At 65.3% G+C, this 57,671-nt stretch carries 42 protein-coding genes (2 of these 42 cut by a window edge); 16 read left to right on the plus strand and 26 right to left on the minus strand.

Features of this window, described 5'->3' with window-relative positions:
* From mdoH to HCZ97_RS03155, 5 genes are all read right to left on the minus strand, one after another.
* On the minus strand, window positions 1-383 hold the 5' end (the start) of the coding sequence (mdoH, locus tag HCZ97_RS03135; protein ID WP_167687219.1) for a glucans biosynthesis glucosyltransferase MdoH. The gene continues 1,402 nt to the left of window position 1, outside the view; 383 of the gene's 1,785 nt are visible here — the first part of the coding sequence; its start codon is at window positions 381-383; the stop codon falls past the left edge of the window.
* A 40-nt stretch (window positions 384-423) separates the two neighbouring features.
* Entirely contained in the window at window positions 424-582 is a 159-nt protein-coding gene (locus tag HCZ97_RS03140) for a hypothetical protein (RefSeq protein WP_167687220.1), read from the minus strand.
* Between the two features lie 8 nt (window positions 583-590).
* Complete coding sequence (locus HCZ97_RS03145) at window positions 591-2,162, minus strand: glucan biosynthesis protein (RefSeq protein WP_368484312.1); 1,572 nt, start codon at window positions 2,160-2,162, stop codon at window positions 591-593.
* 560 nt (window positions 2,163-2,722) lie between these two features.
* Complete coding sequence (locus HCZ97_RS03150; RefSeq protein WP_167687222.1) at window positions 2,723-4,102, minus strand: aspartate aminotransferase family protein; 1,380 nt, start codon at window positions 4,100-4,102, stop codon at window positions 2,723-2,725.
* A gap of 188 nt (window positions 4,103-4,290) precedes the next feature.
* Window positions 4,291-4,773, minus strand: a complete 483-nt coding sequence (locus HCZ97_RS03155; protein WP_167687373.1) for a nucleoside deaminase — start codon at window positions 4,771-4,773, stop codon at window positions 4,291-4,293.
* A gap of 456 nt (window positions 4,774-5,229) precedes the next feature.
* Here HCZ97_RS03155 and HCZ97_RS03160 point away from each other — a divergent pair, with 456 nt between their 5' ends.
* The 6 genes from HCZ97_RS03160 to HCZ97_RS03185 all read left to right on the plus strand — a co-directional run bounded on the left by HCZ97_RS03160 (window position 5,230) and on the right by HCZ97_RS03185 (window position 11,408).
* Window positions 5,230-6,222, plus strand: a complete 993-nt coding sequence (locus HCZ97_RS03160) for an ABC transporter substrate-binding protein (RefSeq protein ID WP_167687223.1) — start codon at window positions 5,230-5,232, stop codon at window positions 6,220-6,222.
* Window positions 6,223-6,308: 86 nt separating this feature from the next.
* Entirely contained in the window at window positions 6,309-7,088 is a 780-nt protein-coding gene (locus HCZ97_RS03165; RefSeq protein ID WP_167687224.1) for an ABC transporter ATP-binding protein, read from the plus strand.
* Window position 7,089: 1 nt separating this feature from the next.
* Window positions 7,090-7,935 (plus strand): ABC transporter permease, encoded by an 846-nt coding sequence (locus HCZ97_RS03170; protein WP_167687225.1) that lies wholly within the window; start codon window positions 7,090-7,092, stop codon window positions 7,933-7,935.
* Window positions 7,935-9,314 (plus strand): amidohydrolase family protein, encoded by a 1,380-nt coding sequence (locus HCZ97_RS03175; RefSeq protein WP_167687226.1) that lies wholly within the window; start codon window positions 7,935-7,937, stop codon window positions 9,312-9,314. The genes HCZ97_RS03170 and HCZ97_RS03175 overlap by 1 nt, the downstream gene beginning before the upstream one ends.
* Before the next feature lie 76 nt (window positions 9,315-9,390).
* Window positions 9,391-10,386, plus strand: a complete 996-nt coding sequence (locus HCZ97_RS03180) for an isopenicillin N synthase family oxygenase (RefSeq protein WP_167687227.1) — start codon at window positions 9,391-9,393, stop codon at window positions 10,384-10,386.
* A gap of 59 nt (window positions 10,387-10,445) precedes the next feature.
* A complete protein-coding gene (locus HCZ97_RS03185) occupies window positions 10,446-11,408 on the plus strand; it encodes an isopenicillin N synthase family oxygenase (RefSeq protein WP_167687228.1) in 963 nt (320 codons plus the stop codon).
* 16 nt (window positions 11,409-11,424) lie between these two features.
* On the opposite strand, the gene HCZ97_RS03190 is transcribed toward HCZ97_RS03185, so the two are convergent.
* The 3 genes from HCZ97_RS03190 to HCZ97_RS03200 form a co-directional block, all read right to left on the minus strand.
* Complete coding sequence (locus tag HCZ97_RS03190; RefSeq protein WP_167687229.1) at window positions 11,425-12,318, minus strand: transglutaminase family protein; 894 nt, start codon at window positions 12,316-12,318, stop codon at window positions 11,425-11,427.
* 3 nt (window positions 12,319-12,321) lie between these two features.
* Complete coding sequence (locus tag HCZ97_RS03195; RefSeq protein ID WP_167687230.1) at window positions 12,322-14,829, minus strand: circularly permuted type 2 ATP-grasp protein; 2,508 nt, start codon at window positions 14,827-14,829, stop codon at window positions 12,322-12,324.
* A 152-nt stretch (window positions 14,830-14,981) separates the two neighbouring features.
* A complete protein-coding gene (locus tag HCZ97_RS03200) occupies window positions 14,982-18,356 on the minus strand; it encodes a DUF2126 domain-containing protein (RefSeq protein ID WP_167687231.1) in 3,375 nt (1,124 codons plus the stop codon).
* A 217-nt stretch (window positions 18,357-18,573) separates the two neighbouring features.
* Between HCZ97_RS03200 and HCZ97_RS03205 the strand changes: the two genes are divergently transcribed.
* On the plus strand, window positions 18,574-20,937 hold the full coding sequence (locus tag HCZ97_RS03205) for a Tex family protein (protein ID WP_167687232.1): 2,364 nt from the start codon (window positions 18,574-18,576) through the stop codon (window positions 20,935-20,937).
* On the opposite strand, the gene HCZ97_RS03210 is transcribed toward HCZ97_RS03205, so the two are convergent.
* The 9 genes from HCZ97_RS03210 to HCZ97_RS03250 all read right to left on the minus strand — a co-directional run bounded on the left by HCZ97_RS03210 (window position 20,938) and on the right by HCZ97_RS03250 (window position 33,984).
* Window positions 20,938-22,164 carry a TetR/AcrR family transcriptional regulator gene (locus HCZ97_RS03210; RefSeq protein ID WP_167687233.1) on the minus strand — a complete coding sequence of 409 codons (1,227 nt, stop codon included), beginning with the start codon at window positions 22,162-22,164 and terminating at the stop codon, window positions 20,938-20,940.
* A 120-nt stretch (window positions 22,165-22,284) separates the two neighbouring features.
* Window positions 22,285-22,605 carry a hypothetical protein gene (locus HCZ97_RS03215; RefSeq protein WP_167687234.1) on the minus strand — a complete coding sequence of 107 codons (321 nt, stop codon included), beginning with the start codon at window positions 22,603-22,605 and terminating at the stop codon, window positions 22,285-22,287.
* Window positions 22,606-22,797: 192 nt separating this feature from the next.
* A complete protein-coding gene (locus HCZ97_RS03220) occupies window positions 22,798-25,896 on the minus strand; it encodes an efflux RND transporter permease subunit (protein ID WP_167687235.1) in 3,099 nt (1,032 codons plus the stop codon).
* A 4-nt stretch (window positions 25,897-25,900) separates the two neighbouring features.
* Window positions 25,901-27,121, minus strand: coding sequence for an efflux RND transporter periplasmic adaptor subunit (locus tag HCZ97_RS03225; RefSeq protein ID WP_167687236.1), 1,221 nt, complete (start codon window positions 27,119-27,121; stop codon window positions 25,901-25,903).
* 24 nt (window positions 27,122-27,145) lie between these two features.
* Complete coding sequence (locus HCZ97_RS03230; RefSeq protein ID WP_175581629.1) at window positions 27,146-27,652, minus strand: GbsR/MarR family transcriptional regulator; 507 nt, start codon at window positions 27,650-27,652, stop codon at window positions 27,146-27,148.
* 235 nt (window positions 27,653-27,887) lie between these two features.
* Complete coding sequence (locus tag HCZ97_RS03235; protein WP_167687237.1) at window positions 27,888-28,892, minus strand: glycosyltransferase family 2 protein; 1,005 nt, start codon at window positions 28,890-28,892, stop codon at window positions 27,888-27,890.
* 68 nt (window positions 28,893-28,960) lie between these two features.
* Window positions 28,961-29,893 carry a glycosyltransferase family A protein gene (locus HCZ97_RS03240; protein ID WP_167687238.1) on the minus strand — a complete coding sequence of 311 codons (933 nt, stop codon included), beginning with the start codon at window positions 29,891-29,893 and terminating at the stop codon, window positions 28,961-28,963.
* 1 nt (window position 29,894) lies between these two features.
* A complete protein-coding gene (locus HCZ97_RS03245; protein ID WP_167687239.1) occupies window positions 29,895-31,109 on the minus strand; it encodes a hypothetical protein in 1,215 nt (404 codons plus the stop codon).
* A gap of 250 nt (window positions 31,110-31,359) precedes the next feature.
* Window positions 31,360-33,984: an ATP-binding protein gene (locus HCZ97_RS03250; protein ID WP_167687240.1), complete on the minus strand. Its 2,625-nt coding sequence runs from the start codon at window positions 33,982-33,984 to the stop codon at window positions 31,360-31,362.
* A gap of 436 nt (window positions 33,985-34,420) precedes the next feature.
* Between HCZ97_RS03250 and HCZ97_RS03255 the strand changes: the two genes are divergently transcribed.
* A complete protein-coding gene (locus HCZ97_RS03255) occupies window positions 34,421-35,035 on the plus strand; it encodes a response regulator transcription factor (protein ID WP_167687241.1) in 615 nt (204 codons plus the stop codon).
* Window positions 35,036-35,039: 4 nt separating this feature from the next.
* Here the strand turns inward: HCZ97_RS03255 and HCZ97_RS03260 are convergent, their stop codons facing one another.
* Genes HCZ97_RS03260 through HCZ97_RS03275 form a run of 4 tightly spaced genes read right to left on the minus strand, consistent with a single transcriptional unit; the run spans window position 35,040 to window position 41,012 of the window.
* The gene (locus HCZ97_RS03260; protein ID WP_167687242.1) at window positions 35,040-35,744 is read right to left on the minus strand and encodes a TetR/AcrR family transcriptional regulator; all 705 of its coding nucleotides are present in this window, start codon (window positions 35,742-35,744) and stop codon (window positions 35,040-35,042) included.
* Complete coding sequence (locus HCZ97_RS03265) at window positions 35,741-38,803, minus strand: efflux RND transporter permease subunit (protein WP_167687243.1); 3,063 nt, start codon at window positions 38,801-38,803, stop codon at window positions 35,741-35,743. The genes HCZ97_RS03260 and HCZ97_RS03265 overlap by 4 nt, the downstream gene beginning before the upstream one ends.
* Window positions 38,800-39,921: an efflux RND transporter periplasmic adaptor subunit gene (locus tag HCZ97_RS03270; RefSeq protein ID WP_167687244.1), complete on the minus strand. Its 1,122-nt coding sequence runs from the start codon at window positions 39,919-39,921 to the stop codon at window positions 38,800-38,802. The genes HCZ97_RS03265 and HCZ97_RS03270 overlap by 4 nt, the downstream gene beginning before the upstream one ends.
* Complete coding sequence (locus HCZ97_RS03275; RefSeq protein ID WP_217701715.1) at window positions 39,921-41,012, minus strand: efflux RND transporter periplasmic adaptor subunit; 1,092 nt, start codon at window positions 41,010-41,012, stop codon at window positions 39,921-39,923. The genes HCZ97_RS03270 and HCZ97_RS03275 overlap by 1 nt, the downstream gene beginning before the upstream one ends.
* A 292-nt stretch (window positions 41,013-41,304) precedes the next feature.
* Between HCZ97_RS03275 and HCZ97_RS03280 the strand changes: the two genes are divergently transcribed.
* From HCZ97_RS03280 to HCZ97_RS03295, 4 genes are all read left to right on the plus strand, one after another.
* The gene (locus tag HCZ97_RS03280) at window positions 41,305-42,831 is read left to right on the plus strand and encodes an efflux RND transporter periplasmic adaptor subunit (RefSeq protein WP_167687246.1); all 1,527 of its coding nucleotides are present in this window, start codon (window positions 41,305-41,307) and stop codon (window positions 42,829-42,831) included.
* A 2-nt stretch (window positions 42,832-42,833) separates the two neighbouring features.
* Window positions 42,834-45,965, plus strand: a complete 3,132-nt coding sequence (locus HCZ97_RS03285) for an efflux RND transporter permease subunit (protein ID WP_167687247.1) — start codon at window positions 42,834-42,836, stop codon at window positions 45,963-45,965.
* Between the two features lie 114 nt (window positions 45,966-46,079).
* Entirely contained in the window at window positions 46,080-47,216 is a 1,137-nt protein-coding gene (locus tag HCZ97_RS03290) for an FAD-dependent monooxygenase (RefSeq protein WP_167687248.1), read from the plus strand.
* Between the two features lie 168 nt (window positions 47,217-47,384).
* Complete coding sequence (locus HCZ97_RS03295; protein WP_167687249.1) at window positions 47,385-48,218, plus strand: IclR family transcriptional regulator; 834 nt, start codon at window positions 47,385-47,387, stop codon at window positions 48,216-48,218.
* Here HCZ97_RS03295 and HCZ97_RS03300 read toward each other — a convergent pair.
* The gene (locus HCZ97_RS03300; protein ID WP_167687250.1) at window positions 48,188-49,057 is read right to left on the minus strand and encodes an IclR family transcriptional regulator; all 870 of its coding nucleotides are present in this window, start codon (window positions 49,055-49,057) and stop codon (window positions 48,188-48,190) included. The two genes, HCZ97_RS03295 and HCZ97_RS03300, sit on opposite strands and share 31 nt — an antisense overlap.
* A gap of 119 nt (window positions 49,058-49,176) precedes the next feature.
* Between HCZ97_RS03300 and HCZ97_RS03305 the strand changes: the two genes are divergently transcribed.
* Entirely contained in the window at window positions 49,177-50,124 is a 948-nt protein-coding gene (locus tag HCZ97_RS03305; RefSeq protein WP_167687251.1) for a cupin domain-containing protein, read from the plus strand.
* Between the two features lie 590 nt (window positions 50,125-50,714).
* Window positions 50,715-52,703 (plus strand): response regulator, encoded by a 1,989-nt coding sequence (locus HCZ97_RS03310; RefSeq protein ID WP_167687252.1) that lies wholly within the window; start codon window positions 50,715-50,717, stop codon window positions 52,701-52,703.
* 54 nt (window positions 52,704-52,757) lie between these two features.
* Here the strand turns inward: HCZ97_RS03310 and HCZ97_RS03315 are convergent, their stop codons facing one another.
* The 3 genes from HCZ97_RS03315 to rocF form a co-directional block, all read right to left on the minus strand.
* The gene (locus HCZ97_RS03315) at window positions 52,758-53,183 is read right to left on the minus strand and encodes a response regulator (protein WP_167687253.1); all 426 of its coding nucleotides are present in this window, start codon (window positions 53,181-53,183) and stop codon (window positions 52,758-52,760) included.
* A 96-nt stretch (window positions 53,184-53,279) separates the two neighbouring features.
* A complete protein-coding gene (locus tag HCZ97_RS03320; RefSeq protein ID WP_167687374.1) occupies window positions 53,280-54,332 on the minus strand; it encodes an ornithine cyclodeaminase in 1,053 nt (350 codons plus the stop codon).
* Between the two features lie 59 nt (window positions 54,333-54,391).
* Window positions 54,392-55,315 (minus strand): arginase, encoded by a 924-nt coding sequence (gene rocF, locus HCZ97_RS03325; RefSeq protein ID WP_167687254.1) that lies wholly within the window; start codon window positions 55,313-55,315, stop codon window positions 54,392-54,394.
* 159 nt (window positions 55,316-55,474) lie between these two features.
* On the opposite strand from rocF, the gene HCZ97_RS03330 reads away from it, so the two are divergent.
* Window positions 55,475-55,906, plus strand: coding sequence for an Lrp/AsnC family transcriptional regulator (locus HCZ97_RS03330; protein ID WP_175581630.1), 432 nt, complete (start codon window positions 55,475-55,477; stop codon window positions 55,904-55,906).
* 220 nt (window positions 55,907-56,126) lie between these two features.
* A complete protein-coding gene (locus HCZ97_RS03335; protein ID WP_167687255.1) occupies window positions 56,127-56,903 on the plus strand; it encodes a transglutaminase family protein in 777 nt (258 codons plus the stop codon).
* A 43-nt stretch (window positions 56,904-56,946) separates the two neighbouring features.
* Here the strand turns inward: HCZ97_RS03335 and HCZ97_RS03340 are convergent, their stop codons facing one another.
* Window positions 56,947-57,671, minus strand: partial view of an aldehyde dehydrogenase family protein gene (locus HCZ97_RS03340; protein ID WP_167687256.1) — the 3' portion only. It continues 721 nt past the right edge of the window; the window shows 725 of its 1,446 coding nt (coding positions 722-1,446); the start codon falls outside the window, past its right edge — the gene reads right to left on this strand; its stop codon occupies window positions 56,947-56,949.

The raw sequence follows: 57,671 nt of genomic DNA on the forward strand, positions 1-57,671 counted from the left end.
GTGTCAGACAGCACGGCGATATCCGCGGCCACGCCCGCCGCCTGGATGGAATGATCCATGGCGGCGATACGGGCGAAGGTGGCAACCGGGTCTTCATTGCAGATGGGCACAAGCACGATGCAGCGCGGCTGCGGCATCATCATGGCCGGTTCCGCGCGGCGGCGGCGCGGCATCAGGCCGACAAGCGAAAGGGAGGCCCCCCAGGCAAGCCAAGCCGTGGTCAGGAAGATCAGCACAGAGCGAGCGATGTCCCAGACGTCTGTCCCGTCTTCCAGCGCGGCGTCGGTCAGCATGATGGTCGCGATTGTGGCGGCCAGCAGGGCAAAGCCGATCGCCAAGCCCCGGTACAGCCGCGTCACGGCCATCTTTGCGTCATCGCCCATGATTGTCCCCTGTGTTGTCCCCTGTCGGCGCGGCTGCTGCTCAGGCGTGGCGCCATGCACCGAAGAGACGCGTGAACAGCCCGGTCACCTCACGGTCGCTCTCCAGCTGCTGGCGCGGCATGTCCAGAGGCGCCATCGGGGGTTCCCAATGGACGGCCTCAACGGCGGTGGCGTTTTCGGCGGCAGCGTGCAAATTCATATCGGCTTTCATTCGATCACCCATTGATAAAGCCAGGTCTCCGAGAGCGTGCGCCCGTAGCCCGACAGGTTGGCTTTAATTTCCACCAGCTCGGCATCCTTTGCGGCGATCTCCACCACCAGACGCCAAATCCCGGTTCCTTCGACCCGCGACAAAATCGTCTCGACGATCTCGCCATCAGTGGCCGTGACTGAAGGAGTAACCTCTGTCTCTCCAGTTAGTTCCGTGAGAAGTCCGCCGGTGAAGTCGATCACGAATTTCCGGCGGCCTTTCGCCGGTTCAGTTCCGGCAACGCCGCCTTGGCCGGCGCGGCTGCGCAGGATCTTGGCCAGTTCCTGCTGCCCGTAGCCGGCTTCCATGCCCCACCGCATCCGGTAGGACAGCTCATAGGAAGACCCCTTGGCGAAGGTCGTTTCGGGCACCCAGAAGGCCACGATATTGTCGTTGACCTCCAGGTCCGAGGGGATCTCCACCAGTCGGACAGAGCCTTCGCCCCAATCCCCGAGCGGTTCGATCATGAGCGAGGGGCGCAGATCGTAGCGGGCCTGGGCATCGAGGTATTCGTCGAAGTTCCGGTTGCGCTGAACCAGCCCGAAGCCCTTGGGGTTATAGGCCCAGAGGTAGGAGCTGGAGAGGCGCTCAGGGTTCTTCAGCGGGCGGTAGAAGGTGTCTTCCCCGGTCACCAGCACAAGCGCCTCGCTGTCATGGACCGCGGGGCGGAAATCATCGAACTCACCGGCATCCACACCCCCGAAGAGGAACATGGAGGTCAAGGGCGCGATGCCAAGCTGCTGCACGTCCTCGCGCAGAAAGAGCCGCGCGGTGACATCCATGATCGTTTCTTCCCCGGGCTGGACCACAAAGCGATAGGCCCCGGTGACGGAGGTGCTTTCAAGCGTGGCGTAGATCACCGTCTTGGTTTCTCCCGCCGCCGGTTTCTCCAGATAGAACGAAGTGAAGCGCGGGAATTCCTCGCCCGGGGCCAGCGCCGTGTTCACGGCCAGCCCGCGTGCGGAAAGCCCGTAGCGGTTGCCGCGGCCCAGGGCCCGGAAATAGGACGCCCCCAGGAAGGCGACGACCTCATCAAAGACATCGGCGCGGTTGAGCGGCGCATTGAGGCGGATGCCGGCGACGCCGGGCAGCGCCAGGTCCTGGGGCACCTTCTGATCCACGGGGGCGTGGAAAATAAAGTCGTCCATGGAAAAGCCCACCGGGGTGGCATTGCCATCGGCCACTTCGTATACCGCGACAGGATCCTTGAACAGCCAGCCGGGCGCAAAGGCGTTGAGCCGGAAGAAGCTTTTGGGATCGGACCAGCGCGCCCTGTCAGGGTTGAACTGGATGTGCTGGTAATCGTCGTAGCCAAGGGCTGCGAGCGGGCCATCCATTTCCGACGGCTCCTGCGGCGCTTCGGAGGCGCGTTGGCGCATCTTCTCGGTCAGCGCATCGAAGCTGAAGGGCATGGACTGGGGCGCATCCTGAGGGGCCTCCTGACCAAGGGCGGGTCCGGAAGCGGTCAGGGCAAAAGGCAGGACCGCCGCAGACCCGGCCATGCGGGTCAGCAGTTGGCGGCGCGACAAGGGGGCGGTTCTTTCCCCTTGGCGCCGGGCGATCCCGGCCGGACGGCGATCTTGGGCACGCGGGCAGCAGTCACGTGGCAGCATGTAAATTCCTCGAACAGAACAACTTTCCCCGGAAAGGGGCACGGCTTTATCTTTCGCTCCGGACGAATAGTTGCAATCCGAGGCGCACAGGGGTGGCGACCTTTTGCCAAGGCCGCCCATGCCGCAACGCGGAAAGCGGGTAGTTTGTTCAATGTGGGTGGGCAGAAAAATGCAGCGATGGTTTCCGAGCGGTAGAAACCCTAGTGATTCCGGTAAGTTGTCGGCAGGCAAATTACTGCCAATTGGCAGCGCTGCGCTAGAGGGATTCTGCGGGAGATTGCCGAATATCTTGGGGAAACGTGCCTAGGGGATCCGGCCACCGTGCAAGCGCAGCACGATGGGCGATTTTTGGCCAGCGTGACGCAGGGAAAGTGGCCAAACCCGGCCCATCCCAAGCCACCACTCCGCTGAAAACGTGAAAAACGCGCCCCTTTTGGGGCGCGCCTGTAATATCTCGTGAGCCTAAGGAAGGGAGGTCAGATTATGCCTTCGCTCTTGGCCCAGTCGGTCAGCCGGTCCAGGGCCCGTCCGAGGCGCGTCATGATCTCTGCGATATCCTCTTCGGTTACGATCAGCGGCGGGCAGAGCGCGAGGGTTTCGTAGACGTTGCGCGCGATCAGCCCCTCTTCGGTACACAGCGCCGCGGCCTTGGCTGCGACGGAGCCCGCCGGAGCGTAATTGGCCTTGGTCGCCTTGTCCGCGAACTCGATCCCCGCAATCAGGCCGACGCCGCGGATTTCACCGATCAGCGGGTGATCGGCGAAGGCGCGCAGGCCGTCCTGGAAAGGCGCTTCCATGCGGGCGGCGTTGCCCATCAGGTCGTCCTCTTCGATGATCTTGAGGTTCTCAAGACCCACCGCGCAGGCCACCGGGTGACCCGAGCCCGTGAAGCCGTGGCCAAAGGTGCCCAGCTTGGCCGTGTTGTCCGCGATGGCGTCGTAGACGGCATCGGTGACCATGATCGCGGCCAGCGGCATGTAGGAAGACGAGATCTGCTTGGACAGCGTCATGATGTCCGGCTGGATGTCGTAGCGTTCGCTGCCGAAGGGCGTGCCAAGACGGCCGAAGCCGTTGATGACCTCATCCGCGACCAGCAGGATATCGTACTTGCGGCAGATCGCCTGCACGCCGGGCCAGTACCCTTCCGGCGGAACGAAGACGCCACCGGCGCCGATCACCGGCTCACCGATGAAGGCCGCGATGGTTTCAGGGCCTTCCGCGATGATCGTGTCCTCGATCTCTTTCAGGAGGCGCGCGGTGAAGTCCGCTTCGCTTTCGCCGTCCGCCCCTTCGCGCCAGTAGTGCGGCGTGGTGAGGTGGGTGACCGGGATCGCCGGCAGGTCGAAATCACGGTGGTTGCCACCCAGCCCGGTCAGGGAACCGGAGGCGATGGTGATCCCGTGATAGCCTTTGTGGCGCGCGATGAACTTCTTCTTCTCAGGCCGGCCAAGCGCGTTGTTCAGGAACCAGACCATCTTGACGATGGTATCGTTCGCCTCTGAACCGGAGTTGGTGAAAAAGCACTTGGTCAGGTGATCGGGCGTCATCTCTGCCAGCTTCTCGGCCAGGCGGATGGACGGCTCATGCGACTTGTGGGCGAAGGTATGGTAATAAGGCAGCTGCAGCATCTGGTCGTAGGCCGCCTTGGCAAGCCGCTCTTCGGAGAAGCCGACAGCGACGGACCACAGGCCTGCCATGCCTTCGATGTAATCCTTGCCGGTATTGTCATAGACGCGGATGCCGTCACCCTTAGTGATGATCATCGGCCCCTTTTCCTCATGCGCGCGGGCATTGGTATAGGGGTGGATCTGGTGGGCGATATCGGCCGCCGCGAGGGAGTTGGACAATTCGTTCATGGGACCTCCAAGACATCATCCGCCGGGCAAGACCCGGACACGTGGATGGTATTTCATATGGCGGGAGCCTAGCGGCCCCGCAGCAGAGTTAGAAGGGCCGGTCCCCCCTTTATTTCAATGCAAACGCAACTTCTTCAGCCAGAGCGGCGGAAGGCAGCCGGGTTTGCCGGGTCCGGCCCGCTTGAGTATCAGAGACCTTCCCAGAAGCCTTCGTGCACCGTCGCGCTTTCTTCGGACAGCAGCGGGCCGACGACCTCTACCTTGCGCTGCCCCGCCCCGAAGATGGTCGTGCAGGGCAGGTCCATGGTCAGGTTTTCCGGGTCAGGGCCGATCAGGTCCTTCAGGTCCTTCTCGCTCATGCCGTGCACCACGCGGCCGACGCCCGTCCAGTAGACGGAGCCCGCACACATCGCGCAGGGCTCGGCCGAGGTATACATCGTGCAGCCGCGCAGGAACTCGACGTCGTACTTGAGAGAGGCCGCCGTCATCAGGTTGCGCTCTGCATGACCGGTGCGGTCGCCCTTCGTCCCGCAGGTGTTCATCTCTTCCAGCAGGATTTCCCCGTCGGGACCGGCCAGAAGCGCGCCGAAAGGATGGTCGCCACGGGCACGGCTTTCATTTGCCAGCTCAATCGAGCGGCGAAGGAGGGCGAGATCCTGTTCCTGTGTCATGGGCTGCGTCATGGGCATGGTTTTCCTCTTTCCTGTTGGCAGTTTTATCGGCGGCCTAGCCCCGCCCCCGGCCCCACGCCAGTCGTCACGCAGCCGAAACGGGGCGAATTGCCCGTTATTCCGGCAGGAACCGCCCAATCTGCCGCCAAGACCAGCCGGATCTGCACAGTTTTTGGACAAACTCAGAGATAGCCAAACGTCACCCATATCGAAATCGTTCCTGAATCGCCCTCGCAGAGCTAGCAAGGATTGCGAGTAGAAGCGGTAGTGCCCCCGCCGGATGGCGGAAAAGGGAGCTGACATTGCTCATCGAAACCAGAGCTTGGGTTGAGGTGACCAAATGAAATCGCACTGCTTGATCCTGACGATCTGCCAAGACCTGTTCCCGGAAGGGAACAATGCCGCTTGCGTGGATCCGGGCAATACAAATCACGACAACATGACAGGGAACCCACAATGACTCGACTTCGCGCCACCGCTCTTGCGGCCACGCTTGCAAGCACCGCCTTCGCCATGCCGGCCTCTGCGCTGGAAGAGATCACCTTCCAGCTTGATTGGCTGCCGGGCGGTGACAAGGCCCCGATCTACGTCTGCATCTCGCAGGGTTTCTGCGAGGAAGCCGGCTTTGACGTCACCATCTCCCCCGGACGTGGCTCTTCCGAGGCGATCACCAAGGTTGCCACCGGCGTGGCAGAGTTCGGTTCTGCCGGCATGGGGGCCGTGATGGCGGCCAAGGCCACGGAGAACGTGCCGGTCACCGCGGTTATGTCGATCTTCAACACCGGCCCGCATGCCTTCTATACCACAAAGGACAAGGGCATCGCCTCTATCGCGGACGTGAAAGGCAAGAAGATCGCCACCTCTCCCTTCACCTCTTCCAACGTCTTCCTGCCGCTGGTGCTGGGCGACAACGGGATGAGCGAAGCGGATATCGAGCTGACGAAGGCGGATCCCGGTGCCCTTGGCCCGCTGCTAGTGACCGGCCAGGCCGATGCCATCATCGCCTGGCTCACCGATGTGACGCGCTACACCAACCAAGCGACGGAAGCGGGCAAGGAAATCGTCTACCTGCCCTGGGCCGACGCCGGCCTGGAACTGTACTCCGCCTCGCTGGTCGGCAATGACGCCTACATGGCCGAGAACCCCGAGCTCACGAAAGCCTTTGTCGGTGCCTTCAAGAAGTCGCTCGAGTTCGCCTATGAGAACCCCGACCTGGCCGCCGATGCCGTGGCCGCCAACGTGCCCGAACTGACCGCGGAAGACGTGAAGGGCTCTTGGCTGGATGCCTCCAAGCTGGCCTTCAACGAGGTGACAGAGGCCAACGGGCTGGGCGCCTTTGAAGCCGGCCGCGTCGCCGCGACCTGGGAGCGCGTCGCCGCAAGCCAGGGCCTGGACGTCGAAAGCCTTGACCCTGAAACCGCCGTCTCTCGCGATTACCTGACCGAGTAAGCGGCGAAAGCCAACGGGGCGGCGGTGCGCCGCCGCCCATAGCCGAGCCCGCGGCCACGACGGCCCCGGACACTGGGGGAAGAACCTTGAGCACTGAAACCGATGCCATCAGCTTTGCCGATGTCGGCCAGACCTTCCTGACCGACAATGGACCGCTGACCGCCCTGTCGGGTGTGAATGTGAACCTGCGCCGGCACGAGTTCGTCGCCGTCCTTGGCCCCTCGGGCTGCGGCAAATCCACCTTGCTGCGCCTGACCGCCGGCCTGATCAAGCCGACCGAGGGCACCGTTTCCGTCTTCGGGCATCCGGTCAGCCAGCCGCGCGACGATATCGGCATCGTCTTCCAGCAGGCGACCCTGCTGCCCTGGGCCACGGTCGAGGACAACGTGGTCTTTCCCGCCAAGCACAAGCGGGGCCGCGTCAGTGCCAAGGACCGCGCGCATGCCAGGGAGATCATCGCGACCTGTGGCCTGGCCGGCTTCGAAGAACGGCTGCCCGGAGAGCTCTCCGGCGGCATGCAGCAGCGCGTAGGCATTGCCCGAGCCCTGTTCCTGAACCCCGATATCCTGCTCATGGATGAGCCTTTCAGCGCGCTGGACGCCCTAACCCGCGATGCCATGGGCTTCGAGTTGCTGCGCCTTTGGCAGGCCAGCCCCAAGACAGTTCTTTTCATCACCCATTCCATCCCCGAGGCGGTCATCCTGGCGGATCGCGTGGTGGTCATGTCCGAACGTCCCGGACGCGTGATCGAGGACCTGAAAGTGCCACTTGGACGGCCCCGCGACGAAAGCTCGCTGCGCTCTGTCGAGATGCAGGATTTCCTGGCCCATCTGCGCGGCCTTCTGATCAAGGACAAGGTGGCCTGACATGACAGCCCAAGCCGATATCCCCGCGGAAAAAGCGCCACCGGCGAAACCAGCCCCTACAGAACGGCTGCCACTGGCAGAGCGGCTGATCCGCACGCCCGTCCTGCTTCCCGCGCTGACGTTCATCCTGATCCTGCTGCTGTGGGAATTCGGAACCCGCCTTTTCAACGTGCCCAGCTACGTCCTGCCCGCGCCGTCCCGCATCGTGGAAGGCTTCGGTGTCGTGAGCTTCGGGCGCTGGATGGAACATGTCTGGTCCACCCTGCGCGTGGCGCTACTGGGCTACCTGGTCTCCATCGCCGTGTCGCTGCCGATCGCCGTGGGCCTGTCCAAGTCCCGCTTCCTGTCCCGGTCGCTCTACCCGCTGCTGGTGGTGATCCAATCCGTGCCGGTCGTTGCCGTGGCCCCGATCATCATCGTGGTCCTGGGCACCGATGATGCGCCGCGCATCGTGATCACCTTCATGATCTCCTTCTTCCCGCTCGTGGTCTCCATGACCACCGGCCTGATGGCGACCCCGCCGGAGCTGATCGAACTGTCCCGCTCCCTGCGCGCGCCTGTGCGTCGCGAGATCACCCAGATCCGCCTGCCCTACGCCACGCCTTACATCTTCTCGGGGCTCAAGATCTCCATCACGCTCAGCGTCATCGGCGCCGTTGTGGCAGAGTTCGTCGCGGCCGAAGTGGGCATCGGTTACTTCATCCAGTTCTCCACCTCCATGTTCCGCCTGCCGCAGGCCTGGGCCGGGCTGGCCGTGCTGCTGGTGATGAGCCTGGCGCTATTCCAGGCCGTCAACCTGACCCAGAAGTACTTCTTCCCATGGTCGCTTCCGAAGGACGGCCGCTGATGCTTATCACGAATATCTCTGACTGCCTGACCGGCACGCTTGGCGAAGGGGAGCGCTTCCAAGGGGCGATCCGGATCGAAGGCCAGCGCATCGCGGAGATGGGTGCGCTGACACCCCGCCCAGGTGAAGACGTGCTGGACGCAAGGGGCTGCGCGGTCATCCCGGGGCTGGTGAACACGCACCACCACCTGAACCAGTCGCTGCTAAAGGCGGTCCCCAAGGGCATGAACCTGCCGCTCGATCCCTGGCTGATGCATGTGCCCTACACCTGGTGGCCCCATTTCGACGAGGCCACCTATCGCACCGCCGTGCGCGTCGGGCTGGCAGAGCTTGTCCTGACCGGGGCCACCACCGTGGCAGAGCACCATTATGTTTTCGCCGAAAGCTACGACTACAATCCGTCCGACGTCTTCTTCGAAGAGGCCGGCAAGCTTGGAATCCGTGCGGTCATGGCACGTGGCGGGATGACCCGGGGCCGCGCCTTCGACGATCCGGCCATCCCCCCCGCCCCCTGCGAAACGCTGGAGACCTTCCTTTCCGAAGCCGAAAAGACGGCCCTCAAATGGGCCGACACCGGTGAGCTGGCGATGCGCAAGGTAGCCCTTGCCCCCACCACGCCTACCTTCAACGTGACCCCGGAAGAGCTGCGCGAGATCGCCCGCTTCGGCCGCGAAAAAGGCCTGATGCTGCACGCCCACCTCAGCGAGAACGAGAACTACGCCCGCTTCACGCTGGAGAAATACGGCAAGCGCCCGGTCGAATGGCTGGCGACGCAGGACTGGCTGGGCAGGGACGTCTGGTTCGCCCATCTGGTGGACCTGGAACCCTTCGAGGTCGACCTGCTGGCCCAGACCGGCACGGGCATGGCGCATTGCCCCAACGCCAACGCCCGGCTCGGTTCCGGCGTGGCACCGGCGGATGCCCTGCACGCCAAGGGTGGGAAGGTGTCGCTGGGGGTCGATGGCGCTGCGGCGAACGAGGCCGCGGACATGGGTGCCCTGCTCTTCTCTGCCTTCACGCTGCACCGTGCCACTAAGGGCGTCGGGTCCGTTAGGGCAGAGCAGGTGCTGCATTGGGCCAGCGCGGGCGGTGCCAAGGTGCTGGACATGCCCGGTATCGGCACGCTCGCCCCCGGCATGGCCGCCGACCTGGCCATCCTGGACCTGTCCGCCCCCCGCAACCTCGGCCTGCATGACCGCGCCCTGGCCCCCGTGATCACCGGCGGTCTGGCCGTGCGCGATCTCTTCGTGGGCGGCAAACGTATCCTGGCCGACGGCAAGCTGCCCGGCCTCGACCTGGCGGAGCTTGCCGATGAGGCAATGGAAGCCACCGAAACCCTCAAGAGCCGCCAGCACAACACCGTGCTGGAGGCCGTCTGATTACCACCCGGAGTATAAGCTGGCAGCATCCGCCCGGATGCAGGTCATTGCTCCCCAAACTCAAGGAGAGTGTCTCATGACTGACAATGCTTATGACCTGAAGGAACTGAATGACGAGACCCGCTTCGGCGGCGAGGGAGAGCTTGTCGAACGGGATATCCCGCAAATCGACATGTCCGACTTCTTCAACAGGAAGGAAGAGATCACCGAAGCGCTCTGGAAGGCCGCGACGGAAATCGGCTTCTTCCAGCTCTACAACCACGGCATCCCGCAGGAGATCATCGACGAGGCCTTCTGGCTGTCGGGCGAGTTCTTTGGCCAGCCGACCGAGGTGAAAGAGCAATACCCCCTGAAGCCCGGGACCAACGCGGGCTGGGAATACAAGGCCCAGGTGCGCCCCTCGACCGGGACAGCGGACCAGAAGGAAAGCTACCAGATCACCCTGCCCCGCATGTCCGGCCTGTGGCCGACGGGCCGCGAGGTGCCGCATTTCAAGGAGGTCATGATGGCCTTCGAACGGCACAACTGGGCGCTGGCCATGAAGGTGCTGTCCTGCTTTGCGGACCGGCTGGGCTTTGAACCGGGCTTCTTCACGGAAGGGCACGATCCTGAGACCAAGGAATACCAGTCGACTCTGCGGCTTATCCATTATCTTGGCATGGAAGACGCCAAGCCGGAGGACTTCAAGTTCTGGCGCGCCGGGGCACATACCGACTTTGATTGCCTGACCCTGCTGCACCAGAAACCCGGCCAGGGCGGTCTGCAACTTTGCCCCGGCAAGGACGCCAAGGGCCGCGCCATCGCCTGGACCGACGTGCCGCCACTGGCCGGCGTGGTCACCTGCAACATCGGCGACATGCTGATGCGCTGGTCCGATGACAAGCTGCAGTCCACGCTTCACCGGGTCCGGATGCCCAAACCCGAGGAATACTTGGGCCCGCGTTACTCCATGGCTTACTTCGCACAGGCCAACATGGACACGCTGCTGGAGGGCCCTGAGGGCAAGTACGAGCCGATGACCGGCCATGACTACATCCAGATGCGTCTTGGCGCGAACTTCGCAAAGTCCTGACCCAACCACCGGGCGGCGCACCTTTGCGCCGCCCCTTTCCGACAGCGAGCTCTTGTCCCATGTCCAAGTCCCTTCCGATCATCGACGTCTCCGGCCTGGCCTCTTCCGATCCGGTCGCCCGCACGGAGGTGGGGTCGAAGATCCGAAGTGCCTGCCTTGCCCATGGGTTCTTCTACGTGACCGGCCACGGCATTCCCGACGGGTTGATCCAGGCGGTCATGACCGAGACCCGGAACCTTTTCGACCTGCCCGAGGAGGCCAAGGATGCGCTGGACAAGTCCCTGTCCCCCTGCAACCGGGGCTATGAGCAGCTGGGCGGGCAAACCCTGCAGCCGGGCGCCCTGCCCGACCGCAAGGAAGGCTATTACATCGGCGAAGAGCTGACGCCGCGCGATCCACGGGTTACTGCGGGCAAGTTCAATCAGGGGCCAAACCAATGGCCGCAGGACCTGCCCGGCTTCCGACCGACGATGATGGCTTACTTCTCTGCGCTGAGCACCCTGGGGGAAACGCTCATGCGGGGCATGGCGCTGTCGCTAGACCTTGAGGAGGGCTACTTTTCAGGGTTCTGCGAACAGCCGCTGGCGACCCTGCGCCTGCTGCACTACCCCCCTGCCCAACCCGATGTGCCCGAGGAAATGGGCGCCGGTGCCCATACCGATTTCGGCGGGCTGACCATGCTGTTTCAGGACAGTGTCGGTGGCCTGCAGGTCATGGACGAGGATGGTAGCTGGATCGATGCGCCGCCGATCCCCGGGGCCTTCGTGGTCAACCTGGGCGACATGATCTCTCGCTGGACCAACGATCACTATCGTTCCACCCTGCACCGGGTCATAAACCGCTCGGGGCGCGAGCGGTATTCGGTGCCGTTCTTCTATTCCGGTTTTCCCGGGCACGAGGTGGCCTGTATCCCGACCTGCCTTGCCGGCGATGAGACCCCGAAGTATCCGCCCATCACGGTCGAAGAGCACCTTCGCGCGATGTATGAGCGCACCTACGTGAACGACAAAAAATCCGGGTGATCGCCCTCTGCCCTCCTCAGGCCCAGCTGGGATCCTCGATGCTGATCATGTCGACGGCCTGACGGGTGCTTTGCCCGCCGGCGATGCGCAACGCGCCCTTCACCGGGGCCACGTCGAAGTAATCGCGCCCGTGGGCGATGACAACGTGGTCATCCCCGGCAAGGACTGCGTTCGTTGGGTCGAATTCCACCCAGCCCATGTCCTTTCCGCACCAGGCCCGCACCCAGGCATGCATGGCATCCGCACCTTCCAGGCGGGCCTGCCCCTCTGGCGGAAGCGTACGCAGGAAGCCCGACACGTAGCCCGCCGGAATTCCCAGGGACCGCAGCGCGCAGATGGCGATATGGGTGAAATCCTGGCAAACGCCCCGGCGCAGGGCAAAGGCCTCGGCCACCGGGGTGTCCACCAGCGTGGCAGTGGGATCGAAGGTCATGTCCCGATGCAGCGCCCTGCAGATCGCATCCACCGTGGCAAAGGCGGTATCGGCGCCATCGGCAACATCGGCCGCCCAGCGGGCAATGCCGTCGTGATCGGGCACCCGAGGCGATGCCGGAAGGAAATGGTAGGGCGACAAGGGGCCAAGCGCCATCTGGCTGGAGAGCTCTGCCCGAAAGCCCGGACGGCGGGAGGAGACGTCGAAAATGCCTTCGGGCTGGTGGCGCCTGACCTGCGCCCGCATGGTGAACTCCGTACGCTCCTGATTTTCGCGGTAGGAAATCTCCGTACAGGTATTGCCGAAGAAATCCCTGCGCGTGCAGGTCTCTGACGGCTGCGGATCGCAGGTTAGCTCAGCGGACAGGACGTTCTGCTGGCCCGGAATTTCCAGCGGCAGAACGCGCAGCACATGGCGACCGACCTCCGCCGGGCTGTCATACTTGTAGCTTATGCGCAGGGTGATCGAGTAAAGCATGCATCACCTCAGATAGGCATCGGCCAGCAGATCCGAGAACTCCGCCGTGGCGGTGGCGATCTCTGACAGCCTGTCGAATGGAATGGCGTCCGCCTCGGCGACGGAGAGCTCCACCTGAAGCTTCATGACCTCGCGGCGGATCCCGGTCACATGGGGCCTTCCCGAGGTGGAAGGCAATGTTTCCAGCCGTGTCAGATGGCTCAGGATCTCATTCAGCTGGCTGAGGATGGAGCGCGGATTGGCATCATCCAGCAGCAGCATGTCCAGGACACTGTCGCGCGTGATCCGGGAAAAGCGGTGACGATGGGTCATGACCGCATCCCCCACCTCGATCGCGGCTTCATAGGCCCCTTCCGGCGCCCAGGGCGCGGTAAAGATCTGGAGCATCCCGGAGGTGGCCCAGGACCGTTCAATCGCGCGCCCCAATGCAAGGAACTGCCAGCCCGTGCCATGGTACATGTTCTCATGCACCAGCCCGGTGAAGCCTGAAATCTTGCGCAGCAGCACGCTCATCGCGCGGGCAACGTCATCGCCGGGCAACAGCAATGGACCGACCTGTTCCGCCGTGCGCGTCAGATCCGTCAGTGCGTTCCAGCCATCCGAGGAGAAGCGATCCCTGACACGCCCCGCGCTCGCCATGGCCGATTGCATGTCCAGCTTGAGGCCCGATGGCATCGGCTCTGCAACGTCCACCCCCATGAACTTGAGGTTCTCTGCCAGGTAATCGGTCAGCGGCAGGCCCGCCTGTCCGTTCTCTGCCAGGCGCAGGTGATAGGCCCTCAAGAGCCGGATCTTGTGTTCCACCCGCTCAGTGTAGCGGCCCAGCCAGAACATGTTCTCGGCCGTCCGCACCGGCAGAGCCGCGTGGCGGGTCAGCCTGTCGCGGCCGTCAGAGGCCGCAAGAAGCGTGTCATCCTGGGGCATTTCCGGCGCGACCACCCAGACGTCGCTGACCGAGCCGCCGCGCTGAACGGAGATATCGGCGGATTCGGCGGAATGGCCGATCCTGGCGAAGCCCCCCGGCATGACCTGCCAGCCCTCTTTCGTGCGCGCCAGGATCACCCGCAGGGACATCGGGCGCGCCGTCAGCTTGTCGCCATCCAGCGCCGGTGCGGTCGAGAGAGAGATGATCTCTTGCGCGGCAAGGGCCCCGCCCTGCCGTTCGATCCACTCCGGGTCGATCGCTGAGCCATCGGCCCGCTTGCCGCCGATGATAACATCCGGCCCGTGATCGAAAGGAAGGCTGGTGGACAGCGCCGTGTCGATTGTCATGCGCGCGGCATTGGCCTTGACGTATTCGCGCGCGTTCTTCTGGCCGCACCACCAGGTCGCGATGTTCGGGATTGCCAGGTCACGCCCCAGCCAGGTGCGGGCAATCCGCGGGATGAAGGCCATGAGCGCGCGCGTCTCAAGCACACCAGAGCCGGGCGCGTTGATCATCGTCAGCCGCCCCGAGCGCAGGGCGCCCAGGATACCCGGCGTGCCGATCTGGCTGTCCTCCCGCAGTTCAAGCGGATCCAGCCAGGCGCTGTCCAGCCGCCGCCAAAGCACGGAAACAGGTTGCAGCCCGCCCACGGTGTGGACCATCAGCTGGCCGTCCCGGATCACCAGGTCTTCGCCCTGCACCAGCAGAAACCCTAGGTAACGCGCGATATAGGCATGTTCGAAATAGGTGTCGTTCAGCGGTCCAGGCGTCAGGATGGACACCCGGCTGTCCGGCTCAGCCCGCAGCCCCAGCAGCGCATCCCGGAACGACCGGAAGAACCCGGCCAGCCGCATCACATGGGTGCGGGACATGATATCCGCGAAGCTGCGCGCCGTGGCCATGCGTGTCTCAAGCGCGAAACCGGCGCCTGAGGGCGCCTGGGCGCGATCCCCCAGCACCCACCACTTGCCATTGGGGCCGCGACCGATGTCAAAGGCCAGCATGTGCAGGTAGTGACCGGAGGCAGGCCGGACCCCGACAAGAGGGCGCAGCCATTCGGGGTTGTCGGCGACCACTTCCGGCGGGATGATCCCCTGCGCGGCAAGGCTGTTGTCCCCGTAGAAATCCGCCATGACGCGCTCAAGAAGATCGGCGCGCTCCACGAGGCCAGAGGCGATCCGCGACCAGTCCTCGCTGTCGATCAGAAGGGGCAAGTGGGCCAGGGGCCATTCGCGCTCTTCCTGGCTGTCAGGGCCATAATGGCGGAAGAAGACACCGGCATCGCTCAGGTACTGGCTGCCCCGCGCGGTACTGCGCGACAGGTCCTCGGGTGAGAGACGGGAGAGTTCCTCGAGAAACGGTTTCCAGACCGGGCGGATATTGCCGGCGGCATCCATCAGCTCATCCGCCACCCCTTTCAGCGGGCGGTAATCCCGCAGCAGCGCGGCGCGGCGTTCCTGTGGGCTTTCGCCAGCGGCTTCCGCCGGGCGGCCGGAGCGGGCCTGCGATTGGGTTTGGGTTTGCGATTGGGATTCCGACTGGCCGTCGGACCCGCCGCCCGCATCCTGCAGGGTGTCGCGCGTCATCGCCGCCCTGCCCGGAGCACCGCTTGCGGCACCGTCGCTCCACCTGTCGGAGGCATAAGCCTCTCTCCCACGCCCAAGGGCGGCCCCGAAGAGCCGCCGCATTCCATCGCTGGTCTCAAGGGTCCGCGCGATGCGGACCCGCCAGAGGGTATTTAGACGCCGGGAGCGCGCCGAAGGTCAAGGGTCATGGGGAATTCGCCCCCGATGATTTCCTGCGGCGGCAGGTAGAGACCCGGCGTATGGCCACGATCCTCGAACCGGGCAAGGCGGCGCGCTTCGGCTTCGTTGGCGTTGACCGGGAAGGTTTCGTAGTTCCGCCCGCCGGGATGGGCCACGTGGTAGGTGCAGCCCCCGATCGCCCGCTTGGACCAGGTGTCAAAGATGTCGATGGTCAGGGGCGTGTGGACCGGAATGACGGGATGCATGGCCTCTGGCGGTTGCCATGCCTTGTAACGGATACCGCCGACCGAAACGCCGGAAGTATCTGTCCGCGCCATGGGCACACGCCGACCATTGCAGGTGACCACGTAGCGGGAGGGATCGGTGGTGGAAAGCTTGACCTGCAGCCGTTCGGTGGAACTGTCGGTGAAGCGCACCGTGCCGCCGATGGCCCCGGTTTCCCCCATGACGTGCCAGGGTTCCAGCGCCTGACGCAGTTCCAGGTGGACGCCCTCGTGCTCGATCTCACCGCAGAAGGGGAAGCGGAACTCGGCTTGGGCTTCGAACCACTCGGGGCGGAAATCGAAGCCATGGCGGCGCAGGTCCCCGAGCACATCCAGGAAGTCGGTCCACAGGAAATGCGGCAGCATGAAGCGGTCATGCAGCGTGGTGCCCCAGCGGGTGAAATCGCCGGTCAGCGGGCTTTGCCAGTAGCGCGCAAGCAGGGCACGGATCAGCAGTTGCTGGGCAAGCGACATGCGCGGATCGGGCGGCATCTCGAAGCCGCGGAACTCGATCAGGCCAAGACGGCCCGTCGGCCCATCCGGAGAGAACATCTTGTCGATGCAGATCTCTGCCCGGTGGGTGTTGCCCGTGACATCGACCAGCAGATTGCGCAGCAGCCGGTCCGTCAGCCAGGGCAGCGGCGGCGTTCCCTTGCCCGGGGCCGGGATCTGGGACAGCGCGATTTCCAGCTCATAGAGGTTGTCGGCACGTCCCTCATCCACTCGCGGCGCCTGGGAAGTTGGCCCGATGAAGAGACCGGAGAAGAGATAGGACATGGAGGGGTGACGCTGCCAGTGCAGCACCAGGCTGCGCAGCAGGTCCGGACGCCGCAGGAAGGGCGAGTCGTTCGTGGTTTCGCCGCCAACGACCACGTGGTTGCCGCCGCCCGTGCCCGTGTGCCGCCCGTCGATCATGAACTTGTCCGCGCCAAGGCGGCATTGGCGAGCCTCTTCGTAGACCGCCTGGGTGATGGACTTGCAGTCTTCCCAGCTGGAGGCAGGGTGGATGTTGACCTCGATCACGCCGGGGTCCGGCGCCACCCGGATCACGTTCAGGCGCGGGTCATGCGGCGGTGCGTAGCCTTCAATATGCACCGGCAGGCCAAGCTTGCCTGCAACATCCTCGGCCACGGCGATCAGCTCAAGGTAATCTTCCACATCCACCACCGGCGGCATGAAGATGCAGAGCTTTCCATCGCGCGGCTCCACCGCCAGCGCGGTCCGGACCGCGCCGTGGATGTCGTCCACGATATGCTGCTGAACGCGGTCCTGGCCCTCCTGGGCGGCGCGGAACATCGCGCGGGACTGGGCGCGGGCTTCTGCCCCGGTGGGTGCCCCCGCCTGCGTGGCGGAACGTTCGAATACCGGCAGTTCCGCCCGGTCCACCGTAGGATCGGCGGGGTTGATGTAGGGGTATTCCGCGGGCGGCACGTAGGGCAGCGCGCTCAGTGGCAGGCGATACCCCATCGCGCTGTCACCGGGCACGAGGTAGAGGTTCTTGCGCCGGAAGCTCCAGACCTCGGACACCCATTTCTCTGCACGCGCGCGGGTCTGCCAGCGCTGGATCGGCAGGACGTACCCCGTGGGCGAAGTCAGGCCTTGGTCGAAGACCTTGGCGATGCGGTGGCGGGCCTCTGCATCTTCCAGCTTGGAATTCGCGGGAGTCACGTTGTCGGGAAGCTGGGCTTCCTTCAGGATCCACTCTGCAGGGTCCTCATAGGCGGCCACCACGTTTTCCGGCGCGACCTCAAGTTCTTGGGCCATCTCGCGCAGGAACAGCGCGGCATCCTCGGCGGTGACCTCCTCTTCCGGGGTTTCTTCCGATCGCTCCAGGGCGATCAGGTCGGGATCCTTCCAGATCGGCTCTTCGTCCTTGCGCCAGTAGAGCGAGAAGGTCCAGCGCGGCAGGGTTTCGCCCGGGTACCACTTGCCTTGCCCGTAGTGAAGGAAGCCACCCGGCGCGAAACGGTCACGCAGGCGTCGAATCAACTTGTCCGCCAGGTCCCGCTTCATCGGGCCGACAGCCGCCGTGTTCCACTCATCGCTTTCAAAATCGTCGATCGAGACGAAGGTGGGTTCCCCGCCCATGGTCAGGCGCATGTCAGCAGCCGCAATGGCCTCGTCCACCTGTTCGCCCAGCTCGTCCAGCGCCTCCCAGGCCTCTTCCGAGAAAGGCTTGGTGATCCGCGGCGTTTCCGAGACCCGGCTCACCTGCATGTCGAATTCGAAGTCGACTTCAAGCTCCTTGTCCGCGGAATAGCCCCCGGAAATCGGCGCGGCGTTGGAATAATGCGGCGTGGCGGCCAGCGGGATATGGCTTTCCCCAGTCAGCAGGCCGGAGGTCGGATCGAAGCCGATCCAACCTGCCCCCGGCAGGTAGACCTCGCACCAGGCATGAAGATCGGTGAAGTCCACCTCGGTGCCCGCCGGGCCATCCAGCGCCTTGAGATCGGGCTTGAGCTGGATCAGGTAGCCCGAGACGAAGCGCGCGGCCAGTCCCATGTTGCGCAGGATCTGGACCAGCAACCAGGAGGTATCCCGGCACGATCCCTTGCCCTCTTCAAAGGTCTCTTCCGGGGTCTGAACACCCGGCTCCATGCGGATGGTGTATTCGATCTCCTGGGACAGGCGCATGTTCAGCGCCACCAGCATGTCGACCGTATGTTGCCCCTCGGACCAGTCGATGGTCTTCATGAAGGCCTTCAGCCGCGGCCCCATCGGTTCCGGCTTCAGGTAGATCGACAAGTCTTCGCTGATGTCTTCCGGGTATGTGAAGGGCCATTCCTGGGCCACGTCCTCCACGAAGAAGTCGAAGGGGTTGTAGACGGTCATGTCCGCAACGATATCGACCTCGATCTTGAATTCGCGCACCGGCTCGGGGAAGACGAAGCGGGTCATCCAGTTGCCGTAGGGGTCTTGCTGAAGATTCACGAAATGCTCTTTCGGCAGAACCTTGAGCGAATAGGAGATCACCTTTGTCCGGCTGTGCGGCGCTGGCCGCAAACGGATGATCTGGGGTCCGAGCGTCACAGGACGGTCGTATTTGTAGTGGGTTACGTGGTGAATCGCCGCCTTGATCGCCATGGAGTCCGCCCGTTCTGGTTCCCTGATGCAACGCTTTCACGTTTCCTTGGACCCTACAAACAGATCAAACACTTGTCGCCTGTTTCCTCATGGTTGCGGCGGTCTTTGCCTGTCCCGTCGGCAGCCATCGCTCGCTGGGCAGGCAAGGCGTCGCGCAGGGGACTTGGCGTTGCCATGGGGCGCGGCTAGAAGTGTCTTCCCAAGACCGGAGGACGTCATGACCAAAGCCGCAGCCGCTGCCACATCCGGCACCGCACCGCGCATCGCCCGCATCATCGCCACAGAGATCGGCGCCCGGCCGGAACAGGTCACCGCCGCCGTCACCCTGCTGGACGAAGGCGCCACCGTGCCCTTCGTCGCGCGCTACCGCAAAGAGGTGACCGGGGGTCTGGACGATACGCAGCTGCGCAACCTGAACGAGCGGCTCGGCTACCTGCGGGAGCTGGAAGACCGGCGCGCCGCAATCGTGAAGAGCATCGACAGCCAGGAAAAGATGACCGACGACCTTGCCCGCGCGATCGCCGGCGCAGAGACGAAGGCCCAACTCGAAGACATCTACCTGCCCTACAAGCCCAAGCGACGCACCAAGGCGATGATCGCCAAGGAAAACGGCCTGGAACCCCTGGCCGAAGCCATCCTTGCCAACCGCGCCGCCACGCCGGAGGCCCTGGCCGAAGGCTACCTGACAGAGAACGTGGCCGATGTGAAAGCCGCGCTGGACGGCGCACGGGATATCCTGACCGAACGGCTGGCAGAAGATGCAGAACTGCTGGGCCAGCTGCGCGGCTGGATGCAGCGCGAAGCGGTCCTGTCGGCGAAGCTTGTCCCCGGCAAGGAACAGGAAGGGGCCAAGTTCTCTGACTACTTCGCACATACGGAAAGCTGGGCCAGGGTCCCCTCTCACCGGGCGCTGGCGATGTTGCGCGCCTCCAACGAGGGGGTGGTGACGCTTGAGATCGCCCCGCCTGAGGACCAGGCGGATCGCCCGCTCGACATGGTCGCGGCCAAGTTGCAGGCAGGCGGCTCAGGCCCCGGCGACATCTGGCTGCGCAAGGTGGCCGGCTGGACCTGGCGGGTGAAGCTGTCGCTTTCCATGACGCTGGACCTCATGTCCCAGATGCGGGCCCAGGCGCAGGAAGAAGCCATCGCGGTTTTTGCCCGCAACCTGAAGGACCTTCTGCTGGCAGCGCCCGCAGGTTCCAAGACGACGCTTGGCCTGGATCCGGGGATCCGCACAGGGGTCAAGGCCGCCGTCGTCGATGCCACGGGCAAGTTGCTGGGCACCGACACGCTTTATCCCTTCCAGCCCAAGAACGACATTCGCGGGGCCCAGCACGCGATCCTGTCGCTGATCTCCCGGCATGGCGTGGAGCTGATCGCCATCGGCAACGGTACCGCTTCCCGCGAGACAGAGAAACTTGTGACGGAAACGCTGAAGATGCTGCCGGACCAGGTGAAGAAACCGGTGAAGGTGGTGGTGAGCGAGGCCGGCGCCTCGGTCTATTCCGCCTCCGAACTCGCGGCCCGGGAATTCCCGGATCTCGACGTGTCTCTGCGCGGCGCGGTCTCCATCGCGCGGCGGCTCCAGGACCCTCTGGCGGAACTGGTCAAGATCGAGCCGAAGTCGATCGGCGTGGGCCAGTACCAGCACGATGTGGACCAGTTCAAGTTGACCAAATCCCTGGAAGCCGTGGTCGAGGATGCCGTGAACGCCGTGGGCGTGGACCTCAACACCGCTTCCGCCCCCCTGCTGGCGCATGTCTCCGGCCTTGGGGCGAATCTTGCCGAAAGCATCGTGGCGCACAGGGAAGCCAACGGGGCGTTCCGGTCCCGCAAGCAGCTCAAGGATGTCTCCCGCCTGGGGCCGCGCGCCTTCGAACAATGCGCCGGGTTCCTGCGCATCCGCGACGGGGAAGAGCCGCTGGATGCCTCTTCGGTACACCCGGAGGCCTATGGGGTCGCACGTCAGATCGTGAAGGCCTGCGGCAAGGATCTGCGGTCCATCATGGGCGATGGTACAGCCCTCAGGGGCCTGCGGGCAGAGCAGTTCGTGTCCGGCGATTTCGGCCTGCCCACGGTAAGGGACATCTTTGCAGAGCTTGAAAAACCCGGCCGCGACCCCCGCCCGTCTTTCAAGACCGCAAGCTTTGCCGATGGCGTGGAAGAGATCACCGACCTCAAGCCCGGCATGGTGCTGGAAGGCACGGTCACGAACGTCGCGGCCTTCGGTGCCTTCGTGGATATCGGGGTGCACCAGGACGGCCTGGTCCATGTCAGCCAGCTTGCCGATCGCTTCGTCAAGGATCCGCATGAGGTGGTCAAGGCCGGCGACGTTGTGAAGGTCACGGTGACCGAGGTGGACGTACCCCGCAAGCGCATCGGGCTGTCGATGCGCAAGGATGGCGGGGCCTCTGCCAAGGAGGATCGCAAATCCCGCGATACGCCCATGCGCGGTGGTCCGAAAGGCGCGCCCGGAAAGCCCAAGGGCGGCAATCGTGGCGGCAGTGCCGGTCCGAAGCAACGTGACGATCAACCCGGTGCCTTCGGGGCCGCGCTGCTGGATGCGATGAAGAAGAAGTAATCAGTCCAGGAAACCAAAGGCGAGCGGTCCGGCATAGGCCCGGATCGCCGCCTCTCTGGAGGGCCAGCGGGCCACGCGCGGCGCCATGTCCACGGCAGAGTTCACCGCCCCCATAAGGATCTGGCTGGCGAGGTTCGGATCAACGGGGCGGATCGTACCCGCTGCGATCCCGTCGCTCATCATCCCGGCAAAACGCCGCGCGAGCCTGTCGTTGCGGCGCAGCACATCGGGGCGCAGTTCTTCGGGCAGGGCAAGAAGGGCGGTGTCCCGTAGCAAGGGCATCTGGTCGCGCAACTGCACGTCCATGAGGCTGGCGATGGCCGAGGTCACCCTGGCCCAGTCATCCGCACCCTGCGCGACAGCGGCGTGTTGGGTTGCCGAAATGCGGCTGTAGGAGCGGTCAAAACAGGCCCGCACCAAGTCATCCTTGCCCGAGAGGTGATGGTAGAAGGATCCCTTGGATACATTCAGTTCTGCCGCGATCCGTTCGACCGAAGCCCCCCGGTAGCCGCGTTCATTGATCAGCCGTGTGGCCACCCGCAGATAGGTTTCGGAGGTGATGACAGAGGCCACCTGCTCTGCCGGGTCCACGGGAATGAGCGCCGGGGCCCAGGTCGCTCCGGGCATGGCGAACCCGTTTTCCAGCAAGTCCAGAAGGCGGGCACGGACACGGGGCAGATCCGCCTCTGCGTAAAGATCGAGCCAGCTGCGCGACCAATGCAGGATATCGCAGAACAACTGGGCCCGGGCGATGTTGCGGCCCTTCTCTTCGGGTGTCTCCATGCTGCCGAAGCGCGCGGCGACCTGACGGATCAGCGCGAAATACCGGTTCAACAAGGTCGAGCGGTCAGGCTCTTCCAGGGCGCGCATGTCGCTCAGGCAGCGCAACGGCGCCGCCGATCCCCTGCGGATCTGCAGGACAAGGTCCATATTTTGGTCAAGGACCCGGGCCATGTAGCTGCGCGGATCAGATGCCTGCGGCAAGAGAAGATCCGTGAACCTGTCCAACGCACGCTCCATCACGGCCGCTGCAAGCAGTTCCTTGCGGCGGAAATAATAGGTGATGGATGTGGTGTTCAGACCGACGGCCTTTGCCGTGCCGGTCAGGGTCAGCCCCTTCAATCCCCGGTCCGCGATCTGGCGCATCGCCGCGTTCAGGATCTCTTCCCGCTTGCGCGCAAACCGTTCAGAATCCGGCTGGTTCTCTGAAATGAAGGCGTCTTCCATGCCACAGCTTAGCAGGCTGGTGCAGGGCTAGAAAAGAGCCGGGGCACCCATCGGCTCAAATGGCCTTCACGGCACACATGCCCTAGAACGCGGGACCTATATCGGAATCGCAAACCGCCTTCAGTTGCGCCGCAGATAGAGCAGGCAGGCCACCGCCAGAATAAAGGGAGTCCCCGCGACATATACCAGAACGGAGGTCACCAAACTGCCACCGTTCGCAAAGACAAGGCAGGCCAGCAGAAGCCCGATCAAGGCGGAGAAAACAGTCAGTACCATGCCGCCGCCGGCGATGCCGGCGTGATCCGGATCGCCCAAACGATCCATGGCTTGGACCTGGGACGCCATGCCCTGGCTTGGGCCCGTCGGATAGACCCGTCCAAACCCGGCACCAGGATAGCCGCTGTCCCGGTAGACACCGGTCTGTACGGAATGCTTGTTCATTTGACCGCTCCCCTGATCTGGCGGGCATCGTGCTGCGGCTCACGCTAGGGCCGAAAGTCTTAACAAGGGGTAACTATCCGTGCCGGAGTACCCCGCATTTGGCATAATTCACGCACTCCGGCCGGCTTGACCTGCGCGCAGATACCGTGCCCACAAGAGGGCCCGGCTTGCAGGGGTGGCCCTGATCATGTCCTAGGCGTGGTCAGGGGCCTTGGGCAGATATCGCACCACCCGTTTTCCCAGGCCGTCCAAATAGGTCAGGATCACGGGCACCACGACCAGTGTCAGAAGCGAGGATGAGATCAGCCCGCCGATCACCGCATGGGCCATCGGTGCGTTCTGGTCAGAGCCCCCGTGAATGTTGAGCGCCATGGGCAGCATGCCGAAGATCATCGCAAGGGTCGTCATCACGATCGGTCGGAACCGCGTGCGTCCCGCGACCACCAAGGCATCAAAGAGGTGCAGACCCTCTGCAAGCCGGTGATTGGCATTGTCGACCAGCAGGATCGCGTTTTTCACCACCAGCCCCATCAGCATGATGAACCCGATGATGGAGAACATGTTCAGCGTTGACCCACCGATAAGCAGACCCAGCATCACCCCGATCAGCGACAAGGGCAAAGAGGACATGATGGCAAGTGGTTGCAGGAAGCTGCCGAACTGCGACGCCAGCACCAGGTAGATGAAGATCACTGCCAGCAGCAGGGCCGAGGCGGCCGAAGAGGTCGTATCCGCGATGTCCTCTGCATCCCCGCCCATGCCGATGGAATAGCCGACGGGCACGGAGAGTTCCGCGATCTTCGCGTTGAGCGCCGGGGTCACCTCGCCCACGTTCTTGCCATCAAGGTTGGCCGTCACGTTGACCGAACGCTGCCGGTCTTCGCGCGTGATCTCGCCCGGCCCCTCGGAGCGCACGACCTGTGCGATCTGGTCCAGCCGGACCACCCCGCTGCCGTCAGGCGTGGAAACAATCGGCAGCGCGCCCAGGGCGCTTGGGTCGTCGCGGTAGCTTTCGGGCAGCCGCACGACTACGTCCAGGCTCTTGCCCTGCGGGTCCACCCAGTCCGAGACGGTCGTTCCCCCCAGCATCGGGTTCAGCGCGTTCCCGACCTGGCTGAGCGTGACACCCAGGTCTGATGCGGCCTCCCGATCAAGGCGGATCGCAAGGGTGGGCTGCGGGTCATCAAGAGAAGTGCGGATATCGACCAGCCCTTCCACGTCCCGGATGGAGGCGGCGAACTCATCGGCAAGCCGTTCCAGCACATCCAGGTTGTCACCGCGGATCTTGACCTGTATCGGAGCCGAAACGCCCCCAAGGCCGGCATCCGCCGCAACTGTGTACTTGGCGCCGGGGATCCTTGCCAGCGCTTGACGGACCTGACCGGTCAGCTCTGCCGGAGAGACATGGCGATCCTGCGGATCTGTCATGCGGGCATAGACCGTGGCCACGTTATCGCCGCTCTGGCTACCGGAGTTGACCGTGGCATAGGTCGCCGTGATCTCGGGGAATTCCCTGAGCAGCGCATCGACCTGAGCGATCTTGTCGGCGGTCCTGTCGATGGTCGTGCCCACCGGCGTCTTGAGCTCCACCTGGATCTCGGAATTGTCTGCCGGGGGTACGAACTCCGCCCCGACCACCGGGAACAGCATCAGCCCGCCGACGAAGGCGAAAAGGGCCACCAGCAGCGTCACCACCCGGCGGCGCAGGCACCAGCGCAGAAGGTGTTCGTAGCCCCGGCCGATCCAGTCGAAGAACCGATCGAACTGCGCCACGGCGCGCCCGACGGGGCCACGCTTGGCATCGGGTTCCGCCGCCGGGTCATACCAGACGGACGACAGCATCGGGTCCAGCGTGAAGGAGACGAAGAGCGAGATCAGAACCGCAACAGAGACGGTCACGCCGAATTGCAGGAAGAACCGCCCGATGATGCCTTCCATGAAGGCCACGGGCAGGAAGACGGCACAGATCGAAAGTGTCGTGGCCAAAACGGCCAGCCCGATTTCCTTGGTGCCTTCCAGTGCCGCCTGCCTGTGGGTCTTGCCCATGTGCAGGTGGCGCATGATGTTTTCGCGCACCACGATCGCATCGTCGATCAGCAGGCCCACGGAGAGGGAAAGCGCCATCATCGTCATCATGTTGAGCGTGAAGCCAAGGAAGTAGATCACCCCCATAGTACCGATAACGGCAATGGGCAGCGTCAGCCCGGTGATCACGGTCGAGCGCCAGGAGTTCAGGAACAGGAAAACGATGGCGGTCGCCAGGAACGCCCCTTCAACCAGCATGGACTGCACGGAGTCAAAGCTCCGCTCCACCGGCTTGGCATTGTCACGCAATACCTCGAGCTTCACGCCCTCGAACTGCGGCTCTGCGGACATCTTGGCGATATCCTCGCGCACGGCCTCTGCCACGCCGACGGTGTTGGCCCCCTGGGTCTTGACGACGTCCACGGCCAGGGCACGCTGGCCATTGAGCATGGCGAGGGAGTCAGGCTCTGCCAGGTCCGTTCCGATGACGGCTACATCGCCAAGGCGCACGGGCTGGCCGCCGCGGCGGGCGATGATGATGTCATCAAAGTCGCGCAGCAGCTCGATCCGGCCTTCGACTTGCACCGATTGCTGGAAGCTTCCTTCCGTCACGCTGCCCGCCGGCAGGTCAAGGTTGCCCGCCCTGACCGCGCCTGTCAGTTCGACCACGCCGATGCCAAGCGCAGTCTGGCGATCCGGGTCCAGTTGGACCTGCACCTCTCGCGGCAGACCACCGACGACAGAGGCGCGCCCAACCCCGTTCAGATTGGCAAAGCGGGTCGCGATCACGTCTTCGGTCAACTGGGTCAGCGCGCCGGGCGAAAGCGTGTCGGAGGACACGCCGATGGAAAGCACCGGGATTTCGCTGGGATCAAAGCGCAGGATTTGCGCCTCTTCGGCGGCATCCGGGAAATCGCCCGAGATCTGAGAGACCTTCTCCCGCACCTCTTGGGACGCCGAGGCGCTGTCGATCTCCAGGTCGAACTGAAGCAGGACCATGGCGGCGCTGGCCTGGGCCGTGCTCTGAATGGAATCGAGGCCTGAAAGCGTCGAAACGGCCTCTTCGATCGGCTCGATGATATCGCTTTCCACGGCCTCCGGCGTCGCCCCGGGATAGGACACGACGACCGCCACGATCGGAAAATCCACGTTGGGCAGCTGTTCGACCGGCAGGCGCTGGTAGGAAAACAGGCCGATGACGAACATGGCGACCATGATCATCGTCGCAAAGACCGGCTGGTTGACGGAGATGCGGGTCAGGAACATCTGCTCACTCCCCGACGATCTGGATTTCCGCACCCGGGCGCAGCTGCTCCAGGTTCTCGGAAACGATCACGTCCCCCGGCTGCAGGCCCTCCGCGATCTCGATCATGCGGCCGCCATCCCAGTTGCGCGCGATCTCGATGTCCTGGCGCTCGACCAGATCATCGACCTTTTTCATCACATAGCTGCCCGCGGCATCTTCGTGCACCGCCCCGTAAGGCACGCCGATGGCGCCGGGCTTTTCATCGATGATCAGCCGGCCAGAGGCGAACATCCCCCCGCGCAGGAGCGCATTTTCGTTGTCCATCAGTACGAAGACCGGAAGCATCCGCGTTCCGGCAATGGCCACCGGGCTGATCCGGCTCACCTCTCCGGCGAACTGGGTGTCGCCAACGCCCTCGACGGTCAGCTCCACCGCCATTCCGGACTTGATGGTGGGGGCATAGCGCACAGGGGCTGCTGCCTCGAACTCAAGCTGGGTCAGGTCGACAATCGTCAGCAGGTCCGTGCCGGGGGAAACATAGGCGCCCGGATCGACCGATCGTTCAGAGACGACACCGGCAAAGGGCGCCGTGATCGCCGCATGATCCAGGGAGCTTTCGGCCGTCGCGACAAGCTGTTCCTGCGCCTTGAGGCTGGCCTGAAGCTGATCCACCTGGGCCTGGTCGCGCTCAAGCTCGGAAGAGGCCGTCAGCCCCCTGTTCACCAGGCTTTGCGTCCGGTCCAGCTGGTTCTGGGCCAGGCGAAGCTGCGCCCGGGTTGCCTCTGCCGTGGCGCGCTGCTGTTCCAGCTGGTTGCGCAATGTCTCCACGTCGATCTGGATCAGCGGGTCGCCCTCTTCCACCCTGTCGCCCGCGCGAACGAAGACCTGTTCCAGCCGCCCCGTGACCTCTGAAGAGATATGTTCGCGCCGCAAGGGGGTGAGGGAGCCGGTCACCTTGACGGTATCGCGCAGCAGTGTCGGCTGGATCTCAAGCAGTTCCGCGCGGGTCAGTTGCAGGACGATCCGGTTCTCTGCAGGCTCTGCCGTCTCTGCAACTTCCTGCCCCTGAGTCTGGGTGAAAACATAGCCCCCTGCCCCGACCAGGATGACAAGAACCACCAGCACCAGCCAACCGCGCCGCTTCTTGGGCGGCAGGCCTGCCTCTTCGCGCTCCCGCGCCTTGCGTTCACGCTTGTTGAGGGCCCAGTCGGGTTTGCTTGGCGATTTCGGAGTCTCTTCGGTCATGTCGGTCTGAATCCTTGGGCACCCTCAGCCGGTGAACTTAGCGGCGCCATGATCGGTGGACAGGTCAGAGGCATTCTCTTCCTGCCTGTCTGGCAGGTTGGAGATCCATTCCTCAATGAATTCGGCGGAATTGAAATAGAAATCGGCCAGGTGAACAACGCGGCTGCGGGCCTCTGCCCGGTCGGGCGGGAAGGCTGCCGCGGCCTCGCCGATGGCCTCGCCGCTCTTGCGGAACCGTGTGGCCACTGTCGCCAGGACATCGCGATTGGGGTTCGAAACGGCCTCCCAGGCGTCCTGGCGAGAACCCAGTTGAGACACCCGGCGCAACTGCCCGCGATTTTCCAGAAGCCGCGCGTTCGTCGAGGCCGACGCCTTTGAGATGCTCAGCGCCTCGGTCATCTGCGTCAGGGTGCGCGGTTCGCCCTCTACGACAAGATACCCCAGGATCTGGCCAGCGATCCGGGTCCCGCCTTCTGACTGGGCTAGGCTGCCCATCGTCTCAATGAATTTCTCGATCGCCACGTCGCTCATGGATCCTAAGTGGCATATTTATTCAGAACGTTCAATAAAAACTGAACGACCTGACAAGGACGACCTTGAACGGGAAGCCGATTATCGCGCCCCGGTACAAAAAGGGCCCGGAACCGACGTTCCGGGCCGAGTTGGCCAGGCTGGCACAGATGTGCATTGGCAGGCTTTGTGGGGAAAACCCGCCAGGCAGCCCGGCGATCCTTGAAACTGAAGATCTCGTGTAAACTGGCCCTGCTCAGGAGCGTGAGACGCCGTGCCTCCGGGCGAAAAGCCGCATGAGAAGCTCGCCTCCGCCGGCCCGAAGCACCCAGGCAGCGGCCAGCGTGCCAAGGGTTCCCAGCGGGTCTTCCAGCAGGGGACGGCGCGAGGTCTTCACGGACTCGACGGCCAGCGGAAGGGCGTCCTCAGCGATCCCGCACCGCACCGCCTGTCGGGCAAGCCGGCGCAGCTTGTAGGCATGGGCCGCCGGAAGATTTTCGTGGAAGAACTCGGGGGCCTGCGGGGTCAACCGGCGCATCACGCGCATCCAGTAGGCATATTGCACGTCGATACCGGCCGCCTGTCGCGGGGATTTCACACGATGGCGCGCAGACACGCCCTCCACCGCCGCGATTTTCCAGCGCGTCTCCAGCAGCAGGCGCAGCCAGAACTCGGTATCCTCCGCGTGGCGCAGGCGTTCATCGAAGTACCAGTCCCGCGCGTCTTCCTGCGCCCGGCGGAAGGCCATATCGCGCAGGACCTCACGGCGTAAGACCGGGGTGGAGCGCCCGATGAAGTCATGCTGCATCACATCCGCTGCGCCGATGGGGCCGGACGGCAGCGGGCGCGCAACCTGCGCCCCGCATTCGCGCAAGGGATCGCACAAGGCATCGCAGCCGCGAAGCGGCGCAGAGGCCGAGAAGCTGACACCCAGATCCGGGGTCGCATCCAGGTGAACCACGTGATCGGCAAGCTTCCAGGGCTGCCACAGGTCGCCGGGCTCACAGAACCCGATGTAGCGCCCGCGCGCCTTGGAAATGCCCGTGTTGCGCGCCCCGGCCATGCCGCGTTTTTCCTGCCGCAGGATACGCAGGCGCGGATCCAGGAAAACCTCTGCCACGGCATCCACCTGATCACCTTCACCGTCATTCACAATGATGATCTCGAAATCGGAATAGCTTTGCGCCAGCAAGCTGCGCAGCGTGTCGCCGAAGCCGGCTTCGGTGATGCAGACCGGGACAATGATGGAAACGCGGGGCATGGCTTTGTCCTTTCTGGTCGGCAAAGCGGAAGATCGGAGGGGTGGAAGAGCGAGGCGGCCGGGGCTTGTCAGATCGTGAAGAGAACTCGCCTGAGCCCGGGCGGCAACACGGAAGAAACCAGGCCCCCCGCCAGGGTCATGATCGCCGTGGCAGGCTGGGCAAAGAAGCCACGCGGGCTGATCCGCAGGCCGTCCAGGGCAATGCCCAGGGCCCTGAACCCGTGGCTGCCCTGCCGCAGCGCGCTCCAGGCCAAACTACGCAGCTGGATCGCCTCATCGGCCGGAGTGGGGTGGACGCCGTATCGCGCAGCCGTACGCAGGCTTGCCGCACGCCCACCCCGCAGGCTGTCCAAATCGACAGGGGCAAGCTTCCCCGCCCGCCCGAAGCGTGTCAGGGGCGCCTCGACCGGGGTGATGCGGAAGCCGTGCCCGACCAGCCGGATCAACCATTCCAGCTCATCCCCATGGGCGAGCCCGGTGTCGAAGCTGCCCGTGGCAAGGAAGGCGCCGCGCCGCACGCAGAGGTTGGACAGGGTGACAAGGGGGTTCGCCCCCAGAAGCTGGCCGATGCTCAGGTCCGTGTCTGGCAGAACGTAGAAGGCCCGGCCACGGCGCGCGCCGAGTGGAAGGACCTCGCCGTAAGCTCCATCCACCGTGGAGTCGCAAAGCGCCTGATCCAGGATGGCCAGCTTGTGTGGTTCGAACAGGTCACCCGGCTCACAGAAGGCCAGGAAATCGCCGCGCGCCAGCCCCCGGGCCATGTTTCGGGCGGCTGCACAATTGCGGCTTGGGCCACGGAATGCCCGGAAGCGTCGGTCGGCTGCCACGGCACCATCCATGATCCCGGCGGTGCCGTCATGACTGAGCGCATCGACCAGAAGCACTTCGAAATCCTTGAAGGTCTGGGCCCTCAGGCTTTCAATCGTCCGTTCAAGCAGCCGACCGTCATCAAGGCACGGCAGGATGACAGAGAACCGAGGGGCGTCACTGTTACGGGCCATCTCAGAACGCCTCCGACTGGAGGGAGGACCGCGTCCGCGCCAGAATCGGAAGCAGCGCCACAAGGCTGGCGCCGCCCTGGGCCAGAAGCGCGGTGATCAGGTAACCCTGGACGATGGCCCCAAGACCGTAGGGCGACAACAGCGCGATATTGGCGAACAGCGCCCCGGCCATGCCAAGCGACATGGCGAATTCCAGCGGGATCTGCCGGGCCTGGGGCAGGCCTTCGCAGGCCACCTCCCAAAGGGCGGTGGGCAGGGCCGCCAGCGCGAAGACCAGGAAGATGGCCGGACTTGGGGCGACAAGCCATTCCAGAGCCGACCAGGACAGGAAGTGCGTCACCAGAAGGGACAGCAGCACCGTGCCAGGCAGGGTGATGCCGAATAGTCGGACCATGCCGGCACGCAAGCCGTCCTTGAGCGGCGCCTGGCTGGACAGGCTCTGCATCAGGCGCATCATGGCGCGGCCCAGGTGCAGGGCGATCACGTAGACGCCCAGAATCTCCATCCCCAGGAAAATACCCACGGCAATCTTGTCCACTTCTAGGCGGAGGACACGGGCCAGCGCCAGGACGGGCTGGGTCACATGGGCGCTGGCGCAGGACACGAAGCCTTCGGACGCCAAAGCGCCTGCGCGGCGCGCGCAGGGCAAGACAGCACGCAGCGGAATGGGCAGGACGCGGGGCAGGATCAGGGCAAATACAGAAGGCCATGCCAGCAGTGCCAGCACGGTCAACAGGTTAGCGAGGAGGGCAGAGCGACGCCGGTTCGCCCGGCAGTTTGCCTCGTCGCCCCGCCGTTCCATGAGCGCCTGGCGCAACTGATCGCCCGGCACGAAAAGCAGCTCCGCCGAGAGCAGCGCAAGCAGCAACGGGACCGTCCCCTGCCCCGTTGTGCCCCACAAAAGCCCGGCCATGCCAAGCTGAAGACCCGCGAGTCCCCGGCAACGCAGGCGCAGCTCTCGGCGGATGCCGATACAGACCTCTTCAAGGGCCTCTGCCCTCGCCGTCAGAACACGGGCCGGGGCCTCGGAGGCCGCTAGGGCGCGCAGGAGTTCTGATACGGCAAGGGCCAACGCCGCCTGGCCGATCTCTGCCGGGGCCAGCTGACCGACCGCCACGAAGAGGGCCAGCAACACGGAAAGGCGCAGGGCGCCCTTCGACGTGCAGGGCACCTTAAGGCAGGTGGAAAGGTGGCCCGTCAGGGCAAAAAGCGACATTGGGGCGTAGTCCGTGAGTGGTGGCCGAAGAAGGCTGTATACAGCCCCTTCTACGCCACCCGGGCCTCCTTGGAACGTTCACGGGGGGACAGGTTCTATGCCCTAAGGGAGAGGGACCTATCCTTTTGGACAGGTCTTTTACCCTTGAAACAATCTTGGCAATTATCCTTTCAGAAAAATCCCTAAAGTTGAGCGCCAGACCCTTCTTTACCAGAAGGTCAAGCATCGGCCTTTCCCGGATCAACTCTGTTCAGTCGCTCTGCCGCGCCAGCGCGCACCATTCAAGAAGGGCGGCCCGGCTGCGCGACCATAGGTCAGGAAGCTGGTCGATCTGCTCCTGCCGCGGGGTCTGGCCGGACTTCTCCGCAAGTTCAATGTCGCCCAGCTTGCGGCGCAGCGCCAGAAGGCCAAATACCCCGCAACTGCCCGCCGCCTTGTGCGCCCGGCGGCGAAGATCGGGGCTTTCCGGGGTCTGCTCGGCGAACCAGCCCATGTCCTTGCCCATGTCCTTCAGGAAGCGTTCCAGAAGATCCTCAAGCGCCGGCTCCGGCAGATCCTGCCACAGGCGGTCCAGAAACGCCCTGTCGATCAGCTCGGACGGCGGGCCTTCAGCCGCGTCCGGTCGCAGGGGCACCACGGTCGCGGCCGCGTTGCGCGAGGGCGGCAGGGTGATTTCCGCCAGCGCCTCAAGCAGTTCCGCCCGATGAAGCGGCTTGGAGATGCAACGCACCATCCCGGCGTCGCGGAACCGGGCCACCTCTTCCGGCAGGGCATGGGCCGTGACCGCAAGGATCGGTGTTTCCGCACAGGGTCCGCCCCCCGTCCGGATCCGGCGCGCGGCCTCCTGCCCGTCCATGACCGGCATGGAGATATCCATGAGGATGGCGTCAAAGCTTTCCTGTTCCGCCTTCTCGACCCCCGCAGCGCCATCGGCAGCCTCGGTCACCTTATGACCCGCCGCCTCCAGCATCTGGCGGGCGACGAAACGGTTGATCTCGTTGTCCTCGACCAGAAGAACGGAAAGCTGGCCGCGTCGCCGCCATGCCGCATCGAGCTCCTCCTCGGTACGCTCCAACCCGTCGATGACAGAGGCCGGATCGGCCTTTTCCAGCGGCAGCCGAAGCCAGAAAAGGGATCCCTCCCCCGGTTCGCTCTCCGCGCCCATCGCCCCCCCCATGAGCCCTGCAAGACGCTTGGCGATGCCCAGGCCCAGGCCGGTCCCCCCCGCCTGGCGCGCATAAGAGGAATCGAGGGTTTCGAAATCGTTGAAGATCCGGTCGAGGTCCCGCGCCTGAATGCCGATACCCGTGTCAGCTACGCGAATTTCCAGCTCGGGATTGCGGAAACCCACGACCTCCACCTCGATCTCGACAGACCCGTCGCGGGTGAACTTGACCGCGTTTCCGACAAGGTTGAGCAGCACCTGGCGCAACCGCCGGGGATCGCCCTGTATCGCGTCCACCTCCCGCCCCAGCCAAGTCCAGGTCAGGCTGTTGCCCTGCTCTGCCGCAAGCGCGGCCATCGTTGCCACCACCCCGTCCATCAGGCGGGAGACGGACATGGGCCGCCGCTCTGCCACAAGCTTGCCGGCCTCGTACTTGGCCAGATCCAGAACGTCGTTCACCAACCCCAGCAGAAGCCGCCCGGAAGAATGCATCCGCGCCAGAAGCTCCGCCTCTGCCGGGGACAGGTCATGATCCCGCAAGAGCTGCATGGTGCCCAGAAGCCCGTTCAGCGGCGTGCGCATCTCATGGCTCATCACCGCCAGGAACTCTGCCTTGGCACGCTCACCGGCAAGGGCGCGGTCGCGCGCTTCGGTCAGGCCGTCCTCTGCCGCCTTGCGCCGGGAAATGTCGCGGATGTAGGCGACGTAGACTGGCCCGTCATCGCCGTCCGCCCGATCAAAGGACATCTCTGCCGGAAAGCTGCGCCCGCCGCGCGCCATGGCCTGCACCTCGATCGTATGTTCCTGGCCCCGCGGATCGGTGCGGCTGTCACGCCGGGACGACTGGAAGTACAGGTTGGAGCTTTTGACGATCTTCTCGCGGCTGGCCGGCGGGAAGAGCAGATCCAGCATGTCCGCCTGCCGGGCCTCATCCCGGCTGTAGCCGAAGATCCGCTGGGCAGAGCTGTTGAATTCCCGGATCCGCCCCTGTGCATCGCTCAGCACGATCGCATCCAGAGAGGTTTCGACAATCGTGCGCATGCGGCCGGCGGTTCGTTTCACCTCGGCTTCGCGCAACGAGGCCAGGCGATTGAGCCGCCAGAGAGCCAGCGCAAGAAGCATCAGCCCGGCCAGGACCACGGCAAGCACGGCAGCCAGCCGCAACAGCGTGCCAATGACTTCCTTCCGCTGGGCAACCGACTGGTTCGAGAAGGTGCGCAGCCCCGACAGGGTTACCCTCCGCACGTCGGACATTACCTGGTCTGCAGCCTCCTCCAACTCGGGAAGGGCTGCCAGCAGGCCCTGGTCCGTGCCGTCGATATAGGGCACCGTTTCTTCCAGGAACTCATTGATGCGGTCGCGGGAGACCTGGAAATCAGGCGTGTCGCGAAGGGTCTGGTAGACGTCGCCGCGTTCCAGCGTGTCGATCCTACTGTAGAAGATATCGAAGCGCGGGCGCAGCTCGGACAGCGCGGCGGGATCTTCCTCGGCCCGCTCCAGCGCCAGGCGAAACTGCATGAACTCCACATCGGCCTGCGCCAGACTCCATTGCAGGTTGTCCGAAGTCGATGAGCCGATCGAGTTGATCTCTCTCAGGACGACCAGGGCCATGCCACCGACAAGACCCGTACAGAAGACCAGCACCAGGATCGCCGCCCCGGTCCGGGTCCAGAGCCGCACGCGCTCTGTCGGGTCATCTGTCAGGCTCATTGCTCCTCCCCTCGTGCGGGGCATTTCACGGGTCTCACGACCGCCAGTGTGAAGCGGAGACGCCGCCGGGTAAATGCCCATGACAAAACGGCGGAGGCGGGAACAGGGCCCTTTGCACGCGGCTGGTCAGGCAACGTGACGCTTGCGGCTGGCTGTCTCGAACGGATCGGCATGGAGAAGTCCCTGTAGCCTGGTTAAGATGTGACCCCCACATAGTTTTACGGGCAAAGGGGCATTGGCACTAAATCCTATCCATTCGTATAGGATCCGCCTATCAAACCTTCTCTTCTTCGCTGCACGGGCCACCTTTTCGCAGCGATTAAACAGTCGTAAAATCGAAACAATCCCGGTAGACTGACGCGCGTTAGTGTCAGGCCCATGCCTAGCCGAACGGATAGCTCCGGCCCCTTTCGGCGAGCAGTCCAGTGAGAAGACGATGCGCATATTGATCGCGGATGACCATGACCTGCTGCGGGACACGCTGGTCCTCTACCTTGAGACCGAAAGCGGGATGGAGACCGAAACCGCCGCGACCTTCCCGGAGGCGCTTGAGGCGGTGCGGAAGAATCCCCCCTTCGATCTTGTCCTGCTGGACTTCTCCATGCCCGGGATGAACGGCCTGCAGGGGCTTGAGATCATGTCGGTAGAGGAAGGCGCGCAAAGGGTCGCCATCATCTCAGGCACGGCCAGCCGCGATGTGGCAGAACAGGTGCTGGCCTCAGGTGCGGCCGGCTTCCTGCCCAAGACGCTGTCGGCCAAGTCGCTGGTCAACGCCGTCCGCTTCATGTCGATGGGAGAGCAATACGCCCCCCTGGACTTCCTGCGGGGCGGCGAGGACCGCCCGGCCCATCCCTTGGCAGAGAAGCTGTCCCAGCGGGAATACGAGGTCCTGGAGGGGCTGACCCAGGGCAAGTCCAACAAGGAAATCGCCCGTGATCTGGATATCCGGGAACCCACCGTGAAGCTCCACGTCAAGACGCTCTACCGCAAGATTGGGGCGGCCAACCGCACCCAGGCCGCGATGATTGCCAAGGACGAAGGGCTGTTCTGAACGCTCAGCGCGGGGCGGCCCGCCGCTCGGCACGGATCATTTCCGCCCGGTGGATCAGGCTGTCTTCCGGGGCCTCCAGCGGCGCGACCTGCATCCGGGAGAACGCCAGCGCCTCCGCCGCCGGTACCCCGAGCAGGCGCAGAACCGCCGCGGTCGTTTCCGCCCCGTCAGAGGGCATCCCCGCCAGCCTGCGACGGAAGGACATGACCACCCCGCTGCGCAGGAAATCAAAGGCCACGGGCACCGGCATGTCGACGAAACGCCCCGCCTCAATACCTGCGGCCAGCATGGGCGGCACGGTCTGATGCAGCACCTTCATGGTCGATGTATCATCATTCAGCGGGTTCAGCCCGGTGCGGGCGGCGAATTCCCCGATCAGCGGATAGCGCGCGAAGGTGGCAAAGAAACGCAGCATGGATTGCGCCAGCGCTTCTGCCGGATCCTCGACCGGTGTCTCGCAGGCCAGCACCAGCTCAAGCAGCTCCGCGCCCAGCCGCAGCTTGGCTTCCAGCAGAAGATCCTCCACCCCGGTGAAGTACTTGTAGAAGGTCCCCCGCGACACTCCCGCCTCCCGTACCACGTGATCGATGGCGGTTTCATTGGGACCGCGTGCGGCCACCACGAGGATCGCGGCCTCTACCAGGCGCTGGTGCATGCGCTGGCGGCGCTGCGCCGCGACGGCCTTGCGGTGGTCGAGCTTGCAGATCATGCGGGCGCGCCTTCCTCATCCTCGCTCGGCGGACGCACGCCGAAGACCGCGCAGTAGAGGGCCGGCGCGAAGAGCAGCGTGATCACCGTGCCCACGACGATGCCACCCATCATGGCAACGGCCATGGGCCCCCAGAAGACCTGGCGCGAAATCGGGATCAGGGCGAGCGAGGCCGCCGCCGCGGTCAGCAGGATCGGGCGCGCGCGGCTGTCGGAGGCCAGGTAGATCGCATCCCAGCGGCTTTTCCCAGCCGCCAGCAGATCCTTCACCTCCTGGAACAGGATGACGGAGTTCCGGATCAGGATGCCGATCAGGGCCAAGACCCCCAGCAGGGCGACGAAGCCAAGCGGCGCCCCTGTGGCCAGCAGGGCCGCGACCACCCCGATCAGGCCCAGCGGCGCAACGGCGAAGACCACGAAGGTCAGGCGGAAGCTCTGCATCTGGACCATGACCAGGGTCAGCATGATCATCACCATGACCGGCACCACGGCCAGGATCGGTTGCTGGCTTTCAGCGCTTGTTTCCACGGTGCCGCCGATGACCACCTTGTAGCCAGCAGGCAGGGACTGGCGGAACTCCTCGATCACGGGGGTCAGATCCTTGACGATCGTGTCCGGCTGATCCTCACCCAGCACCGCGGCCTCCACCGTGATGGTGGGCACGCGGTCGCGCTGGTTGATGACGGGCTGTTCGACGGTCCATTCCAGCCGCGCAAAGGCGGCCAGCGGGATCGGCTGCCCCTCTGCATTGCCGAACTGCATGTTCTCCAGCAGGTCGATGGAGCTGCGGTCCGTTGCGACGCCGCGCGCCAGCACATCGACCAGCTTGTCGCCCTGGCGCAGGTCCGTGATGCTCGCCCCGTTGAAGACGGTGTACAGCGCCTTGGCCACGTCCGACTGGGTCAGGCCAAGCTGGCGCAGCCGCGCCTGGTCCAGCACCACCCGGACCACCCGGATCGGTTCGTTCCAGTCCAGCGTGATGGAGGTCAGACGGGAATCCACCGCGATCCGCGACGCCAGATCCCGGGACAGGTCACGCAGAACCTCTGGCTTGGGGCCGGAGACGCGGTATTGCACCGGCTTGCCCACCGGCGGACCAAGCTCCAGGAACTTGGCAAAGAACTCCGCATCGAAATGGGACGCGTCATAGGCGCGGATCTTGTCGGTCAGGCTGTCGCGGGCCGCAAGGTCCGGCGTCATGATGACGATCTGCCCGATGTTCGGCGTGGCCGTCGGCGCATCCAGTGTCAGGATGAAGCGCGGCGCGGCACGGCCGATATAGGTGGACCAGTAGCTGACCTCTTCCTGCTCGCCCAGCCAGTCCTCGAAGTGGGCGATTTCCCGGTCCGTGGCGCCGAATTCGGCGTTCTGGCGCAGGGTGACATCGACCAGCACTTCAGGCCGGTCAGAGGTGGGGAAGAACTGCTGCTCCACGAATTGCATTCCGAAGAGCGACGACGCGAAGACCAGCACGGTCGCCACGATGGTCACCCACTTGTGGCGCATCGCCTGAATCAGCGTGCTCCGGAAGACCCGGCGCACCCGCCCGGCCTGCGCATGTTCATGCTTGAGCTTCTTGGGCAGGAATGTCGTACCTAGGACCGGCGCCATGAGCACCGCGACAACCCAGCTCAGCACCAGCGAAATGGCAATCACGTAGAAGAGCGAGCGCGTGTATTCCCCGGCTTGGGAGGAGTTCAGTCCGATCGGAATGAAACCCGCCACCGTCACCAGCGTGCCGCTGAGCATCGGGAAGGCGATGGAGGTCCAGGCGTAGGAGGCCGCCTTTGTCAGGCTTTCCCCCACTTCCAGCCGAGAGATCATCGTCTCGATCGCGATCATGGCGTCATCGACCAGCAGGCCAAGCGCGATGATCAGCGCCCCGAGGGAGATCCGCTGCAGGGTGATGCCCATCATGTCCAGGATGACGAAGGTCATGGCCAGCACCAGCGGAATGGACAGCGACACCACCATCCCGGCCCGGAAGCCGAGAGAGACGAAGCTGACCGCCAGGACGATGATCACCGCCTCTGCCAGTGCCCGCACGAAATGGCCCACGGAGTCATCGACCACATGGGGCTGGTTCGCCACGTGCTCCACCCCGATGCCGACGGGCAGCTGCGCGACCAGGTCATTGGCCAGCTTGTCCAGCTCTTCCCCGAACTCAAGGATGTTGCCGCCATCGCGCATCCCGATGATCAGGCCGATCGCATCCTTGCCGTTGACGCGCATCAGCTCCGAGGGCGGATCCTCGAAGCCCGGCGTCACATCGGCCACGTCTCCAAGGGTGAAATAGGTATCCCCGCTGCGCAGGGGGGCATTGGCCAGTTCTTCGGCGGTAGAGAACTCTCCGGACACGCGGATCAGGATCTGCTCCTGCCCCGTCTGGATGATCCCGGAAGGGACGATGGCGTTCTGCTCTGCCAGGGTGTTCAGGACCGTGGCGCGGTCCAAGCCAAGCGCCGCGAGGCGGGTGTTGGAGAATTCCACGTGCACGACCGGTTCGCGCACGCCGACCAGCTCCACCTTGCCGGTGCCGTCCAGTTGCAGGACAGCGGTGCGGATATCCTCGACGTAGCTTTCCAGCTCCCTCGGCGTGTAGCCATCGGCCGTGAAGGCATAGATATTGCCGAAGACATCCCCGAAATCATCGTTGAAGCCGAAGCCCGCGAATTCCTCGGGCATGTCGCCTTCGATGTCGGACATCATGTTGCGCACGCGCAGCCAGATCCCGTCCACCTTGTCGGCAGGCGTATCGGCCCGCAGGTTCACGTAGACGACCGAAACGCCCGGATAGGTCACCGAGTTGGTGTAATCCAGCGTGTCGAGCTCCTGCAGCTTCTTCTCCATCCGGTCGGTGACCTGGGTGACGGTCTCTTCCGCGGTGGCCCCCGGAAGGGCGGCAGAGACGACCATGACCTTGATGGCGAAGCTCGGGTCCTCTTCCCGCCCCATGGACACGTAGGAAAAGATCCCCGCCACGAGCGAGATGATCATGATGTACCAGACGAAGGAGCGGTGATGCAGCGCCCAGTCAGAGAGGTTGAATCCGGTCTTCATTCCACGCGTGCTCCGACTTCCTGCCCGTCTTCAAGGGAGTGCGCCCCCCGTACCACGATCTCGTCTCCGACAGAGATCCCGTCTTTCACGGCCACCCGTGAGGCAACCTGAAAGCCCAGCGTGACCGGCACCTTTTCCACATGTCGCTTGCCGCCGCTCTCCGTCACCCGCCAGACAAAATGGCTGTCCTCGCTGCCCGCGATGGCGCTGAGCGGCAGGGTCATGATCGGATCCCCCACGGCGGCGAAGGTCGCGGTGACCAGGCTGCCGATGCGGAACTGTCGCGGCGCGTCCTCAAGCGTCAGACGCAGAGTGCGTCCGCGCATGGTTTCATCGGCCACGGGTTCGACAAGGCTGAGCCGCGCGCGCACGGTCTGATCGGTGTTTTCCATCGCGGTCAGCGTGAACAGCGCATCCGCGGGCAGGAAGGTCATGAATTCCGCCGGCACGTCGATCACCGCTTCGCGGCCCTCGAGATCGGCCAGCGACACCACCGTCGTCCCGGCAGAGACCACGGTGCCCTGCTCTACCGGTGTTTGCAGGACGATCCCGGCGTTGGGTGCGGTCAGGGTCGCGTAGCTCAGCGCCTCTTGCGCGCTGGCAAGGCTGGCCTGCGCCGCCAGCAGCGAGGCGCGGGCCGAATCCCGGCTGGCGCGCGCCGCTTCAACGGCGGCCTCCGGCGAGATGTCGCGCTGTTGCAGGGTCATCGCGCGGGAATAGCTGGTCTCTGCGTATTCGGCCTGGGCCTTGGCAGAGCTGACGGTGGCCTGCGCCGCCTCCAGATCCTGCTGCAAGGAGACCCGGTCGAGCCTGGCCAGCACCTCTTCCTTCTCGACCGTATCGCCGGGCGCGACGTTGAGCGCCGCGATGCGGCCGATGGTCTGGAAGGCCAGCGCCGTCTCATGGGCGGCCTTGATCTGTCCGGGGAAATAGCGCTGACGGGTGGGATCAGAGGTGATGACCTCTGTCACCACGGGGCGGACGGCCTGGGTGGTCAGGCGCTCTTCCTCTGCGCGGGCGGCCGGCGGCGAAGCCAGCATCCCAAGCGCAAGGACGGTTAGGCAGGACAGGGCCCGCAGGCGGTCTGGCGCGCAGAGGCGTGTCAGGGAACGGGGCATTACGGGACCTCCTTCACGGCAACCAGCCGGTCTGGGTAGAGCGCATGAGAGCCGCCGGTGACGATGATGTCGCCGTCCTTCAGCCCCTCTGCCACGTCCACGGTTTTGCTGTGGTATTCATCGACGGTAATAGGCCGAAGGGCGACCCGATTGGTGGCAGGATCAAGGACCCAGACGGCGGGGCCGCTGGCATCGGCGTTCAGGGCCTGCCAGGGGATGGTGATCCCCGGCGGCTGATCCAGCACGATGCGGCCCACGACGGCCTCTCCGATGGTGTAAAGCCGCCCCTGCCCCGCGGGGATCTCTGCCTTGACGGTGACGGTGCCATTCGGGGCCACCACGGGCGACACCTCTGTCACCTGGACTGTCAGCGCCTCTCCGCCCTCGAGCGGGGTCAGCGTCACGTCCTCTCCCTTCACGTTCATCAGGTCCCTGACGTTGGGCACGTAGAAGACCGCCTCTCGTCCATCCAGGCTGGCCAGCGTGCCGATCGGCTGTCCGGCCCCGACGACCTGCCCGGGCTCTGCGGTGCGTTCGGTGATGATCCCGTCCCGAAGCACCGTGAGCACGGTGTCTTCCAGCGTCTGGCGCGCGGCTTCAAGCCGGGCCTTTGCCTGGTCCCGCGACGCCTGTGCCGTCAGGAAGCTCTCCGTCGCCGAATCCAGGTCCGCCTGCGTGCCCGACCCACGCTCAAGCAGGCTTGCGGCGCGATCCCGGGCCTGCTGCGCCTGCACCAGCGCCGCGTTGGCCGCATCAAGGGACGCCTGGGCAGAGTTGAAACCGGCCTGTGCCTGCGTCGGATCGACCGCGGCGATTTCATCCCCCGCGCGGACCACATCGCCGACATCGGCATTGACGGAGATCACCCGACCGCCGTCCCGGAAGCCCGCGGAATAGGAATCCAGCGCGGCGATGGTCCCGGTCAGCTGGTATTCCTGCGCATGGGTGGTGGTCTCAACCGTGACCGTGCTGACGGGAAAGGGCGTGACCGTTTCAGCGGATTGCGCCTGTGCCTGCCCGGCGAAGGGCAGCGACAGCCCCGCCAGGACCACAAGCGCCCGCAAGGGGGGCCTGCGCCGCCCCTGTCTCACGCCCCTTGCCATTCCGCTCCAAGATCTCATCCGGCCCGCCTTTCGCACTGGCATTTCATCCTGTCGCGGGCATCTGCGGTCAAAGTGACAGACCTGTCAAGATGAACACTGCATTCATTTCGACCCTTTCGCCCATGCGGCCCTCTGATCCGGGGTGCCTTTTCGGGCATTCAACCGGCCAGCGGCATGGGGCAGGCACGGATCGGGCGCAGAAAAAATTGCCTTTCCCGCGAAATACATGCGACGGAACCATGCCTGATCTTCGTAAAGACCCGGTAACAAGGAGGATTGGATGCGTATCTACTTCCGGCTGGCCATCGTGCTGGTCCTGACCCTTTGCGCCGGTGTCTTCGCCGCGACAGAGGCCCTGCGGCTGGCCGATCGCCTTGGCGGAGGCTCAGAGGCGCGCGGGCCGGCGGGCGGGCCACCCGGCATGGGGCGCAGCGCGGGGGGACCTGGTGGCGCGGCCGCACGCGCACCGGAAGTGGACGTGGCGCGTGCCTTTGCCACCACGGCCCAGCCCACGATCACCGCCTATGGCCGCCTGGCCAGCCGATCGACCGCCACACTACGCCTGCCCGCCGCCGGGACCGTCGCCGCCCTTGGCCCCAGCCTGACGGACGGCGGGATGGTCACGGCAGGCGCGATGCTGGTGCAGCTGGACACCCGGGCGGCAGAGGCCACGCTGGGCACGGCCCAGGCCGCACAGCGCCGGGCAGAGCTGGCGCTGACGGACAGCCGCCGCCAGCAGGCCGACCTGGCAGAGGATATCGCCATCCAGGAGCAGATCGTGCAGATCCGCCAGACCGAGGTCGAGCGGCTCAGCGCGCTGCTGGACCGGGGCGCGGGGGTGCAGACCGATGTGGAAACTGCCCGCCTGTCGCTTCTGTCCGCCCAGCAGGGCCTGGCCGCCAGCCGGACGGAGATGGCCAATCTCTCTGCGGCGGAGGACCAGCTTGAACTGGATATCGAAGACGCCCGGCGGGACGTCTCCACCGCCCGCGACGCGCTTCAGGACCTGACCCTCACCGCCGGGATATCTGGTGTCTACAATGGCGCTCGCCCCGTGGTGGGCGAGGCGCTGAGCGCCAATGCGGAGCTGGGCACGATCACCGATCTCACCGCCCTTGAGGTGCGCCTTAACCTGACCGCGCAGGAGATCGCCCGCGTCACCAGCCCCGACGGGCGCCTGCTGGATCTTGAGGTCACGCTGACGACGCCCGGCTCTGACAAGGCCTACGCGGCCCGGTTACACCACGTCTCGCTGACCGCCTCGGAAGAGGTCGGCACGACCCGGCAGCTGGTGGCCTGGCTCGCGCCAGAGGCCTGCCCCTGCCCCCTGCCCGGAGAGTTCGTGCTGGCCCGGATCCGCGAACCGGTGCTGGAGAACGTGACGCTTCTGCCCGCCAGCGCGGTGTCGCTGTCCGGAGAGGTGCTGGTGGTCAACGCCGAAAACCGGCTGGAAACCCGGCAGGTCCAGGTCCTTCGCCGGATCGGGGAAGAGGTCGCCATCGCGCCGCAGGACTTCACCTACGTGATTGAGCGCAGCCCGCAACTGGGCGCGGGACTGCTGATCGCCCCGCAGCTGGAGGCGGCGGACCAGACCAGGCGGGAAAGCGCGGCCCCTGCGTCTATCCGCACCCAGGATGCAACCGGCGAAGCCGTGATCAAGCTGGATGACAGTCGTCGCGCGGCGTTGATCGCGCAGGTGAAGGCCGCGCAGGACATGCCCGAACCCGCCCGGGCGCGCACCGTAGAACTGCTGCAAGGTGACGAGGTGCCCCGGCGCCTGGTGCAGCGTCTGGACGCGCGGAACTGACCATGGGCATCCTGCGCTTCTTCACCCGTCACGGCACGGCGGCGAACCTGTTCCTGCTGGGGGTTCTGATCTTCGGCCTTTATGCCGTCACCCAGATCCGCGCCCAGTATTTCCCCGACATCATCACCGAAAGCATCGAGGTCCGGGTCACCTGGGAGGATGCCTCTCCGGAAGATATCGATGACGGGATCATTGCCGTGGCAAGCCCGCCCCTGCTGGCGGTGGATGGCGTGAGCGCGCTTTCCGCCACCGCGCGGGAGGGCAGCGCCCGGATCGAGCTGGAGTTCGAGCCCGGCTGGGACCTCAACCAGGCTCTGACGGATGTGGAGGCCGCTATGCCCGGCGCCTCGTCCCTGCCCGACGGGGCCGAAACGCCCGAGATCGCCCGTAATACCTGGCGCGACCGGGTGCTGGACGTGGTGCTTTCGGGGGATTTCGACCGCGTCCAGATGGAACGCTACGGAGAGCAGCTGGAATCCGACCTGCAGCGCGCCGGCGTGACCCAGGCCAGCCTGCGTGGCCTGACCGCGCCGCGCATCGCCATCATCGCGGACCCCGCCGCCCTGGCGCAATACGGGCTGACCCTGTCAGACCTCTCTGCCGCCGTGCTGGAAGAGGCGCGCCAGACGGCCTCCGGCAGGCTGGAAACAAGCGCCACGACCCTGCGCGCCGGGGTCGAGCGGCGCGACGCAGAGGCCATTCGCGCCATCGAGGTGGAGACCGGTGAGGGCCCGATCCCGCTGGACCAGATCGCCCGCGTGGAAAGCGACCCCGCCGGGTCGGGGCGGGCCTATTTCCTTGAGGGGCGGGCGGCTGTCTCCATTTCCGTGGAACGGGGCGCGGGCGGGGATTCCCTGAAGATCGAAAAGACCGTGCGCGCCGTGGCCGACCAGTTCCTGGAGACCGCCCCGGAGGGGCTGCGCGTGGACCTGATCCGCAACGAGGCCGCACAGATCATGGCCCGGCTGGAGATCCTGCTGGAAAACGGGGTCTTCGGCCTTCTGCTGGTGCTGGTGCTGCTCTACCTCTTCCTGTCCCCCTCTGCCGCGATCTGGGTGGCGGTCGGCATCCCGGTGTCGCTGGCGGCCGGGGTCGGGCTGATGTGGATGACCGGGCAATCGGTCAACATGATCTCTCTCTTCGCGATGATCCTCTGCCTTGGGATCATCGTGGATGATGCCATCGTGGTCGCGGAACATACCGAGTTCCGCGCCAAGACCCTGGGCGAACCTCGCCCCCGCGCCGCCGAACGCGCGGCCCTTTGGATGCTGGGGCCGGTGCTGGCCTCGACCGTGACGACGGTCGCGGCCTTCCTGTCGCTGACCTTCATCACCGGGCATTTCGGGTCCTTCCTGGCCACGATCCCCCTGGTTGTCGCGGCCGTGCTGGTCGCCTCGCTTGCCGAATGCTTCCTGGTCCTGCCCCATCACATGGCCCATGGGCTGAACGGGCTGGACCGCAGCTGGGTCGGGGCCCCGGCGCGGATGGTCACCCGCGCGTTCGACAGGCTGCGCCTGCATGTCTTCGTGCCGCTGCTGAAGTGGGTCATCCGTCTGCGTTACGCGGTCCTGCTGCTGGCCATCGGTGCCACCCTGCAGGCCGCGCTGATGATCGCGGAGCGCGATGTGCAATGGCGCTTCTTCTCAGCCCCTTCCACGCCCACGCTGTCGCTCAACATCGCCATGGTGGACGGTGCCACGCGGGAGGACACGCTGGCGATGCTGGCAGAGATGAACCGCGCCGCCACTGTCGTGCGGGACCGGTTCACGCAGGAGTACGGCGCCGATCCCGTGGTCTTCATCCTGAGCGAGGTCGGTGGGATGGCGGGCCGGGGCCTGGCCACGGGCGACGACAAGGATGCCGATCTGATCGCTGCCGTGACCATCGAACTGATAGAGGCCGACGCGCGCCCCTATGAGCCCAACACTTTCCTGCAGGCGCTGGAAGCAGAGATGCAGCGCCCCGAGGAACTGGAAAGCTTCGCTTTCCGGGCCGGGCGCTACGGGCCGGGCGGGGACAGCCTGGACGTGATCTTCTACGGGCAGGACCTGGAGGATCTGAAGGCGGCCTCGCTTGCCCTGCAGGAGGCGATGGAGGCCTATCCCGAAGTCACCGGGATGGAGGACAACCTTGTCTTCTCCGGCCTGGAGCACGCGCTGGCGCTGAACGGCTACGGCCGCGCGCTTGGCCTGCAAAGCCGGGGCCTGGCGAGCGAGCTGAAGGCGCGGTTGTCCGGTCTTGAGGTGATGACCTACGTGGATGGCACGCGCGAGGCCAGCGTGGAGGTCGAGCTGCCGGAGGGCACCGTGACCGCCGCCTACCTGGACGAGATCCGCCTGGAGGCCCCCACCGGCGAATGGGTGCGCCTGGGCGAGGTCGTGGATGTCTCCTCTGCTCCCGCCATCGCCGCGCTGCGCCGTGAGCAGGGGCTGAACCTGATCCGGGTCACCGGCGAGATCGGCGATGAAGACGCCGCACGATCAGAGGCAATCCTGGGCGCGTTGGAACAAAGCATCCTGCCGCGCATCGCCCGGACCCACGGGGTCGGTTACCGGTTCGACGGGCTGAAGGCGCAGGAGCAGGCCTTCCTGAGCGAAGCTGCGGTGGGCTTCGGCATCTGCCTGCTGGGCATCTACATGACCCTGGCGCTGGTCCTTGGCAGCTGGCTGCGCCCGCTGACGATCATGTCCGTGGTGCCCGTGGGGCTGACCGGCGTGGTCTGGGGGCACTGGGCCTGGGACATGCCGATGTCCATCTTCTCTGTCGTCGGCATGATCGGGATGAGCGGCATCATCGTGAACGATTCCATCGTGCTCGTCTCGGCCTTCCAGGACAAGCTGGCGACACGCGCCACCATCCCCGCCGTGATTGAGGCCACCGCCGAACGCCTGCGCCCCGTACTGCTGACCACGCTGACCACGGTCCTGGGCCTGGCGCCCCTTCTCTTCGAGCGGTCGACCCAGGCGGAGTTCCTCAAGCCCATGGTGGTCACGCTTTGCTACGGGCTGGGCCTGGGCTTCTTCATCGTGCTGCTGGTGATTCCCTCTCTCGTGGTTGCGCAGCACGACCTGCGCCGCGCGCTAAAGAGTACCCATCGGTACCTAAAATCGCGCTTTCAGCGCCGCATGGCCTGAATAATCAGCAAACAAAGGGGATTTGGCGCCCGGAAGGCTTGCGCGGTTGGTGGCTTTGTGCCCTTATACATTTAAGAACACATCGTTCATATATGGACATACGGGAGATATGACATGCTGAAGATCGGTATCTGTGGTGGTGGGCCGGGCGGCCTGGTGGCGGGGCTGGCGTTGTCGCGGCAGGGCCACGAGGTGGCGATCTTCGAACGGACGTCCTCTTACGGGCGCATCGGCGCGGATATCAACCTGACGCCGAACGCGGTTCACGCGCTGGACGGCCTGGGTATCGGAGAGGCGCTGAGAGAAACCGCGGCACGCCCCCAATACCGGATCAGCCGAACCTGGGACACGGGCGAGGAGACCTCTCGCCTCGAGATGCAGGGAGACCGCTACGAGGCGCCGCAACTCACGATCCACAGGGCCGATCTGATCACTGCCCTTGAGTCGAACATGAAACCGGGGGTTTTGCGTCTGGGCGCGCAGGTGCGCACGGTGACCCCCCTTGAGCAGGGCGCAGAGGTTGTTCTGGAAGACGGCAGCACGGAGGCCTTCGACCTGGTGATCGGCGCGGATGGCATCCACTCGCTGGTGCGCAAGGCCCTTTTCGGAGAGGACCACCCGAAGTTCACCGGCCTGGTCTCCTGGCGCGCGGTCTTCCCGCGCGAGGTGGCCGGCGACATCCCCAACCTGGACAGTTTCACCAAGTGGTGGGGGCCGACCTCTGACCGTCAGCTGGTGGTCTTCCCGCTGCTGCGCGGGGAAGAGGTCTTTGTCTTTGCCACCACCCCGCAGACCGACTGGTCCGAAGAGGGCTGGACCCTGCCCGGCGACATCGAAGAGCTGCGCGCCGCCTATGCCGATTTCCACCCAGAGGCCCGCGCCATCCTGGACTGCTGCACGACCGTGACGCGCTCTGCCCTGCATGTGCGCGAACCGATGGAGACCTGGTCCAGGGGCCATGTCACCATCATGGGCGATGCCGCGCATCCCATGGTGCCCTTCATGGCCCAGGGCGCGACCATGGCGATCGAGGACGGCGTGGTGCTGGCCCTTGCGCTGAAGGATGCCTCCCCCGCCGATGTGCCCGCCGCCCTTGCCCGCTATGAGGGAGCGCGGCTGGACCGCACGGCCAAGGTGCAGCGGGGCAGCCTGGCGAACGAATGGCTGAAGAAGCCCGAGAACGCCGATTGGGTCTATGCCTACAAGGCCTGGGAGGCCTTCGACACCCCCGAAACCGCCACCGCAGGCTGACGCCCCGGCCCGGCTGTGCGCGACCGCAGCCGGGCCCCGCAGCCGCGCGGTTCGCGCCCTGCCTCCCCCGCCGGGACGGTTCGCTTTCTCAGCTCTTGGTTGCATTCCCATAACGAAAGAAACGCGGAGTGCTTGCTTTCGGCCGGTCTCTGTTCAAAATGGCACAAGATGTCCATTGCCGGAGCCGGTCCCATCCAAGACGACACCCCTGCCAAGACCGCCTATGACGTGCCCCCAGTTACCCGGGCCTTTGCCCTGCTGCGCTACATCGCGGAAGGGCACCGGTGCCGGAACATGTCCCGCGCGGCCTCTGAACTGTCGATCAACCGCACCACGCTGATCCGCCTGCTGCACACGCTGGAGCGGGAGAAGATGATCGAGCAGGACGCCCAGGGCGGCGGCTACATCCTGAGTTTCGGCGTGCTGGAGCTGGCCTCTCACCTGTTGGCCAGCCGCGATATCGTTCGCGTCTCTCGCCCGCTGCTGTCAAGGCTGGCGGCAGAAACGGGGCTGTCGGCGCACCTGGGCGTGCTTTCGGGCACCGATGTCATCATCCTGGCGCGCGAAACCCCGGATGTGCAGCTGGTCAGCAATATCCGCGAGGGGTCCCGCCTGCCCGCCCATGCCACGGTCATGGGCCGCATGATCCTCAGTCACATGCCGCGCGAGAACGTGCAGGCCCTGCTTGAGGGCCATGACTTTCCCGCCATCACCGATCAGACCCCGACCACGATGGACAGCCTGTTCAGCCAGCTTCGCCAGGATCGGGAGGCCGGGCTGGCGTGGTCCGTGGCCTTTTTCGAGGAAGGCATCGGATCCTGCGCCGGCGTGGTGCTGGGCATGGACGGGCGGCCGCTGGCAGCCATCAGCGTTTCCGGCGCGCAATCGGCCTTTGACGCCGGATCGGACAAGCACGAGGCCATCGCCCAGGGCGTGCGCCAGACCGCCGAGCGGCTTTCGGCGATCATGGGTTACACGGCGGCGGGCGAACTGGCCGGCTGATCCCAGCCCAGCAGGACAGAGATCCGGGCAGCCGTGGCCACCAGGGCCTCCCGCACTTCTCCGCTGACCAGGGCCTGGGTTTCGGGCGATTGCGGCGCTGTGACGTTGATCGCGGCCACGACCTGGCCTGTCATGTCCCGCAGCGGCGCGGCGGCAGAGACCATCCCGGCCTCGAAATCACCCGTGTGAACAACGCTTTGCGTCTTCCGATCCGTGGCGGCCTGCGTGACGATACCGGGCAGGTTAGGCCCCTTGCCGCGCGGGCCGCGTTCGTTGCGGAACAGGCCGATCAGCTCGTCCTCCGGCAGGTCGGCCAGCAGCACCCGCCCCATGGTTGTCGCCCGCGCCGGCAGGCGAGAGCCGACCTGGACGATGGAGCTGTCCCGCTGCGGCCCCGGCACCCGCAGCACGTAGAGCACGGAGGCCCCGTCGAGCACGCCCAGGTGCACGGACCAGCCGATCCGGTCGCGCAGCTGTTCCAGCGCGGGTTGGGCGATCTCGACCACCTCGCGGGTGGCGACATAGCCATAGGTCAGGCGCAGCACGCCCGGCCCCAGCGAATAGCTTTGGCTGCGCTGGTCATGCAGCAGGCAGCCGGCCTCGTTCAGGGTATAGACCGTGCGGAAGGCGGCTGAACGCGTGATCCCCAGCTCCCGCGCGATGTCGGACAATCCCAGGGCGGAGCGGTCGGGCGTGAAGAGCTTGAGCACCGCCAGCCCCCGGATGAGGCCCGGAACAAGGTAGCGGTCTTCTGTTTTGGCGTCTGTCTTTGCATCTGCTTTCCGGTCTTCGGCCCCGGGGGCCGGGGCTTGCGGGGAATCGGCGTTTGGGTCGGTCATGTCGTGCTCCGGGATCGGCAGATGTGCTTTGCGGGCAAAACACCGTATGCCATATGAAACGCTGCGGCGGTAGGTTTGGACCAGACGCAAACAGGACACAAGCCGAAAGGATCAACAGGATGACCGTGCAGGACCAGGATTTCAAAACCCTTAAGGATGCGCTCAAGGCCCATACCGGCCGCTTCGTGGACAAGACGTTCGACTGGAATGCCTTCCCCTCCAACGCTGGCTTCGATGACCTGGCGCGGGCGCAGATGCGCTTTATCGGCGCCGGCGGGTCGCCCAAGGTGGGCGACACCACGACGATGAAGCCGGACAACTTCACCGTCTCGCTGATCTACAAGGAGCCGGGCAAATACGCCGCCTGCCACTCCCACGAGATCGAGGAGAGCTTCCTGATCATCGACGGCGCGCTGATCGTCGGCTGGGAAAAGGACGGCGAGGTCTGCGAAGTCAACCTGGGCCCCAAGGACATGATCCTGAACGCCCGTGAAATCGGCCATGGTTTCCGCGTGGACGGCGTGGAGCCGGTGATGATGTCGATCTCTGTTGACGTGGGCAAGCCGCTGCCCCCCGTCTACCATTACCACCCCAAGGAACATGCGCCCGAACTGGCCCGCGCCTTTGGCGCAGAGCCGGGCAAGACCGTTTATTATGACCCGAACGGCGAGCATCCCCTGCAGAAGCTGATGTCCAAATACGTCGTGCGCCACAACGAGCTGGAGACGATCTGGGAAGACGCGGGCTTCAGCCGCAAGATCTACTGCGGCCCCGGCGGCGTGGAGACCGACACCTGCCGCAAGGAAATGCTGGGCGTGCCGAGCCGCGTGGGCGTGAAGCCCTTTACCCGTGACGTGGAGGATGCCTTCCTGGTGCTCGAAGGCTCGCTGACCGTGGGCTGGGAAGAAGACGGCGAAACCGTGGAAGTCGAACTGGGTCCGCGCGACCTTGTGAAGACCCCGGCGGGGCGCAAGCACTGGTTCCGCAACAACGGCGCGCAGGCTGCAACCGTCTGGTATATCGTCGGTTCCGCGGAGCCCGAAGCGGTGAACTTCGAAGCCGCCTGAGCGCTTTTTACCTGATGTGCAGGGGCCGTCCTTCGGGGCGGCCCCTTGCGTTTTCGCCGCCCCTTGTGCGCTGGTGCAGGGTGCATGAGGCGGGGTTTTCGGCGTCGGTGGGACGTCTGTTTCCTGTCGGTATCACGTCGGTATTACGTCGGTGCGCAGCGCGCGGTGGGGTAAGGGATTGGTGATGTGTGGGGATGCACAGGCTGCGGGCTTTGCGCCCGGGTTTCCGGCGGGGCGGCGGCGGAGAGGGACGGCGGCCTCCGGCGGGAGTTTTCCGGCAAGAAGAAGACTGGGGTGGGGTGCCATTCGGGGGCGGCGGGGGGCTTTCACGCGCGCCCTGCGGTGAGCACGGGAGGCGCAGGCCGACGACGGGCGAAGGGCCCTCGATGGGGGCTTCGGGCGTTCGCGGGCCTTTCCTGCCAGGGGCTTTCCTGTGGGCTGGGCGCGCCGGTTGATTGCGGGTTCCCCGGGACCGGGGCAGGCCTGTTGCGCGGGGTTGGCAAGCGCCGCTTTCCTGTATCGTCTTTTCATTCTTGCATGCTATGGATGCAAGACATGGACCCGACACCCGCCTGGCGAAAGGACATTGCATGTCGAGCGACCCGGAAAGCCCGAAGGCCGGCCTGCGCCATCTGGCCCGTTTCCTGAGCGATGCAACCGGTGCGCGGATGGGCATCCTGGTCTTTGCCCTGATCTGCATGTTGCTCATCCCCGGGCTGACCCTTCTGGGGCGCGATCACCAGAGCGATTCCGAGATCGCCGCCACGGGGCTGCCGGTTGCGCTTCAGGACCTGGAGCGCGCGCTTGGCTATGACGGGTTCATTCACCACTTCAAGAACGCCATCCTGCGCCCGGACGAAGGCGTCTACCACGACCTGGCGGTCGAGGATTACGAGACCGCGCTGGAGATCCTGCGCGACATCCAGGCCATGGGCCTGGCCATCGACGAGCGCTTCGACATTGCCGCCCTGGAAGGGACCCTTGCCATCTACCGGGAGAACCTGGATGCCGCGCGCGAGGCTCAGCTGGCCGGGCTGAGCATCGCCGAGGTCGACGCGCTGGTGCGCACCCCGGATGCCGAGGCCGCGGCCGACCTGGACCGGCTGCATCGCAGTGTCACCGCCGGGCTGACGGACTGGCTGGCGCGGGATTTCACCCGGTCGCGGATCCAGCTGGCGGCGCTGTCGGGGATGCTGTTCCTGATCGCCGTGGTGCTGTTGATGTTCCTGGTCGCCACCCACCTGGCCAGGCGCGAGCGCGAGCGTCAGTCCATGGAGCTGCATGACAGGCTGGCCTCTCTCGGGCAGCTGACCTCTGGCATTGCCCATGACGTAAACAACCTGCTGGCCACGATCTATTACGCCGTGGACCTGACCCTGGGAGAGACGATCCCGGACACCTCCCGCAAGTTCCTGACCTCGGCCCAGCGGGCGGTGGAGCGGGGGCAGAACCTGACCGCGCGCCTGCTGGCGTTTTCGCGCCCCCAGCCCGGGAATGCCCAGACCGTCGAGGTCGCCAGGCTGTTCGAGACGATCAAGGAGCTGGCGGCGCCGCAGCTGGACGAGGGGATCCGCCTGCGGCTGAGCGAGGAGAGCGCGGGGCTGACGCTGCATTGCGATCCCGCGCAGGTGGAGAACGCGCTGCTGAACCTGGTGCTGAACAGCCGCGATGCGATCAAGATGTCCGGCCAGGGCCGCCTGATCACGCTGAATGCGCGGATCCACGAGGGCGACCAGCTGCCCCATCACGGGCGCGACGGGGACAAGGTTATTCACCCGCTGCCCGACGAGGCCGGCGCCCGCCCCCTGCGCGCCAGCGAACATGGCTACCTGCTGATCAGCGTGCGGGACGACGGGCCGGGGATGCCGGCGGATGTGCGCAAGCGCGCGCTGGAGCCTTTCTTCACCACCAAGGCATCGCAGAACGGCAGCGGCCTGGGTCTGTCCATCGTCTACGGCTTTGCCCAGAGCGCCGGCGGCGACATGCAGATCCGCTCTGCCCCGAAGGAGGGGACCGAGGTGCAGCTCATGCTGCCGCGCGGCCAGAGCGCCGATCAGCCCCTCCCCTCCGCCACTGCGGAGCGCACGGCGGGCCGCGGGCCGATCAGCGCGGTGATGAAAGCGGTCGAGAAACGTGTGCCGGAGGGCAGCGCGGGCCCGGTGGCGCCGGCCGGGGGCGCCGCGCCGCGGACAACGGTCCTGCTGGCCGAAGATGAGCCGGGGCTGAGAGAGCTGCTGACCGTGACGCTGGAGCAGAAGGGCTTCGAGGTGATCTCTGCCGAGGACGGGCGGCAGGCCCTACAGCTGGCGACATCGGGCGAGCATTTCGACCTGTTGCTGACCGATATCGTCATGCCCGGCGGCATCGACGGGTTCGAGCTGGCGCGCTCCGTCCGGGAGAGCTTCCCGGATCTGCCGGTGCTTTACCTGACCGGCAACGCGGGCCCGATCCTAAGCACGCAGGTTGCGGTCAAGGCCCCGGTCCTGCGCAAGCCCTGCCCGCCCGACCGCCTGTTCGAGGCCATTGCCAAGGCGCTGCCAAGCCTGTCGCTGGCGCCGATGGGACAGCCGGAAACCTGATCAGCCTGGTGCGTCGCGCGCCGGGATTGCCCGGGAGGATCGGGGATCGGCCTGTCAGGCCGTATCGCGCTCTGCCAGCAGTTTCTCGATGGCGGCCAGCAGCTGCTTGGGGTGCACCGGCTTCATCATCCGCAGGTTGGCCCCGACGGAATCGGCCATCTTCAGGAAATGGTCATCCGTCGGCCCGCCCAGCACGCCGGAAATCGCGATGATGGGAATGTCATGGGGGGTCGCGCCCGTGTCCGGGCGCTTGCCGTTGCGGATGTTGCCGATCAGGCGCAGCCCGCCGTTGCCGACCATGACGCCGCCCTGGCGAATGAAGATATCGGTGATGGCAAGATCGAAGACATCGGAGCTGAGCGCCTCGATCGCGACCGATGCGTCAGAGACGATCCGAACCTCGTGCCCGACCTGGTAGAGATACTGGGCCATGAGTTCGGCCTGATCGGTATCATCTTCCAGCAACAGAATTTTTGCCATACCAGCTTACCCGGAAAACCACCTGTTCCCTGTCATGTTTAAGCGGAACCGCGTGACGCTGCAATCGTGCGATGCGGTTTGGGAGGGAGGGGCCCTTCAACCCTGGCCAGAGCGGATCAACATGCCGAAGAGGTCACGGGGGTCATCGGGGTCCGCCAGAAGATCCAGCGGCTGGGCATAGGCGGTCTGCGCGATCAGCCCGTGCAGGTAGCGCAGGGCCGAGAAATCCTCGATCGCGAAGCCGACGGAATCGAACAGGGTGATCTGTGCGGCATCGCGCCGGCCCGGTGCCGTGCCCCGCAGGACTTGCCAGAGCTCTGTCACCGGGTGGTCGGGGGCAAGCTGCTGGATCTCGCCTTCGATGCGGGTCTGTTCGGGGTATTCCACGAAGATATCGGCCCTGTGCAGGATGGCCTGGGCCAGTTCGGTCTTGCCCGGGCAATCGCCGCCGATGGCGTTGATATGCACCCCCTGCCCGACCATGTTGTCCGACAGCACGGTCGCGTTGCGCTTGTCCGCCGTGCAGGTGGTGATGATCTGCGCGCCCTGCACTGCCTCTGCGGCAGAGGGGCAGCAGGTGATGCGGAAGCCCTGGGCGGTGAGGTTGGTGCGGGCCTTTTCGGTGGCGCGGGGGTCGATGTCGTAAAGGCGCAGGTCGGTGATGCCGCAGATCGCGCGGAAGGCCAGCGCCTGGAATTCGCATTGCGCGCCGTTGCCGATCATCGCCATGACCTGCGCGCCCTGTGGCATCAGCCGCGTGGCCATCAGCGCCGAGGTCGCCGCCGTGCGCAGGGCGGTCAGCAGCGTCATCTCCGACAAGAGCAGCGGGTAGCCGGTATCGACGGAAGCGAGCACCCCGAAGGCGGTCACGGTCTGGAAGCCGCGCGCCATGTTGGCGGGGTGGCCGTTGACGTATTTGAACCCGTAGAGCGCCTTGTCCGCGGTCGGCATCAGCTCGATCACGCCATCGGGGGAATGGCTGGCAACGCGGGGCGTCTTGTCGAACTCCGGCCAGCGCAGGAAGTCCTGTTCGATCGCCTCGGCAAGGCCGCGCAGGAAAGGCTCCACCCCCGTGTCGCGGACCAGCTGCATCATCCGATCGACGGAGAGGAAGGGCACATAGGCCAGCGCGGAGGGCTGGGGCTTCATCTGGCGGGGCATGGTCTGGAGGGTCATCGGGGCACCTTTCTGGATCAGGTCGCGGGGATTCATTCAGCGCTCAGGCGGGCCGGGGCGCGCGCACCGGCCAGGCTGGCGGCCAGGTCGACCATCAGCCGAGCGGTGCGGCCCTGGACGTCCAGCAGGGGGTTGAGCTCTACCAGGTCGAGGGCGGAGACGAGGCCGGAGCGCTGCAGCACCTCCATGATCAGATGCACCTCAGGCCCGGAAACGCCGCCGGGGACGGGGGTGCCCACGGCGGGCGCGATGGCGGGGTCCAGGACATCCACGTCCAGGCTGACATGTAGCAGGCCATTGGCGGCGCGCACGCGGGACAGGAAGCGGGTGAGCGGGGGCAGCACACCCTTTTCTTCGAGGCGGCGCATATCCCGACTGTCGATCCCCAGGGACTGGATACGCCGGGCCTCTGCCCCATCGACGGAGCGCAGGCCCATCAGCAGGACATTTGCGGGATCGACCGCATGGGCCAGCGGCGGGAAGTCCGCGAAGCCCGCTTCGCCCAGCGCATAGGCCAGAGGCGTGCCGTGCAGGTTGCCCGAGTGGGTCGAGCCGGGGTCATGCAGGTCCGGGTGGGCATCGAGCCAGAGCAGGAACAGCGGGCGCCCCTGCTCTGCCGCGTGGCGGGCCATGCCCGTCACCGTACCGGCAGAGATCGAGTGATCGCCGCCAAGGAAGATCGGCAGGTCATGGGCGCGTGCCGCAGCCTGTGCCGCATCGGCCAAGGCCGCGGTCCAGGCCACGATGTGGCCCAGGTGGTGGACGGCGGGATTGGCATGTGGGCGCGGGCGTACCCCGGGGATGCCCAGATCGCCCAGGTCGCGGACCGTCCACCCCTGCCTGGACAGCGCGCGCCCCAGCCCGGCGCAGCGCAGGGCGTCAGGCCCCAGTGCGCAGCCCGGGCGATCCGTGCCGGTTTCGACGCGCGCACCAAGTAGAGAGATCGTTCGGGTCATCGGCCACTCCTGTCATCGCGCCCCATCCTGTCCAATCGGGGGCTGCCTTCATCGGGATGGCCTGAGTTTGCCGGTTTGAAACGCCGTTTTCGCGTGGTAAATTGATCATATAAAGGCATTTTTCGGCCATTTTGGCTGCTCTATTGGGCGAAATGATCAATGGCAGAGATCCTATCGGAAACGGACCGGGCGCTGATCGGGGCGCTGCGCGGCAATGGCCGGGCCTCTGTCACGGAGCTGGCCCATGGGCTGGGCCTGTCGCGCACCACGGTGAAGACGCGGCTGGATGCGCTGGTGGACAGCGGCAAGATCCGGCGTTTCACCATCGAGACCGACACCGACGTGGAAGGCGGCGTGCGTGCCATCACCATGGTGGAGCTTCAGGGCAGCATGAGCCGGGGCGTCATCCGCACCCTGTCGCGCCTGCCGGAGGTCTCCGCGATCCATTCGACCAATGGGGCCTGGGACCTGGTGGTGGAGATCCGCACAGACAGCCTGGCCGCCTTTGACCTGGTGCTGCGCGCGATCCGGGATGTGCCGGGGGTCGTGAACTCCGAAAGCTCCATCCTGCTCAGCCACGTCGGCGGGTAGCGATCCGCCTGCCATCCCCGGGCCATGCCTGCCCCGGCGTGGTTTTGACCTGGCTGGTGAACAGGGTTGGTGAAGGGGGCGGCAGAATGCGCGCCGCCGGCCCTGTGCGCGCCTTTCCTTCGGGCTAGCTGTAACGACCTGTTGGCCTTTCCCGCGAATCTGCGAGAGGGTCACGGAACAGGGGCGGTGTTCCATCGTCCTGTCAGCTGGAGACTTCCCAATGCGCTTCGAGATCGACGTCCGGATGCGGTACCGCTTTTCCGAGCCAAATACCGTGGCGCTGGTGCTGGAAGCGGCCCGCACCCCGGGGCAGATCGTCCAGCAGGAATACCTGCAGATGGGCGATGCGATGGTCACGCGGATCGGGGGCGATTGCGGCATCGGCACGCGGATCTGGGCGCAGATCCCCGGCACGGAGATGCAGCTGACCTACCAGGCCACGATCGAGACCACGCGCCCCGCGCTACAGCTTGACCTGATGTATTCCGCGCCCCTGCATGAGCTGCCATCAGAGGCCGCGCCCTTCATCCGCCCGTCGCGCTATTGCCAGTCCGACAAGTTCGTGTCTTTCGTCAATAAGCGCTTCGGGCATCGCCATGGCGGGGCCAAGGTGGCCGCGATCCGCGACTGGATCGAGGACAACCTGTCCTATGTGCCGGGCAGTTCGGACAGCGATACCAACGTGCTGGACACCTTTGCCGGGCGCGAGGGCGTCTGCCGGGATTACGTGCACCTGTTCTGCGCCATGGTGCGCGCCGCCCAGATCCCCGCCCGCGCGGTGGCGGCCTATGGGCCGGACGTCTGGCCGCAGGATTTCCACGCGGTGGCAGAGGTCTGGCTGGATGGCAGCTGGCACCTGGTGGATGCCACGGGCATGTGCGCGGCCATCGACCTGGCGGTGATCGCCGTGGGACGGGATGCCTATGACATCGCCTTCATGGAATCCCAGGCCCCGGCCACCCTGCTGACCCAGGAGGTGCGGGTGAACCGGGTCTAAGGGCGCCCAAGGTCCTGGGCACCCCCGGTCTTCTGCGCCGGTGCTAGCGCCAGCCTTCGGGCAGCAGCACCGCCTTGACCTCGAGAAACTCCTCGATCCCGTATTTGCCGCCTTCGCGTCCCTTGCCGGACAGGCCGTAGCCGCCGAAGGGGCTGCCCCAGCCCATCCCCTGCCCGTTGAAATGCACCATGCCGGCGCGCAGCGCGCGCGACAGGCGCTCTGCGCGGTCCCGGTCGCCGGTCTGGACATAGGCGGCCAGCCCGTACTCCGTGTCATTGGCCAGGCGGATCGCATCTGCCTCATCCGAGAACGGGGTCAGGCAGAGGACGGGGCCGAAGATCTCTTCCTGCCAGATGGTCATCTGGGGCGTCACGTCGGCAAAGAGCGTGGGGCGGGCGAAATGCCCGCAGGTGGGGCCATCGGGCAGGCCTTCGCCCCCCGCCAGAAGGCGCGCGCCCTCTTCGATCCCGGCAGAGATGAAATCCTGCACGCGCTGCCACTGGATGCCGGAGGCAAGCGGGCCGATATGGTCGCCCTCTTGCGTGGGATCGCCCAGCTTCGTGCCCGCGATGGCATCGGCGGCGATCGCGCAGACCTGGTCGTAGACCGAGCTTTCCACGATCATCCGGGTGGGCGCATCGCAGCTTTGGCCGGTGTTCAGCATGACCTCTGCCACCGAGTCCCGCACGCGCTGTTCCAGATCTGCAGCGCAATCGGCGAAGACCAGGTTGGGGCTTTTGCCACCCAGCTCCAGCGCGACGCGCTTGA

The organism is Pseudooceanicola sp. HF7, assembly GCF_011806405.1.
GTDB lineage: Bacteria > Pseudomonadota > Alphaproteobacteria > Rhodobacterales > Rhodobacteraceae > Pseudooceanicola.

Excerpts from the sequence above, each read along its gene's own strand:
- HCZ97_RS03140 (WP_167687220.1), bottom strand. The coding sequence starts at position 582 with ATGAATTTGCACGCTGCCGCCGAAAACGCCACCGCCGTTGAGGCCGTC.
- HCZ97_RS03150 (WP_167687222.1), bottom strand. The coding sequence starts at position 4,102 with ATGAACGAATTGTCCAACTCCCTCGCGGCGGCCGATATCGCCCACCAG.
- HCZ97_RS03155 (WP_167687373.1), bottom strand. The coding sequence starts at position 4,773 with ATGACACAGGAACAGGATCTCGCCCTCCTTCGCCGCTCGATTGAGCTG.
- HCZ97_RS03160 (WP_167687223.1), top strand. The coding sequence starts at position 5,230 with ATGACTCGACTTCGCGCCACCGCTCTTGCGGCCACGCTTGCAAGCACC.
- HCZ97_RS03170 (WP_167687225.1), top strand. The coding sequence starts at position 7,090 with ATGACAGCCCAAGCCGATATCCCCGCGGAAAAAGCGCCACCGGCGAAA.
- HCZ97_RS03175 (WP_167687226.1), top strand. The coding sequence starts at position 7,935 with ATGCTTATCACGAATATCTCTGACTGCCTGACCGGCACGCTTGGCGAA.
- HCZ97_RS03180 (WP_167687227.1), top strand. The coding sequence starts at position 9,391 with ATGACTGACAATGCTTATGACCTGAAGGAACTGAATGACGAGACCCGC.
- HCZ97_RS03185 (WP_167687228.1), top strand. The coding sequence starts at position 10,446 with ATGTCCAAGTCCCTTCCGATCATCGACGTCTCCGGCCTGGCCTCTTCC.
- HCZ97_RS03190 (WP_167687229.1), bottom strand. The coding sequence starts at position 12,318 with ATGCTTTACTCGATCACCCTGCGCATAAGCTACAAGTATGACAGCCCG.
- HCZ97_RS03195 (WP_167687230.1), bottom strand. The coding sequence starts at position 14,829 with ATGACGCGCGACACCCTGCAGGATGCGGGCGGCGGGTCCGACGGCCAG.
- HCZ97_RS03200 (WP_167687231.1), bottom strand. The coding sequence starts at position 18,356 with ATGGCGATCAAGGCGGCGATTCACCACGTAACCCACTACAAATACGAC.
- HCZ97_RS03205 (WP_167687232.1), top strand. The coding sequence starts at position 18,574 with ATGACCAAAGCCGCAGCCGCTGCCACATCCGGCACCGCACCGCGCATC.
- HCZ97_RS03210 (WP_167687233.1), bottom strand. The coding sequence starts at position 22,164 with ATGGAAGACGCCTTCATTTCAGAGAACCAGCCGGATTCTGAACGGTTT.
- HCZ97_RS03215 (WP_167687234.1), bottom strand. The coding sequence starts at position 22,605 with ATGAACAAGCATTCCGTACAGACCGGTGTCTACCGGGACAGCGGCTAT.
- HCZ97_RS03220 (WP_167687235.1), bottom strand. The coding sequence starts at position 25,896 with ATGTTCCTGACCCGCATCTCCGTCAACCAGCCGGTCTTTGCGACGATG.
- HCZ97_RS03225 (WP_167687236.1), bottom strand. The coding sequence starts at position 27,121 with ATGACCGAAGAGACTCCGAAATCGCCAAGCAAACCCGACTGGGCCCTC.
- HCZ97_RS03230 (WP_175581629.1), bottom strand. The coding sequence starts at position 27,652 with ATGAGCGACGTGGCGATCGAGAAATTCATTGAGACGATGGGCAGCCTA.
- HCZ97_RS03235 (WP_167687237.1), bottom strand. The coding sequence starts at position 28,892 with ATGCCCCGCGTTTCCATCATTGTCCCGGTCTGCATCACCGAAGCCGGC.
- HCZ97_RS03240 (WP_167687238.1), bottom strand. The coding sequence starts at position 29,893 with ATGGCCCGTAACAGTGACGCCCCTCGGTTCTCTGTCATCCTGCCGTGC.
- HCZ97_RS03245 (WP_167687239.1), bottom strand. The coding sequence starts at position 31,109 with ATGTCGCTTTTTGCCCTGACGGGCCACCTTTCCACCTGCCTTAAGGTG.
- HCZ97_RS03250 (WP_167687240.1), bottom strand. The coding sequence starts at position 33,984 with ATGAGCCTGACAGATGACCCGACAGAGCGCGTGCGGCTCTGGACCCGG.
- HCZ97_RS03255 (WP_167687241.1), top strand. The coding sequence starts at position 34,421 with ATGCGCATATTGATCGCGGATGACCATGACCTGCTGCGGGACACGCTG.
- HCZ97_RS03260 (WP_167687242.1), bottom strand. The coding sequence starts at position 35,744 with ATGATCTGCAAGCTCGACCACCGCAAGGCCGTCGCGGCGCAGCGCCGC.
- HCZ97_RS03265 (WP_167687243.1), bottom strand. The coding sequence starts at position 38,803 with ATGAAGACCGGATTCAACCTCTCTGACTGGGCGCTGCATCACCGCTCC.
- HCZ97_RS03270 (WP_167687244.1), bottom strand. The coding sequence starts at position 39,921 with ATGCCCCGTTCCCTGACACGCCTCTGCGCGCCAGACCGCCTGCGGGCC.
- HCZ97_RS03280 (WP_167687246.1), top strand. The coding sequence starts at position 41,305 with ATGCGTATCTACTTCCGGCTGGCCATCGTGCTGGTCCTGACCCTTTGC.
- HCZ97_RS03285 (WP_167687247.1), top strand. The coding sequence starts at position 42,834 with ATGGGCATCCTGCGCTTCTTCACCCGTCACGGCACGGCGGCGAACCTG.
- HCZ97_RS03290 (WP_167687248.1), top strand. The coding sequence starts at position 46,080 with ATGCTGAAGATCGGTATCTGTGGTGGTGGGCCGGGCGGCCTGGTGGCG.
- HCZ97_RS03295 (WP_167687249.1), top strand. The coding sequence starts at position 47,385 with ATGTCCATTGCCGGAGCCGGTCCCATCCAAGACGACACCCCTGCCAAG.
- HCZ97_RS03300 (WP_167687250.1), bottom strand. The coding sequence starts at position 49,057 with ATGACCGACCCAAACGCCGATTCCCCGCAAGCCCCGGCCCCCGGGGCC.
- HCZ97_RS03305 (WP_167687251.1), top strand. The coding sequence starts at position 49,177 with ATGACCGTGCAGGACCAGGATTTCAAAACCCTTAAGGATGCGCTCAAG.
- HCZ97_RS03310 (WP_167687252.1), top strand. The coding sequence starts at position 50,715 with ATGTCGAGCGACCCGGAAAGCCCGAAGGCCGGCCTGCGCCATCTGGCC.
- HCZ97_RS03315 (WP_167687253.1), bottom strand. The coding sequence starts at position 53,183 with ATGGCAAAAATTCTGTTGCTGGAAGATGATACCGATCAGGCCGAACTC.
- HCZ97_RS03320 (WP_167687374.1), bottom strand. The coding sequence starts at position 54,332 with ATGAAGCCCCAGCCCTCCGCGCTGGCCTATGTGCCCTTCCTCTCCGTC.
- rocF (WP_167687254.1), bottom strand. The coding sequence starts at position 55,315 with ATGACCCGAACGATCTCTCTACTTGGTGCGCGCGTCGAAACCGGCACG.
- HCZ97_RS03330 (WP_175581630.1), top strand. The coding sequence starts at position 55,475 with ATGGCAGAGATCCTATCGGAAACGGACCGGGCGCTGATCGGGGCGCTG.
- HCZ97_RS03335 (WP_167687255.1), top strand. The coding sequence starts at position 56,127 with ATGCGCTTCGAGATCGACGTCCGGATGCGGTACCGCTTTTCCGAGCCA.